Here is a 51401-nt window from a genome sequence, read left to right on the forward strand (position 1 = left end):
TTGTGATTGTGCTTGATAATGCCCGTATTCATCATGCCAAGTTGCTCCAACCTTTTTTGGAGGACCATAGCGAGCGTCTTGAACTCGTATTCTTACCTCCTTATAGTCCAGAGTTGAACTTGGTCGAAGGACTTTGGAAATGGTTGAAGTCTGATGTCATTAATAACGTGTTTTTTCATTCCGTCACCGAGATCCGCAAGAAAGTTGCTGGATTTATGGAAAACATAGCTCTCAATGCTCAAACGGTCATTGATCGTCTCTGTCTTCGCTTGGAAAGCGATCATTTCCCTGAACAATTTTAGTTCAACTTATATAGCGTTTGAGTCGCTTGCCAAAATATCCATAATTCCTTTGAACAATGGGATGGACTTATTGCTCTCGGTTGGATCCATATTTTTAATGACAACAGAAACTGCATATTTCGGTGAATCAACGGGTCCATAACCAATAAACCACTGATTCACCTTTTCTTGTTTACCAGTCTCGAGTTGTGCCGTACCGGATTTTCCAGCAAGCTTCCACTTGGCATCCTTTAAACCTTGCCCTGTTCCATCGGTTACTACTTCTCTCATCCAGTTTACTAATGTTCGACTAGTCGCTGCAGAAACCCGCCCCTCCTTTGAATCTAATAATTGAACAGGAAATTTCTCCATGACACGATCCGTCTGATACCGAACTTCTTGAACGACTCTTGGTGAATAACCCTTTCCGCCATGCAGCAAGGTAACAATCATATTAGACGCCTGCAAAGGGGTCATCCTGACATCTCTTTGACCAATGGCCGTTTGCATAAGCACTCCCTCATCATTATGCGGCGTATGGGCCCCAAACAGCTGTCCGTTCTCCTCTGTATCCAATTGACGGAGCATCTGCTCACTGTCCGTCTTCCCCGTCCAGCCTACTTCATCCAATACACCAAGCTTATGTGCATAGCTTTCTAATTCAGCAGCTGTCAACCGCTGCATCACTTTCGCAAACACAATATTACAGGACTGCGCATAGCCCTGCTCTAGAGTTAAAGGTCCATGTCCGTCTTTCCTCCAGCACGTAAAGCCATATTTCCCAAGGGCGCCTTCACAATTGAAAGTTTCTTTGGGATCAACAACCCCTTTATCCAATGCGGCTGCGGCAACGATAGTTTTGAAAATCGAGCCAGGAGCCGTCGCCTTGAGCGCATAATTGCTCCAATTATTGCTAGCTAGATCGACTTCCGTCTGATCAAAGTTGGGTCTGCTCGCCATCGCGACGATATCGCCTTGTGCCACTTCCTGAACAACCGCCGCACCGTCACGAATATTTAGCTTATCCATAAGGGTTTCAATTCGCTGCTGCACACTTAGATCCAGAGTCGTCACTAATTTGACTGGATAAAAGGTATTGTCTGGTGCAATCATCCGGGCATCTAGGCCAGCCAATGGTCTTTTTCCTGCGTCTGTAAAATAAGAAATAGACGTCTCACCAACGCCTCGAAGCCACAGATCGAACGTTTTCTCAAGGCCCGCACCTCCGATTTTCGAGGTTAACGCAACCTTTCCTTTCTCTAGATCTGCACCGTAGATACTCATCACTCTACCCGGATTTTGCCCAATAAACCCGATCAATTGCCGCGCTGTCATGCCTGACGGATAGCGATCCTCCATCTTCACGACTTTCAAAAAGGGTAAACCGAGGGCATTAATTTGCTCCTCCTGTTGATCACTTAACTCTACCGGTTTCCCCCCCTCAATCGTGCGCCAAACTTGCGGCTCTTTCAAATCACGAGAGAAAGCAACCCACCCAGCTGTATTTGTCCGCAAAATACTAGCCAACTGGTTTATTTGTTGAGGATTACCTTGGTAGTAGCTATTAATAGGAAACGCCACTAGAGCTTTTATGATTTTTCCCGTCATCGGTTTTAGATCACGGTCTAAGATTTCCCCACGCCCGCTTTCCAGTACAAGGGCACGCTGCCTCTGTACGACCGAGTTTTTGACCAAATTAACTCCTCGTGAGGAGTAGCTTTCCGCAGTCGCAATTTGTATCCAAAAAAGCTTGCCAACGATCCCTATAAATAAGAGTAAGATCGTGAGGAGAACAAGAAAAATTCGGCGTTTTTCAAAAGACGATAATTGGTTAATCCTCATGCTAATGACCCCTTTTAACAAACAATGACTACTATTGCTTTCAGTATCGACATTCCCGTTGCTGTACAAACAATAATGATAAACGCAATAAAAAAAAGTCCACCCTCCAATATGGAGAGTGGACTACGTATTCTATGAAGACTATACTTCGAACTTGGATAAAGTGTCGTTCAGCGATTTGGACAGCTGATCCAGCTTGTCCGACAGTTTAACTAAACCGTCGCTGATGCTAAGCTGTTCAGAGCTCAACGAAGCAACTTCCTCCGATGTAGCAAGGGATTCCTCAGCTACGGCGCTGACATTCGTCATGGCATCGGACAGTACAACTTGTGATTGCTCTAGAGTGGAGATTGAATCACTTACCGTACTTAGCTGTGTAATGAAACCGCCCATGTGGTTCGTTACTTGTTTGAAGATCGTGTCGGCTTCTTTTACAGCTAATATTTGTTCTTGGAAAATTGGTGTTGCCGTCGAAAGCACTTTCACAGTCTCATCGATTTCTTTCGTGATGGTTTCAGTAATTTGACCTACGACATCAATGGATTGTCTGGATTGATCCGCTAGTTTTCGAATCTCATCTGCAACTACCATGAAGCCTTTACCGGCTGCACCAGCACGTGCGGCCTCAATTGTCGCATTCAAAGACAAAATATTCGTTTGCTTCGTCATATTATTCAGAACATCCAGAATCTTACGAATGGAACGAGTACTGTCTTTCAAATTATCGACTTTATCAACCATCGAGCGGATCATTTCTTCTGTCAGGTTCGTTTTCGAAATAAGTTCAGTCATATACTTCGTTCCTTGCTCACTGGAGCTTTGAACATCCGCAGCAGCTGTTCCCATCTCGAGGTTAGCTTCGATTACCTGCTTCATTTGCTCGCCAATATGATAAGTCAACTCATTGCCTCGCTCCGACTCCGTCGCCAATCCTCCGGCACCATTGGAAATCTCATCTGTCGCCACCGCAATTTCTCTTGCAGCTGTAGCCGTTACCTTCGAGGAATTCGTTAACTCTTGTGCTGTTTCGGAAACAGCCCTAGCAGAAGTGCTTGTTTGTTGAACCAAGGTAGTAATCTGCTGCATCATCACGTCAAAGCTGGCACCTAGTTGTCCAATTTCATCTTGCGAATTGTAGTTCGCACGCACGGTAAGCTTTCCTTTAGCACCTTGCTGCATCAAATTACGCAGATTAATCAAAGGACGTCCGATTATTCTAGCTACGAATAATCCGATTAGTACTGCAGCTATTGCCGCAAACAAGGCGATTAGAAGCGTATAGTTGAAGATTTTCTTAGCATCCTTTACAAGTGAGCTCACAGGTATATCGCCAACTAGATTCCAACCGGATACGGCCGATTTATAATAGGCAACCATGTGATCGTCTTTTGTTGTAAAAGAACCGTGTTCTTCATCTAGCTGTTCTTTCGTCAGTTTGATGTCAGAATCTTTTTCTAGTTCCGAAATTTCTTTATTAGCTATGTATTTATTCCCTGCATTCGTTATGACAACCTTACTATCATCGCCTAATGACATCCCAGTTAGCTCTTTAGTCAGTAGATCTGTATTAAGCTCTATGAGAAGAATGGCTGATGTGGAATTCGTAAGTGTATTTCTCATCACACGACCAATGGCAAATGTGTTGGACGAGCTGCTGGAATACCCTTTGACTTTACTATCTAACCAAGTCACTTTTCCACCGTTCTCAACAATCTTCTTAAACCAATCATTCGTTCTTGAATTGTCACTAAATGCCGTTCCTCCAGAACCTGTAATGACAATCAGTTTACCATCAGGTCTGTAAAGATGTAGCGTTTTAATTGCTTTGTTCGAGAAAGTCACCACATTCAATTTCTCTGTCAATTGACGAGTAACGTCAAGAGCTTCGTAAGAAGATGGATCTAAGTTAGGAATTGACCCTAGCAAATCCTGCAGTTCCTTGTTAAGCATAATTTGCAGAGATACTTCATCAAAAGTTTGATAAAGGAAATCTAGTTTTTGTCCGGCCTGTGTTACGGTTTGTAGACTGGATTCAGACACTTTGTTCTTAATCACATTTTTCGATACCGTGTAAGAAATCATTCCCACAGTAAGGACGAAAAAGAGAATGCTTACAAAAAACATTAAAAACAGCTTCATACCCACGGATTTAACAGGGTTTTCTACCTTGACTTGCTTCATTTCTTTAAAAGCAATCGAACCCATTTGCTTAGATTTCTTGCTTGCCACACCTACAATACGCCCCCATGGAACATTACGAATTGCTTGAACTACTTTGTCTAAAATACTTTGAAGTTTCTCTTTCATTTTGTCACCGCCATTAGTTTCTACTTCCTACAAATACCATACTTTTGAACTAGAATGTAAAGGGTTCACTTTACGTTTTTTAATAATTTCGACATAGTTTACCATTATCCTTCAAAATCCGATATAAAATAATAAAAAAGAAACTTCCTCCAATATAACTGAGTCTGGAGGAAGTTTCCATGGTACTATTTTCCTGTTTTCTTTCGCATCATATCCCATTTTTTTACAGGTTTTTCCGTTTGTAATTTGATCAATTGAAGTGGATGTCTAGCTGCATCTAACTCTTGGCCATCTTCATTTCGTATAATGCCAACCATTTGCTTAAAATGCGTACCATCCGGCCCGAAAAATTCAATTTCTTGGCCAGGCTTGAAATGATTTCTTTGCTGTATGAGCGCCGTACCCGATTCAGCATCATACCCCATTACCAGACCAACAAAATCAAATCCAACGACTTTATCCTCTGGCTCAAAAATATGATCCTTATGTCCAGGTGCTTCATAGAAGAAACCGGTGTTCAAAGGTCGGTTTGCCGCTTTATATATTTCATCCTGCCACACAGGATTGACCTCGAAATGCTCTGGATCTTCAAAGTAAGAATCAATGGCTTGGCGATAAGCATTAACTACCGTAGCCACATAATGGATGCTCTTCATCCTGCCTTCAATCTTGAAGCTATCTACGCCGGATTCGATCATCTCTGCAATATGTTCAATCATGCTCAGATCCTTCGAACCCATCGTGAAAGCATCATCTTCCTCGCCAAACATAGGCAAATCCGTGGCCAAAGGAGCAGAGAGAGGTTGATCCTTGGCAAATAAATCGTACTTCCAGCGGCATGATTGCGAGCAGCCGCCGCGATTGGAATCGCGATCAGTGAAATGATTAGAAAGCACGCATCTGCCCGAGTACGAGCTGCACATTGCCCCATGTATGAAGGCTTCAATTTCTACATCAACATGAGCTTTAATCTCATCAATTTCTTCCATGCTGACTTCGCGGGCTAGAACAACTCGCTCAATGCCCTGATCCTTCCAAAACTTCACGGTTTGCCAGTTCATAACGGATTGCTGAGTGCTCACATGAACCTCCAGCTTAGGCGCTACTCTTCTGCACGTTTCCATAATAATTGGATCAGCGGCAATAATAGCAGAAATCCCAACCTCTTGAAGTCCTCTCAAATAATCATCAAGGCCATCTATATCCTCATTATGAGCATAAATATTCGTTGCTACGAAAACTTTTGCCCCGTATTGATTGGCAAACTCTACGGCTTCGCGCATTTCCTCCAGTGAAAAGTTGTCCGCGTTTGATCGGAGACCATACTTCTGACCACCGATGTAAACCGCATCTGCGCCGTAATGGATCGCAAATTTCAGCTTCTCTAAACTGCCTGCCGGAGCCAGTAATTCCGGCTTGTTAAGCCTAACACGTTTTCCTCTAGCACGGGCTTCTATGGCTGTCGTCGTCACGAAAACGCACCTTCTTTCCTCTATCAATATACCTGTTCTTTGTAGAAAAACCCATATGACAATTCACGTTCAGGATCTTGCAGCTTAACTATCGCATCCAGCCATTCCTGTTGAAAGCTATATCCTTCAGGATCAGCAGCATAAGCATCGATTACAGCCCGGTAGCTTCTCACAACCGTTTCGTTATACAGAGAAGATTTCAAAAGACCTTCGATTTTCAAGCTATCTATGTGACCATCCATAAGCTCAGGTAAATTTTCCAGCATACAGATATCTTCTGAACTCATGATGTGCGTGCCATTGCTATCTTCGTATACAGGGTAACGCTGATCGCGGCGTTCGTGTTCAATGAGGAAAAGCCCTCGCTCGATGGAACGATCCTGGTTGGCTGCCTCTTTCCCTTGATGCTCGATATAATTTTTCACAAGCTCACGCTTAGAGTGATAAATATTGGTGATGCCATGCACTTGTACTTCAACAGCCAACTCGGCTTTCTCTTTAAAAGCCAAAACCTGCTCCATATTTAGTTCTCTGGCTAGTACCACACGGGCAGCTCCTTGCTTAGCCCAATAGTTCGCAGTCGCATAATTGGTTGATGTCATCTCTGCATTCCAATGCAGCGCTAGGGGCTTAGGTAAACGACGGGCAGTCATAAGTACCGCTGGATCACCGAAAATGACAGCATCCACACCGTATTCCTGTAATTTAGCGAAATAATCAAACAGCCCCTCGAGGGCATTATTGTCGAAAATATTGTTTACTGCAACATATACTTTAGCCTTCTGTTCATGTGCCCAGGACACAGCTTCCTGCATTTCATCCAGCTTCACTTCTCCAGGCAGTCGCATGCCGTAGCGCTCTTCGCCAATAATAACCGCATCCGCGCCTGCTTCGATTAATCTTTTCAGTTCTGCCACAGTGCTGCAGCTTACTACTAACTCTGGTTTTTTCAATTGCTTACCCTACCTTCTGTCAGCTTCCTATCAAATGGTCGTATTCCTAATTCGCAGCCTTCTTGCTTTCTGCAATATTCTTCTTATGCTCTTCAAAAGTTTCTGCAAACAAATGCCCTTTGGTTCCATCCTTCTTAGTTACATAAAATAAATACTTCGTCTCTTCCGGATAAATAGCTGCTTTCATCGAAGCTAGACTCGGACTAGCGATGGGTCCCGGTGGCAACCCTGTGTTTAGATACGTATTATAAGGACTTTGTATTTGTAAATCCTTTTCCAGCAATCTCTCTTTGGACTTATCGAATAAATATTGTACAGTTGCATCAATTTGCAGGGGCATATTCTTCTTCAACCGGTTCTGAATAACGCCGGATACAAGTGCACGCTCTTCATTCACAACCACTTCACGCTCTATTAAAGAGGCAATGGTTAACATCTGATGTACGGTAAGTCCGCGCTCCTTGAGCTTGTCCTTCCAGTCTGGCGGAAGAGTTGCCAGCTTCTTATCCAGCTGCTGCAGTGTTCGCTCAATGAAATCTTGTTCCGTTGAGTCCTTCTTAAACTCATATGTTTCTGGGAACAAATACCCTTCGAGACGATGCTTGATGCTTTTATTATCAGGAATCGTTGCGATCGCTTCTCCCTTTAAACCAGCAGGCGCATCCGCCATTTGTAGAAAAACTTCCTTTTTCCATGGAGTCTGCTCACTTAATTTGGCTGCAATCTGATCAATGGTATAGCCCTCAGGGATCGTAATACGGATGACTTCTTCCTTCACGGTCTCCCCTCTATTCAGCTTATTAATCATTTCTTCAAATGTCATGCCCGGTTTCATACTGTACTCGCCTGCTTGAAGTCTGGAGCCCAGTTTCTTCACCTTTAAATAATACGTAAAAATCGTAGAATTTTTTATAAGTCCCTTCGTCTCAAGTTCCTTGGCGATTTGCAAAGATCCCGCGCCTTGTGGAATTGAAACTCTTACTTCTTGCTCTGAAGCAGCTACAGGCTGGAGGGCACTACCGATATACAATCCGATGCCGCCTGCAGTTCCAATGATAATGAGCAGCAATAGTCCAAAGATTAGAAGGATGAGCTTAAGCTTACTTCGTCTAGGCTTATTCTGTTCATTCTCTTGTTCAAGCATGTTGTTCACAATAATCCTCCTAAAAGTTTTCGTGAGAAAACTAGCATCGTAAGCATAAACTTAGTTTTGCTTTATACCCCAAAGCAAACAAAAACGAGCGGATGCGCTCCGCTCGGTTGTATGCTTCTTACAATTCATCCTCTTTTGGAAATACCATCTCGTCGTAGAGCTCCGAAACGGTTTCCCATTCATCGTCGTCCTCGATAGTTTCCAATTCATACTGCCCATCGCTATCTGTCGTCACTCGGAAAACAGCAACCTCGTCTTCCTTCTTGAGCTCATCGGATTGCAGAACAGCATACGTATAATTTCCATAAACGAATTCTTTAAGAAGATGATACACCGTTGATTCATTTTGCTCATCAAACAAAATAATATCATCCCCGTAAGTTTTGCGCAATACGTCAGAAGGCGTCGTACTCATGCCTCTTCTTCCTCATCGAATTCTGCCATTAAGGTGTTGAATGTTTCTTCAACAATATTCCATTCTTCTTCATCCTCGATGGTGAACAGCTTCAAATCCTCGCCTTCATCATCCTCTTCATAGCGAAATGCGTAAACTTCATCGGATTCTTCATCTCCGCCGTCAGTCGGCACTACCATCATGTACTTCTTATCTGAACCGTCCACTTCGAATTTCATGATAACCTCGAACTCTTCTTCGTTGCCTTCATCGTCCGGGATGTAAATGATTTCTGGTTGTTCTTCATTCAATTCTTCTTTGGACATGTTCGTTCACCTCTTCATATTGGCATCCATGTAACCTTGTAGAATGAGCTGTGCGGCCATTTTATCAATAACCTGCTTGCGTTTCTTCCGACTCACATCAGCTTCTAGAAGTGTACGTGTAGCAGCTACGGTCGTTAACCGCTCATCCCACAAGTGTACAGGTACACTTAGTTTTTGCTCTAATTCTTGCGAAAATGCGATAGCAAGTTCGCCGCGTGGCCCAATTGTATTGTTCATATTTTTGGGTAAGCCTACCACGATTTGAGTAACACCATACTGTTTGACAATGGCCTCCAGCCGAGCGATGTCTTCTCCAGGCTTACGACGATGTATGACTTCAAGCCCTTGAGCCGTCCAACCCAGCTCGTCGCTCATTGCAACACCAATCGTTTTGTCCCCATAATCCAAGCCTATCCATCTCATGCCGGTTCTCTTTTCCTTCTATTTGTGTTGACCTAGATAAGCACGAACTAATTCTTCAATGAGTTCGTCCCGTTCCCGTTTACGAATGAGGCTCCGAGCATTGTTATGCCGTGGAATATAGGCAGGATCTCCGGAAAGCAAGTACCCGACAATCTGGTTGATCGGATTATACCCTTTTTCCTGAAGAGCATCGTACACCGCTAATAACACGTCTTTGGGCGATGTCTCAATTTCTTCTGCCTTTACGTTAAACTTCATCGTTTTATCCATGGAACTCATCAGGAGCACCTCACTTTCCTTGTGATACCTTTGTAAATTAATTGAAAATCAATCCATGTATACTGGTTATATTCTCTATGGGTTTAAAAATTCCTGTCCCACAGAAAAATAATTATGCAAATTGGGAAAGAAGTCCTTCAACTCCGGACAATGCAGCTTGCAATTTGGATGCATCCTTACCGCCTGCTTGCGCCATATCCGGGCGACCACCTCCGCTGCCGCCAACAGCCTGAGCTACTTCTTTAATGATTTTACCAGCGTGGAAGCCTTTAGTCACAAGATCTGGCGTGACAGCAGCTACCAAATTGACTTTGTCATCCGCAACTGCTCCGAGTACGATAACAGCGGAACCTAGCTTCGTCTTCATCTCATCCACAATATTGCGAAGTGAATCCATATCCGCTGCATTGACTTGTGCAGCCAGCACCGAAACCCCAGCAATTTGCTTCACTTGGTCTGTAAGAGAACCCGCTTCGATTCGCCCAAGCTTGCTGCGCAGCGACTCGTTTTCACGCGCCAGTTCCTTCACTTGCTGAAGCGTAGCTTCCACACGTTTAGGTACATCGTGAATATTTGATTTGAGCAAGCCCGCAGATTCCTTCAGTAATTGTAATTGCTGATCAAGATATTCATACGCGCTCCGACCAGACACCGCTTCGATCCGGCGAACACCTGACCCGATACCGGACTCGCTGACGATTTTGAATAAGCCAATTTGACCCGTATTCTGAACGTGGCAGCCGCCGCACAGCTCTAAGCTGTAATCGCCAACTTGCACAACGCGAACGATATCACCGTACTTCTCGCCGAACAACGCCATAGCTCCCATGGCTTTCGCGTCAGCGATTGCTTTGAGTGAAATATCTACATTCGTGTTGTTCCAAATCTGACGGTTCACACGCTGCTCTACATCCTGCAGCTCTTCACTGCTAATGCTTCCGAAATGCGAGAAGTCAAAGCGCAATCGGTCAGGTTCAACCAAAGAACCCGCTTGGTTAACATGCGTTCCAAGCACTTCCTTAAGCGCTTTGTGCAGCAAATGTGTAGCTGTATGGTTCTTAATGATGTCCCCACGTTCAGCGGCAGCAACAATAGCTTCTACCGAATCACCTTTACGCAGAACACCCGACACAACAAGAACTTTGTGAACGTGCTGGCCATGAGGCGCTTTGATAACATCTTCAACCTTCAAAGACACTTGGTTACTTCTAATTATACCATAATCACTGACCTGACCGCCGCTTTCAGCGTAGAAAGGAGTGCGATCCAATACGACCTGACAGGTCTCACCAACTCCGACGATGTCAACGAGTTCGTTCTCATGAACGATCGCCACGATACTAGCAGTAACTACCAATTCATTATAACCAACAAATTCGCTTTTAATCGTCAATTCAGACAGCGGTCCACCTTGAACCTTCATGCCGCCTTCTTTATGACTGGCCGCTCTAGCACGGTCACGCTGTTCCTGCATGGAAGCATCAAACCCTGCACGGTCAACCGTTAGACCCTTCTCAGAAGCAAAATCCTCGGTCAAATCGAAGGGGAAGCCATACGTATCATACAGTTTGAAAGCGTCCGGTCCGCTGATCTGATTCGTGCCTGCTTGACGTGTTTTTTCTACCATCTCAGCTAAAATGATCAAACCATCGCTTAACGTTTCATGGAAACGCTCCTCTTCGGTTCGGATGACCTTCTCGATAAATTCTCGTTTATCTACAACTTCCGTGTAGTAAACACCCATGATTTCTCCAACAGTAGGCACGAGCTTATGAAGGAATGGCTTATCAAGTCCAAGTACTTTGCCGTATCGTACAGCGCGTCGCAGCAATCGGCGGATCACATAACCGCGTCCTTCATTAGAAGGCAGCACGCCATCTCCAACCGAGAAAGCAACGGTGCGGATATGGTCAGCGATGACTTTAAGGGCAACATCGTGTTCATCGTTCACATGATATTTCACACCCGTAAGCTCACATGTTTTATCAATAATCGGCTTAAATAAATCCGTGTCAAAGTTCGAGTCAACATCTTGCAGAATCGAAGCGAACCGTTCTAATCCTGCACCAGTATCAATATTTTTGTTAGGGAGCGGTGTGTAGCTGCTGTCCTTATTATGGTTGAATTGCGTAAACACAAGGTTCCAAACTTCTAGGAAACGCTCATTTTCCCCGCCTGGCCAGCATTCCGGATCAGACAAATCACCGTATTTATCACCGCGATCATAGAAGATCTCTGTACAAGGACCACATGGACCCTCGCCAATATCCCAGAAATTATCTTCTTTGAGCTTATAAATACGCTCTTCAGGTATACCAATTTGTTTGTTCCAAATTTCAAAAGCTTCCTCATCATCTTCATGCACCGTAACAGAAATGCGATTCGGATCAAAGCCGATCCACTGCGGATCCGTCAAAAACTCCCAAGCCCAAGGAATAACTTCTTGTTTAAAGTAGTCTCCGATGGAGAAATTCCCCAGCATCTCAAAGAATGTATGATGTCGGCGTGTTTTACCTACATTTTCAATATCATTGGTACGAATACATTTTTGGGCATTCGTAATCCGTGGATTTTCAGGAATTTCGCGTCCATCCAAATACGGTTTTAAAGGAGCAATCCCCGCATTAATCCACAGCAGGGATGGGTCGTTATGTGGGACGAGCGAAGCGCTTGCCTCAACCTTATGCCCTTTACTTGCAAAAAACTGCAGCCACTTGGAACGTATTTCACTTGCTTTCATCTTGTTCAAGCCTCCATATTTATCAATTGTTTGAAAAACAAACAAAAAACGCCCCTGTAACATACAGGGACGAATAATCGCGGTACCACCCTGGTTATTGTATTCGGCTCACCCTTGCTTACAGCAAGAGGAAACAAACGCAATCTCCTTGTGCGGATTTGTAACGGGTCCAACCGGTGGAGTTCATCCACACTCCGAAACGAGCTTTGGGCCATCCTAGCACCGAAAGGTTCTTCCAGCCGCTACTTGCAGTAACACTGCTCTAGCGGAACCTTCTCTCTGACGATGGACTATGGCTTACTAAAGTTTCATCAACGCTTTCAATTCAGATATAGATAAGGCAAATTATAACTTTATGCTAGTACCCTGTCAATATTCATGTAAAGCTTTGGGCTTGAATTTCCAAAAATCATAATTGACAATCATTCTCAACAGAATTATAATTGGTTTAGTGATAATGATTTTCATTATCGAACGAAGACATATAGTAAGCTATCTTATACTTATTCCGTAGCCCATTCGTTGGTTTACGCATGGCCACACCTTTCATATCCTCAACCCTCGTGCAGAACCCCTCTGAACCATGATCCCGCAAGTCATGGCTCAGAGGGGTTCTGTGCGTCCATTCCTAATAAAATCTCATGTTGTAGGCTTATGAACATAGTGAAGGAAAACATGTTGAATGATAACCTTCATGACGGCAAAGAAAGGCACAGCCAATATCAATCCCACAATACCCGCCACTTCCCCGCCTACAAGCAATGCGAAAATGATAAACAACGGATGCATATGCAGCGTTCTTCCTACCACCTGGGGGGAGATGACGTTGCCTTCGAGAATTTGCACAGCTAAATTAATAAGCGCTACGAATAACAACATTTTCAGAGAGATCGTTGATGCCATTATGATTGCCGGCGCTGCCCCAAAAAAAGGGCCCAAGTAAGGGATTATATTAAACACCGCCACAACGCTAGCCAGCAGCAAAGCATATGGCATGCCAATAAGCCAATACCCCAAATAGGCAAGAACTCCTATAATCACGCAAACCAACAGTTGACCCCGGATATAATTACCGAGAGCAGTGTCAATATCAATGAGCAATTTGATTGTTTTCTTACGATGCTCACGCGGCACAATAGCCAGGGCTGTTTTCTCAATAATTTGAAAATCCTTTAAGATATAAAATGCCACAAACGGTACGATAAAAGCGATGAACAGCATATTGATGGTATTTCCAATCTGATTCATGTAATTCGAGATAGCCATGGAAATGCTATTTTCCAGTTTCGTAAGTGAATGATTAAATCCATTGCGCACACTGTCGGGCAGCAGTTGATTTTGATTAAAGCCATCTACAATCGACTGCGCACGCATAGCCATTTGCGGCATATGCTCATTCAGTTCCGCTATTTGGGACACAAACATCGGTGTCATATTCATGATAATAACGGTCAAAGATGAGAGAAAGACACTATAAATAAGCAGCACAGCAATGGTTCTTGGCACTTTCCGCTGGTTAAGAATATTCACGATCGGGTTTAAAATGTACGAAATAATCACAGCTATAAAAAATGGCGTCAAGATAGCTTTAATAAAGGTAAAAACGCTGAACATGATAGGCTTAATTTGCAGCAGCATATATAAGCTTGCCAGAATAAGAAGGAGGTAGACAAGCCCAACAAACCATTTATTTTTCCAAAAACGTTCCATTCACTTCACCTCTGTTAATCCAAATAACATACGCTCATACAGTATATGTACAACCCGTCCAAATTAACCCGTTACATCATGAGCTAAACAATGAGAAAACCTCTATCGAGGCCATTCAAGGATGAGCGACCGCGTTAAGAGGTAGGTTTTATCGCCAATATGAAAGCGGTTTTCGCTAACCGAAAACTTATACTTTCCTATGTGGAAAAAAAACGCTATTTCTTAAGCGCCGCTGCGCTTAAAAAATAACGTTTTGTAATGTGTATTAACGATTAATTGGCATGTTCATGGACTTGAGGAATTTCTTCCTCAAAAAACAAATCATCCAAAGAACTCAACGTACCGTCTTCCTCTACTTGATACACGGACATTTTATCTCCGTTAACGCTGAGTTCAATAAAGCAACCCCAGCAGTAGAATTGATGGGAACCGATTTTTCCAATATCTTTGGAATTACAGTTTGGACAACGCATAATGCTCACCCTATTCTTCTTTGGATACGAAGAGTTCTTCTACTTCCTGAGCGCAATGTACAGGCACTATGATGGCATCTTCCCCTTTGGTTGCCGACGCCGGCAAGGGAAGCCATCTTCGCCCTTCCTTTAAATCAGAAATAAACCCTTCGGACAATTCATAACCTACTATTTGTTTACCCCAATTCTGGTTTAAATAAACATCTTCTACCACGCCTAATTTGTGCCCTCCCACCGTAATGACGGGAAGACCTTTAATTTTGCGGCTTCCTTCAAGAAAAGCATGACACTCTTCCACATGCTCAAACTCGCGAATGACAGTTTCGTTCGGTATGGTAATGGCATCTTCTCCGGCTGCGACGATTCCCTCCCACGGTATGTAACGTAAGGAGGAGAACCAATTCTTCACTTCGAGCATGATACCTCGTATGTTCCAATCAGGGCCTACCAACAAATCTTTAACTTGACCTATTTGTTTACCAGAATCTACCGTTAGAACGGGAAGTCCGATCAAATCATGCGCTTTGCGCAAGTTTTATTCCTCCTAGAACCACCCGGTACTATATAGTACGCAACCGTTTGACAATGGTTGAAATTTTCTGGGCAGCTGTTTCGATTTGTTCTTTAGAATTCCCCATTCCAAAGCTAAATCGAACCGCGGAGGCTGTAACATTTTCTGGGAGCTTCATGGCTTGTAAGACATGCGATACTTCAAGTGAGCCTGACGTACATGCAGAACCGCTTGCAGCGGCTACTTCTTCTAAATCAAGATTCATAAGAAGTGTTTCTGTTGAGACACCCGGAAAGCTGATGTTCAGAATATGCGGGATATACTGTTCCTTGTGGCCATTAATCGTAAAGCTATCCATGCCTAATTGCTGCTCAAGTATACTTATCATAAGCCCTCGAAACTCAGTAACTTTGGATTGCATGCTGTCCATCATTGGGAGAGTAACTTCCACAGCTTTGGCAAAGCCTGCAATTGCTGCTACATTCTCCGTACCTGCGCGGCGCTTTCTCTCCTGAGAACCACCATAAACGTGAGGTGTCAACCTCGTGTTCTTCGATACATATAGGGCGCCTGCACCTTTGGGTCCGTATATCTTATGAGCCGAGAAACTCATTAAATCAACAGGAAGTTCACGAACATTCAGCGGCAGTTTACCTAAAGCTTGCACCGCATCTACATGAAAAGGAATTTGCCGGCTCCGCGCTAGTTGACCAACTTGCTCGATCGGTTGAATCGTCCCCACTTCATTATTCACATACATCATGGAAATGAGTGCTGTATCAGGTCGGATAGCCGCTTCCACATCTTCTATTTGAATAAGACCGGTCGGACCTACTGGAAGGTAAGTCACCTCGTATCCGAGGCTCTCCAATCGCTCACAGGGATGCAAAACAGCATGATGTTCGATCTCCGTCGTAATGATATGCTTCTTGCCATCCTTGTTCGCATTCATGATCCCGAAGATCGCCATGTTATTGCTTTCGGTCCCTCCGCTTGTAAAAATAAGCTCAGCAGGTAAACAGCCTAACGATTTCGCCATAGAATCACGAAACCGGTTGAGTGCGGTTCTAGTAGCTCTGCCGAAGCTGTGAGTACTCGAAGGATTACCAAAAAAGGCTGTATAGAAGGGAAGCATCGCTTCCAATACTTCAGGATGCACAGGTGTAGTCGCTGCATGATCAAGATAAATGGGATTCATAGGACACCCTTAAATGTAAAACATATAGTTGTCGTTCTTGCCTTGATCTTCGAAAGAAATCAAGTTCGCAAGTGTAGTAGAATCTAGCACGTCTGCAATACTATCGCGAATTCGAATCCACAGATCACGCTTAGCCGGATCATCTTCCTCCGTAAAATCGACAGGACTAATTGGTCCTTCTAATACACGAATAACTTCGCCTGCCGTTACGAGTTCAGCGGATTTTGAGAGAATATATCCACCGTAAGCGCCACGAATACTTTTGACTAATCCTGCATTGCGAAGCGGAGCTACAAGTTGTTCCAGATAATGCTCGGAAAGCTGATGCTTTTCGGCAATACTTTTGAGTGAAGTCGGTCCTTCACCAAATCGATTGGCCAGCTCCATCATGATCGTTAAACCATAGCGGCCTTTTGTAGAAATTTTCAAAGTTACACCTCATTCAACATTATATGCCATCAAGGAGTCTGATCAATATTGCTAAAACTTCGTTTGCCTACCATCTATATTATCCACGTTCAGACACAATTGGTCTTCCCTATCTTGGTACACAGCGTTTCCATTTTTCGCAAAAACATTCCTAAACATCCGTATATCGTATATATGGTATCATAAATTCCTTGTTCTGTGGGGGAAAAACAATGACATTCTCATGAAATATTTTAATTTTGAACAATAGAGAGGTATAATAGGAAGAGTTTTAAATAATGTCCCACAAGATAGAAAAGAGGTTCACAGCTATGAGTAAAAAAACACGTGTCATATTGGGAATGTCCGGAGGTGTCGATTCTTCGGTTGCTGCGCTGTTGCTTAAGGAACAGGGCTACGAGGTAATTGGCATTTTCATGAAAAATTGGGACGATACCGATGAGTTCGGCCATTGTACCGCAGAAGAAGATGCAGAGGATGTTAGAAGAGTGTGCGATCAGCTCGACATCCCTTTCTATACAGTTAATTTCGAAAAGCAATATTACGACAAAGTTTTCGCCTATTTCTTGGACGAGTACACCAAGGGCCGCACGCCAAATCCGGATGTGATGTGTAACCGAGAAATTAAATTCGGGGAATTGCTTCAGAAAGTCATTGATTTAGGCGGGGACTACATTGCAACAGGTCACTATGCACAAGTGAAAGAGCAAGATGGTGAATATGTGCTTTTGCGTGGTAATGATGCTAACAAAGATCAAACGTATTTCCTTAACGTGCTCAATCAGCAGCAGCTGTCCAAAGCCATGTTTCCGATTGGCCACCTGCCGAAGCCAAAGGTTCGTGAAATTGCGGAAGCAGCAGGTCTAGCTACAGCGAAGAAGAAAGACAGCACAGGAATTTGCTTCATCGGCGAACGAGACTTTAAAGAGTTCCTCAGCCAATACTTGCCTGCTAAACCCGGCAATATGGTCGATATTCGTAACGGTGAAGTCAAAGGCCGTCACGATGGCTTAATGTATTATACCCTTGGCCAAAGACAAGGACTTGGTATTGGCGGTTCAGGCTCAGGCGAGCCGTGGTTCGTTGTAGATAAAGATTTGGAAAGCAACCAACTGCTTGTTGTTCAAGGTGAGCAATACCCAGGATTATATTCTAAAGGCTTAACAGCCACAGATGTGAACTGGATATCATCGAGCAGACCTGTGGGCGCATATGCCTGCACAGCCAAATTCCGTTACCGTCAGCCAGACCAGGGCGTAGCACTTACGTTTATGGAGGATGGGACATGTGAAGTTGTCTTCGATAAACCACAAAAAGCCGTAACGCCAGGTCAATCCGTCGTTTTCTATGATGGAGACGTGTGTTTAGGCGGCGGAGTTATTGATAAGGTTCATAAATAAGTTTGATCAGCGGATATAGGAACAGAAAGGATGATCATATTGGTTAAAGTGAATGAGGTTGGTTGGAAAGCCGCTGCTTATGAGGATGTTACGAAGATCATGAAAGAGGTCGGTATTCTCCCTCTCTCTTCATTCATACCAGATCATCCTTCACTTGAATCTATAACTTCGCAAGAACAATGGCATACAGGGCTAGAGACAGACCCTTGGTTATGGCGAGATCGTCTTCCTGGCGACGGCATTGCCGCTTATGGCCGCTTTTTTGCAAAGAAGCCCATGTTGATTTCTGCTGAGCTCTTTCCATTAGTTAAGAATTTGTTAGACGAGCCTTATTCGGTTGAGGAACGTTACGCAGATGGGGAGCTTCCCAAATCAGCTGTCGAGCTTTTTCAAGCGGTTGAGGAGAATGAAGGCATCGATGTTAAGGAGCTTCGTTCCAAAATCGGAATGAAAGCCAAGGAGTCGAAAAATGAATTCGACCGAGCTCTGATAGAACTACAAAGCAAAACAGATATCGTCATAGCTGGTATAAGTGAACGCCTGAATGCCAATGGCACCAAGAACGGCTGGAACAGCACCTGCTATATGACTGCCGAGCATTGGATGGAGCTTCATGGGATTAAGGCCAATACACTTCCAACTCCGGAAGCGAAAAGCCAACTCAGAGCGTTGCTTCAAGAACGGTTTAGTGCTGCCGCGGGTGTTTATTTGGGTAAGGTTTTTAAATTATAGAAATGATCACTTATAGGAGCCCTCAGGGCTCTTATTTCTGTTCGCTAGCGCTGTCACCAGCAAACATATAAAGCGGCATTCTTGTAGAAATTACCGCTTACCTTTCAAGTATGCAGGCTTAATTCTAAGCATAGGATAATCGCGAAAGGTGTGAGTGAATGGGTAGAATCTTAGCCGTATTTCTCATTATTTGGGTTGGTTGGTCCGGAAGTTTTCATGCAAGAACTTCAAGTACAGAAGCAAGTACTGAAGCAAGCATAGAGACAAGAATACAGACAATTTCCGAGACTGGTTCTGAGATGATTTCGGAAGAAATTTTAGTAGAACATAAGCCTGTACATGACCCTGAATATGCCAAATGGAGTCGTCTTGCCTTTCAAGAGGCTGGAAGACTATATACTTTATTAGATTATAAATATTTAGGGCGTTCCACTGTCGCACCAGGTGTTGCGCAGCAGCAGTTCCGCTTCTGGGTAAGGGATCATGGTGTCGAATTTCCGCTGATTGTTTCGATTCGGTACGATCCTATTACGGAGAAGATTTTCACAATCGATATGGAGCAAGAAAAAAGAGAGAACCTACGGATTTTATAAACCAGTAGGTGTCCCTCTTCTTTTATGCTGATTGAGCTTCATTTTTTCTTCTGTCCCCTGCTCACTAGCTGCAAAAATGATCTCATTTCGAATTTCGTCAGGCAAGTACTGCTGCTTCACATAGTGTCCAGGATAATTGTGCGGATACATATAGCCTTTATGCCCAAGCTGATCAGCACCTTTATAGTGCGTATCACGCAGATGAAGCGGTACATTCGCAGATTTCACTTGGTCCATCAACTGTTCCGCGCGAGAGATGGCCATCGGTATCGAATTTGACTTTGGACTCTCCACAGCGAATAAAATTGCCTGGGAAATGATGTATTTGGATTCCGGCCAACCAATCTTATGATAAGCGTCCATGGCCGTTACGGACTGCACCATCGCCTGCGGATTGGCAAGGCCGATATCTTCACTGCAAGCGACGATTAGACGGCGCAGGAACGTCATAGGATCCATGCCGAGCTTCTCGACGGCATACAGGAACCAGAACAGCGCGGCGTCACTAGAGCCGCGCACACTCTTGTGAAAAGCGGACAAGACGTCGTATTGCGTCGACTCGTCCGCTTTCACGATTGGGCGGCGGATTGACTCTTCCGCCACCTCGAGCGTAATCTGAACCGTTCCATCCGGTTCAGGCGAAGTCGTCAGCGCTGCAAGCTCCAGCGCGTTAAGCGAACGGCGGATGTCCCCACCCGCCATCCGCGCAATGTGCTCCAGCGCCTCCTCGTCTACGTGGAGGCGCATGAAGCCGAGCCCCTTCACGGGGTCGGCGATGGCTCTTCGCATGGCGATGAGCGCATGCTCCGCCGTGAGGGGCTCGAGTTGAAACAGCGTCGAGCGCGACAGCAGAGCCCCGTTCACATGGTGAAACGGGTTCTCTGTCGTCGCACCGATGAAGATGAGGATGCCCTGCTCTACCGCAGGCAGCAGCGCATCCTGCCGCGAGGTGTTGAAGCGATGCACCTCGTCCAAGAACAAGGTCGTCTTACGACCGTACATCGCTTTATTGGTTTTCGCTAGCTCGATAATCTCTCGCACATCTTTGACCGAAGCGTCCACGGCGTTCAGCTTCATGAACTCACCTTGTGTTCGGTTCGCTATAATGTTGGCCAATGTTGTTTTTCCTGTGCCCGGAGGTCCATAGAGCAAGATTGAGGTCACTTGATCGGCCTCAATCGCACGTCTCAGCAGCTTTCCTTTTCCGACGATTTGCTCCTGCCCAATATATTCATCAAGCGTTGCTGGCCGCATGCGATCAGCTAACAGCTTCCCTGCTGGTTCTTGTGAAGAAGCATATGTAAACAAGTCCATAAGTAGTTTATCCTTTACTTTGCATTGAAAGATATAAACACTATTATAACCCGCATATGAGATCATGTCATGTTTTGTCAGTAAAAGAACCCCCTGATACGAAACCAGGAGGATCCTTCTTGACACCATTTATATAGACTGAGGAGTTGCCTTTTCATTCTGCGGTTCCGGACGCTGGACAGGTACCGTGAAACGAAGAGGTCCTGCTATGAATGCAGCCGTTAGTCCGACAATACCGAACACGATACTTATGATAAAACCATGATTAATCGCAGTCCCCAGTGAATCTCGGAGGAAATCCATCGTTTCCTTAGGGAGCGCGGCTCCAGTTCGGATCAGATGTTCTGGATTAGCCAAAGTCGATAATTGATTAAGAGGCATGTTGTGCTCGGCTGCGCCTCCTTGAATAAGACTGTTGTATCTCGTGTTGACGACAGTCGCCATAATCGAAGCCCCGAGAACCCCTCCAATATTACGCAAAAAGCCAATGATGGAAGAACTGACACCGATATATTTGTGATCTACGCTGAGAGCAACTGCATTCTGAGCAACACTCATTAACGGACCAATCGCCCCTACGCCAAGTATAGCCATCAGAGTAATCATATACAGATTACTTGCGTCATGACTGACTATAGTTAACAAATAGCTAATAACAATACCCGTAATCATACTGGACGCAATAACCGCGCGGAAGCTAAAGAAACGTTGAAGGAAACCGAACAAAACTGCTCCCACCATTAAAGAAAACATCATCGGGCTCAAAAGTACATTGGAATTCGCCCGACCTAGTACGGCTGTTGAGAAAATAGGCAAGTAAGCAATTGCCGAGAACATGATCGCTCCTTGGCAGAGGCAAGCTAACATCATGCCGAGAACCATTCGGTTTTTGAATAAGGGTAAAGGCAGCATGGGTTCTTGGGCCCTGCGTTCAACCATAATGAATAAGAAGCCTACAACAACAGCAACAGCTAACAGACTAATAATTGGCCAGGACGCCCATGAATAATCTTTACCACCGAACTCTAAAGCGAGCATAAGTGAAACAGTTGAGATAATGAGTAACAATGTTCCTAAATAATCAATTTTCGGACGACGAGTCGAACGAGTTTCCTTAAGAGCAAAAAGTAAAACGAAAAACGATAGTATACCCAGTGGTAAATTAACATAGAAGCACCAGCGCCAACCCCAAGTTTCAGCGAGTAATGTACCAATTTGCGGTCCCGCTACGGATGACAGACCGAATATCCCAGCGAATACCCCTGATAGCTTAGCCCCCTGCTTGGGATCTGAAAAAAGTGTATAAATAATGGTGAAACTTATGGGAAAAATAGCTCCTGACCCTATCCCTTGAATCGCTCTATATACGATCAGCTGCGTCATATCCTGGGCCGTACCGCAGAGTGCCGAACCGATCAAAAATATGGAAATTCCAATCAAATAAAAAAGCTTTCTGCCAAACATATCCGACAACTTTCCGAAAACAAGCATCGTGCTCGTAGACGCTAGCATATACGCTGTGAATACCCAGCTAATCTTATCAAAACCATTAATGTCGCCTATGATATGACTTATTGCAGCCGCCGTAATTGTATTATCGAGCGCAGACATCAACAGCCCCAAAGCCATTGCCAGTATGATAAAACCTGTTTTTTTATTACCCACTGTCGTTTTTCCCCTTTTCCATTTTTAAATGACTCAACCGTTCTATTCCGGCCATTAATGTTCGCAGCGTACTTTCCATATTTTCGATACCAATTTGAATACAAAGCTCCTGAGTTTGAGACATTAATGACTTTGACTTACCGTTCTCATACATCTTCTTCAAATGCTCAAGATCATCTTTCGTACTCGATACACTATTTTCCAAATATTCAATAATGACCTCGACCTCAATAAATTCACCAAAAAACAAGCGAGTCATCGCATCAGATTTGAATTCATTGGCTTGCATAGGACTGTACATGTAGGCTTTGAAATGCTTTTGGCCTTCCTCCGTGATGGAGTAGACATTCTTATTCGGTCTTCCCTCTTGGATAACACTTTCCTTCGTAATGAGACCTTCCTTCTCCATCTTGCTAAGCGTAGGATAAATCGTGCCAAAACTGGCATTGTAAAAATAGGAAAATACGGTCTCAAACATATTCTTGATGTCGTATCCCGATAAAGTGCGCTTCATTAAAAGACCTAAAATGACATCCTGACTAGTCATGCTGTAAGTCCTCCTTCTTTCATGTTGTGCTTCTTTATTAACAATTTAACAGATTATATATATCGAGTCAACATATAAATTATTGATATATAATCATTCGATATAGTATCCATTGATTTATCCTTTGTTGTTCCTTTTGCTTCGTCTGAGCCACCTAGGCTTTGTATTATAAAATAAAAAACGGATGCCCGCGTTTTCTTGGGCATCCGTTTTTCTATTTCTTCTTCAAACCAATTTCCAATAGTTCTTTCACAGCCACACTCACCATGATCAGTCCAGCCACAGGCGGGACAAAAGCATTGCTTGCCGGCGGTTGTTTCGCCTTGCGAATTTCAGGAGCATTCGCAGGAACGATTTGCTGCGTTACGTCCTCGCGGGGTTTCATCGGCTCTTCGGTCGAAAATACGACCTTCACGCCTTTTTTGATCCCTTCCTTACGCAGTTTTTGACGCACCACACGCGCAATTGGATCCATGCTCGTTTTGGAGATATCCGCTACTTTGAACTGTGATGGATCCATCTTGTTGGCTGCGCCCATACTGGATACGATAGGAATCTTCCGCTCTAGACACTGTTTAATGAGATGGATTTTGTAGGAAATGGTATCACTCGCGTCCAGCACATAATCGATTGGATATGCGAATACTTCCTCATAAGTTTCCTCTGTGTAAAACATCCGTAGGGCGATGACATCGCATTCCGGATTAATTAATTTGATTCGATCACGCATCAGATCAGCTTTTGGCTGTCCGACCGTTGTCGTAAGCGCATGAATCTGACGATTAATATTCGTGATGTCGACAACATCTTTATCAATCAGAATAAGACGTCCAACCCCAGTACGCGCTAGTGCTTCAGCAGCGATTGAACCAACACCGCCAATGCCTAGTACGGCCACTGTGCTATTTTTCATGATTTCAAGGCCCTCAGGACCAATCGCTAGTTCAGTTCGTGAAAATTGATGAAGCATCGAAACACTTCCTCTTCTATGTTCTTAGGCTTTAGCAGCAGGCTGCTTAAGCGCTAAGCGAATCGACAGTTGTTCAAGCTGTTTGTCGTCTACTGTACCCGGCGCATCGGTCAACAAGTCTGTTGCGCTTGCTGTTTTCGGGAATGCAATCGTTTCTCTAAGGTTCGTGCGGCCAGTGATCAACATCACCAAACGGTCAAAACCAAAAGCAAATCCGCCGTGCGGAGGTGTTCCATATTCAAAGGCTTCAAGTAGGAAGCCGAATTTCTCAGCAGCTTCTTCTTTGGAGAAGCCCAGCGCACCGAACATTTTCTCCTGTACTTCACGTTGGTAAATACGCATCGAACCGCCGCCTACTTCATATCCATTCAAAACAAGATCGTATGCTTGTGCACGAATTTGACCTGGGTCTGTATCGAAGTAATGAACATCTTCTTCATTAGGACGCGTGAACGGATGATGCTCAGCTACATAACGTTTGGCTTCTTCGTCGTACCCAAGAAGTGGGAAATCCACAACCCAAGCATATTTGAACTTCGAGTCATCGATAAGGCCAAGCCCACGACCGATTTTCAGACGAAGGTTACCTAGTACATCAGCTACAACTTTTTTCTTATCAGCGGAGAACAGAAGTAGATCCCCTTCTTCTGCGCCCAAACGCTCTGTTAAAGCAGCGATTTCAGCTTCATTGAAGAATTTAACGATTGGCCCTTTGAATTCGCCGTCTTTCACTTGAATCCATGCTAAGCCTTTGGCGCCGTAACGTGCTGCGAATGGCAAGAGGTCATCAATTTCTTTACGACTCCAAGTGCCGCAACCTTTAGCGTTCAAAGCTTTTACTTGACCGCCGCCTTTAACGACGTTCGCAAACACTTGAACACCTGAAGTTTCAACGATATCAGAAACATCTTCGAGTTCTAGACCAAATCGCAGATCCGGTTTATCCGAACCATATTTCGCCATGGCATCGGCATACGTAATACGTTGGAATGGACGCGGGATTTCAACTTGAGCTGTTTCCTGCATTAATTTGACTACAAGCTCTTCCAAAATTTCAAGCAGTTGATCCTGAGAAATGAAGGAAGTCTCAATGTCGACTTGTGTAAATTCAGGCTGACGGTCTGCACGAAGATCCTCATCGCGGAAACAGCGGGCGATTTGGTAGTAACGCTCCAAACCACTAACCATCAACAATTGTTTAAAGATTTGCGGAGACTGCGGAAGTGCAAAAAATTCGCCCGGATGCACGCGGCTTGGGACCAAGTAATCGCGAGCGCCTTCTGGTGTGCTTTTCGTCAAGATCGGTGTTTCTACTTCAACAAATCCTTGATCATCTAAGAAATTACGGAATATTTTAGACGCTTTGGAGCGAAGCATCAATGTTCTTTGCATTTCCGGACGACGCAGGTCCAGATAACGATATTTCAAACGAACGGCTTCATCCACATCTACGCCGTCTTCGATGAAGAACGGAGGAGTTTTGGCTGCATTCATAATTTCGATTTCAGTCACCTGAATCTCAATTTCACCCGTTGTAATATTTTTGTTAATCGTTTCGGCATCACGTTCTACAACTTTCCCTTTAACTGCAAGAACGTATTCATTACGAGCACGGTCAGCAATGGCAAGTGCATCCCCTGAGAAGTCTGGATTAAATACGGTCTGTACAAGCCCGCTGCGATCGCGTAGATCGATGAATAGAACGCCACCTAAGTCACGTCTTCTTTGCACCCATCCGTTTAGTGTTACTGTCTGTCCAATCTGAGCCTTTGTAAGCTGCCCGCAATGATGTGTTTTGAGCATCATGATATGTTTTCCTCCTAATATAGGGATCTTTGAGCAGAGCTCAAAGTCTCTCCTTTGTTGGGATCTTTGAGCAGAGCTCAAGTCTCTCCCTTTTTCCTATAACTTCTATTCGAAAAGTGTCTTTGCAGCGTTTGAGGCAAGATCGGCTAAGCTCACAGTCAATTGACTGCCCGTATCCATCTTCTTCAGCGTAATTTCGCTGCGCACCAATTCGTCATCTCCAAGAATCGCCACATAAGTAGCTTGAAAGCGGTCTGCTGATTTCATTTGTGCCTTCATTTTACGCCCTTGGTAATCTTTCTCCGCTTTCAGCCCTTGTACTCTAAGCTGGTGGAGCAGCTTCGTTACTTCCTTTTCCGCCGCGTCTCCTAGCCCGATCAAATAGACATCCAACGGCTCTGGCTTTGGAATTTCGACACCTTGCGCCTGCAGTACGAGCAAAATACGCTCAAGTCCTAGACCCAAGCCAACTCCTGGCTGATCGTTACCATGCCCGCCAATCTGCTCAACTAGACCATTGTATCGTCCGCCTCCGCCAATCGTATCAATCGCGCCGATCCCGGCTGCTTTGTACTCAAAAGCTGTATGCGTGTAGTAATCAAGACCCCGAACAAGGCGCGGATTAATCCGATACGGGATTTCCATCGCTGTCAAATGCTCTTTCACAAGCGCGAAATGCGCTGTACATTCTTCATCCAAGTAATCTAAAATTTCTGGAGCGCCCACGCCATACTTTTGATCCACTTTGCAATCAAGAATGCGCATCGGATTCCGATCAAACCGGGCCTGACAATCTTTACAAAGCAAATGTTTCACAGGTGCAAAGAACTCCTGCAGTTTCACACGATAAGCCGTTCTAACCGCTGGCGTGCCAACGGAGTTAATTTCAACCGTTACTTCCTTAAGACCAATTTCTTTATAGAACGTATACCCAAGAGCAATCACTTCAGCATCAATGCTTGGATCAACGGACCCGAAAGCTTCAATGCCGAACTGATGGAACTGACGATATCTCCCAGCTTGTGGCTGCTCATAGCGAAACATAGGTCCTACGTAATAAAGCTTCGTTAAATCCGGAATCCCATAAAGCTTATTCTCGACATAAGCCCTAACAACACCGGCTGTTCCTTCGGGACGAAGCGTCATGCTGCGGTCCCCTTTATCGAGAAAGGTGTACATTTCTTTGCCTACGATATCCGTCGTTTCTCCGACGCCTCTAATGAACAGATCGGTTTCCTCAAATATCGGCGTACGGATCTCTTTGTAATTAAATCTTTGGCACAAGTCTCTCGCTTTGCTCTCTAGGTACTGCCACTTCTCCACCTCACCGGGAAGAAGATCTTGTGTGCCTTTTGGCTTTTGAATGCTCATGTGCTGGGCCTCCTCTTATCTGTCGTTCCTGTCAAATAACAACAAAAAAATCTCTCACCCCCGACTAACGTCAGGGACGAGAGATTTGATTATCAAATTCACCCGTGGTACCACCCACATTCAGAAATGCTGCTATCGTTTGCCATAGGCACCGAAACAGAATTCTGCTCTTTACGGTTAACGCCCGCTACACGCACAGCTGCTACTAGGCAAGTTGACATCAGCCAATATGCATTTCCCAGCTCGTCCTCGGGGAGGTCTTTTCGTTCGCTCATCATAGGAAGCTTGCAGCCTAGACTTCCTTCTCTGCTAATGTGGGGGCGACTTACTTTGTCCCTTCAACGGATCACAAAAGTATCGAATTACATTATTGTTTATTGTAAACATTGGCAGATACAAAGTCAAGAGATAGAGGTACTAATCCTCGTATATCTCCACTATATTAGTTAATGTAAGTCCGCCCATTTTTGCAACTCGTCCATAACGGGTTTTAGACCTTTTCCTTTTGGGGTTAATTCATACTCAATCCGAACCGGCGTTTCTGGGTATACATGACGGATGATGATCTCCGCAGCCTCGAGCTCCTTGAATCTCTCCGAAAGCATACGATCGCTCATACTTGGGATGAGAACTGATATATCTTTAAAGCGCTTCGGTCCAGAAAGCAAGACATGAACAATTAATCCAGTCCAACGCTTTCCTAGAAGTTCAAAAGCATTCTCGAATTTGGGACACAGTTGATAGTCTTCCATATAAATCATCTCCTTATAAACAATTTTAGCATAGTCGCTTGACAAAAGTAAGTGCTTCGTAATAATATACTAACATAAAGTAAGTTGTTAAACAAAATATATTAAATGAGGAGTTGTTAGTAATGGCGTTAGGTCTTCTTATTATTCGTTTAGTGATCGGTTTATCATTCGCGGCGCACGGTACACAAAAAGTCTTTGGATGGTTCGGTGGCTATGGTCCTAAAGGTACGGGAGGTTTCTTCGATTCTATTGGAATCAAACCAGGTGTGCTCATGGCTGTTCTTGCAGGTTTGGCGGAAATTGCAGGTGGGCTGCTCTTTGCCGCTGGTCTTTGGACCCCATTAGGTGCTGCCCTTATCGTTTTAATTATGCTTGGTGCTATTATTAAAGTTCATGCCAAAAACGGTTACTGGGTAACTTCCAATGGTTTTGAATACAATTTAACACTGATCGCTATCGCCGTTGGTGTTGCACTTATCGGGGCCGGTGAATATTCCTTAGATGCTTTGATGTAAAAATAATGCTAAGCCGTCCAGCTCATGCTGTGACGGTTTTTTTGTATAAAAAAACCTCTCAGCTGCCGATTACGGCGTGTGAGGGCTGGGTTGAGGGATGAGAAGGACGTTTACGACTTCTCAGCTGGCTTTCGCTGGCGCGCGCTTCGCCAGAGCGTTAAAAAAGGCGCAAGCTCCGCTCACCCCAAAAGCAAAAACATATAAATGCTTATATGTTAAGAAAATAGCCTGCAGCACAAGGGCTGCAGGCCTCAAATAAATATATATTTTAAAGGGGGTCGACTTTTATTATATCCGCTCTTGATTAAAGGGATATGAAAATTAAATTACAATTTCATTACAGCAATTTCTCCGTATTTTCAATCATTTTCATTTATTTTCACCGTATATTCAGACCATTTTCACATATACATGTACAACAAGGCAGATGGCCTTGAATTTATCATCAGGAGGCTGTAACAATGACAATACAAAACGAGTTTCAAGAGGAACGGCAAGATCTAGTGGTGCTCTTCTCTGAAGATTCTGAAACCGAAGCCGAAGTTCAAGAAGAAGAAGAAGTAGTAGCTGAAGAAACAGCCGAAGAAGAGGCCATTGAAGAGTCGGTTGAAGCTGAGGAAGCGGAAGAAGAAGCATCTGACGAGGAAAAAGTAGAAGCTGAGAATGTGTCCGAGGAGGATGCCGAAGCGGAAAGTGAAGAATCAGCCGAAGAAGATTCGGAAGATTCCGTGCAAGCAGAAGAGGATGCTGCGGACGCAGACTGAACAAGGTAAGAATGTAAGCGCAGTCACAAAAACAAAAACTTCCTTAGCTTCGAAAAGTTAAGAGCCCTAGTGCCACATCTTTAGCGGCATTAAGGCTCTTATTTGTTGTTCTATGGCTTACCTGTTAGGCCAACTTTTAAATCTTTAATTAGCAAATACGTGTCTGCATTCGTTAACTTTTGCTTGTCAGTAATAAGTTTAAGGGTTACTTCCGTGAGCAGCTTATTTTCCATTAACTTGGATTGCGCTTCAGTAGAGGCAGCTTTCAATCCTAACGCTTGTGTGATGGTATAACTGGCCTGTTCTAGTGTCAATGGTATTTTATCTGCGTTTTGCAGATTCGCAATAGCCTGATTGACATCTCCGACCCAGGCATCAGGTTTCATTTTCCTCGCGCCGCTGACGAGATTAACCATCCGCTTTGGATTGGCCGCGTCATCCAAGTGAAAGTTATTGTCATAGGCACCTGAAGCTAAGCCCAGCATAAGTGCGGATTTCAAACCTTCATAGGATTTATGCTCCATAAAAGGTTGAGGCTTAAGCGCAATTGGCTGAAGCTCCATGCCTTGTTTAATCAAATGCTCCTGCAATTTGGCAATTTCTTCTTTGGAGCCAGCTAGTTGACGGAATGTCATTTTTTCTTGCTTAGCGAGCATAGCAGCAGCCCCGGCCGCTTCACCTTCAGCCATCCCAGTTGGCATTACTCGAGCACTCCCGTGCGGAAGCGTATCGTAACTAGCCGCTCTACCAACAACAAGCAGTCCATCCACTTTCAGCGGTACAATACTGCGGAATGGTATGGCATACTGTTTCGGTTTACAAACCACATTACCCGAGTCCGTCGGTGATATCCTTTGAATATCTACGGGATAAGAACCAAAACCAATGCGGTCCCACTGATCATTGTTCGTGCAAACATCAACAATGTTCAATCGGTATTCCCCTTGCATATGACGCGTTTCTCTCACATATAGCTCTGGAGCTGTTCCAGCAAGCTCGAGACTCGAGAACTCTGGAAATGTCTTCTGCATATAGGCAACGACATTAGGCAGTTCCTTTTTGCCGATCTCAAATGCTTCTTTCACAGATTCAGGATCAAACGTATCCACACCAAAAATTTGCAAGGAATTAATAAGTACTGTATTATCATTTTCTCTTCCCATATTGAGCCCTCTCATTTTGGCTCTATCTTTGTTCAGAGGTGGATAATTGCTCATTTCTTTATACCCATAAACGCTTACTTCCGTTACACCTGAACCATCATCATTATCGCCATTCAATCTCTTGGCCATTAAGCTCCACACTTCTGGTGTTACGTTTTTAAGACGAAAAGCCAGTGTCACAGCCATTTTAGATTTCGGATCACCAATATCCTCATGCCCCATTGTGAACGGAACGCCTGCTGCTGCAGCGAAGTCTCCATCCTGAGTAGCGTCTATCACAGAGGAAGCTTTGACGACTTGGGTGCTTCCGTTCTCAAGGGTAATAGTAGCACCTTGTACAACATTTTGACCCTGTGCGAGAAGAGGATCTACTTTTCTAGTTTTAAGCAAAACGTCAATATTTTTCTCATTTTTAACTAAGTCATTGAAAGCATTCGCAGCCGTATTGACATCGAACGAATCACCTTCAACTTTGGCATACCATTCTGAGAAAATTCCTTTATTAAACACATCGTCTTTCCCAAGGAGGTTTTTATTCGGCGAATAGTTCATATCAAGGGAATTAATCCAACCAAGCGTCATCAGCCCCCCTAGGATCTGACGATTCCGGCCGTCAACTAGCAACGTACTGAGTCCATTGCGAGCAGCCGAAACGGCAGCAGCAACCCCCTCAGGGTCCGTACCCACGACAATGACATCGTACGCATCTTTGGCTTTCTTTACTGATTTCACTTCTTGAATAGCTTGCTTAACTGAGCTATGTTCACCATGTGAAAGGTGTTTATATTGATAGTAGAGTGATGCAGCTGCTGCGAGCACCGCAAGTACAATCAATGTCCCCATCAACCAAAGCCATCCTTTGGATGTGGATTTGTTACGATTCGAATTTGCCATTGGAACGAAAGCACCCACCTTGTCTCCTGCTTTTTATACGCTTACCAGGTATAGGCTTGATAAGTTTCTTCGGAGCAGTTGATTAATTTCTAGCCAAAAAACATCACATGTTAGTTTATCACATTTCGATCGTGTAGAGAAATATTGCGGAATTTAACAAATAAAGCCGCACATGGCTGAACGAACAGCATGCGTGGCTTTATGGTTACCGATAGGATTTTTTGGGAATGCTTTTCATTTTTTCTTGTTCAGATGTGAATTCTGCACTAATTTCTACATCCGCGAGCGCTGGTGCTTGACTCATCCGCTCAGCAAGTGTGGTATGGAGCAGTTGCTGCTCTGGTGCCGTCATGGCTCTGTGTTTGATCGATTGACGCATCTGGGTGCTCCTAACCGCTAGTATATACACATTAAGTATAACCAGTCAGCTAGTTTATTATCCTTCAAAGCAACCTATTTGCTGTCGATAACCAACGTAACAGGTCCCCAATTCGTCAAAGATACATCCATCATTTCGCCAAAAACACCCGTTTCCACGTGTAGGCCTAGAGACCTTAACAGCTCATTAAACTTATCATATAGCGGCTCAGCAAGCTCTGGTCTTGCCGCTGACATGAAGTTGGGCCGCTTCCCTTTGCGGCAATCGCCATACAAGGTAAACTGCGAAACGGATAAAATTTGTCCTCCCGTCTCCAAGACGGAAAGATTCATTTTGCCGGTTTCATCTTCAAAAATACGCAGCCCAGCCACTTTATCTGCCAAATACTTCGCATCCTGCTCAGTATCGTCATGGGTAATTCCGACTAGGAGCATCAAGCCTTGTTCAATACGACCAATGATTGTATTATTGACAGTTACTTCAGCACGTTTACAACGTTGTACAACTATTCTCATTGCCTACCTTAATCTCCTTAACTATATAACATCGGCTAGCTTTGCATAATACGCTGAACAGAATAAACATCTTTGACACGTTTAATTTTCTCAACAACGGACTGCAGATGGTCTATATTTTTGATTAAAATGGTCATATGAATCGTAGCCATCTTGTTCTTATCGGATCGCCCGGATACTGCTGAAATCATCGTTTTGCTTTCTGAAACAGCCTGGAGTACTTCGTTTAGGAATCCACGGCGGTCATGACCAGTGATTTCAATCTCGACATTGAAATTGGATTCAACCGCTTCGGCCCAATCGACCTCAATGACCCGTTCCTCTTCTCCCATACTCGTAGGAATGTTCGTACAATCAGAACGATGCACCGACACGCCGCGGCCTCTTGTGATGTATCCAATAATCAGATCGCCAGGTACCGGATTGCAGCAGCGAGCGAAGCGGACAAGCAGATTGTCGACGCCTTTGACACGGACACCGTTGGTTGGACGGCTTTTGCGCTCGGATGATGTCGGCGCCTTGACCTCCTTGACCTCACTAGTCAGCTTCAGCACCTGCGCTTCTTCGGCTTCCTTACGCAGCTTCTCCGTTAACTTCGTACATATTTGTGCAGCTGTAATACCGCCAAAGCCAACGGCTGACAGCATATCTTCAATATCGCTAAAATTAAATTTCTTCGCGGCTTCAAGCATTTTATCGTCGCTCATCAACGTCGGTGGATCGATCGCCAATCGTTTGAGCTCGCGCTCAATCATGTCTTTCCCTTTTTCGACGTTCTCTTCACGCTTCTCTTTCTTAAACCATTGCTTGATCTTACTTCGAGCGTGGGAGGATTGCGCGATTTTAATCCAATCCTGACTAGGTCCGTAGGAATGCTTAGAAGTCAGAATTTCAATTATATCCCCCGTTTTCAACTTGTGGTCCAAGGGAACGATCCGGGAATTTACTTTAGCACCAATTGTGCGATTACCTACTTCAGTATGGATGCGATACGCAAAGTCTAGCGGCACCGAACCGGCTGGAAGCTCGATCACTTCCCCTTTTGGCGTAAAGACGAAAACAAGGTCTGAGAAGAAATCCATCTTCATGGATTCCATAAATTCAGAAGCGTCATTGGTCTCGTGCTGAAGCTCCAGAATTTCACGGAACCAGCTCATTTTATCCTCGAAAGTGCCCGAAGGTACAACAGATCCGCCTTCTTTGTAGACCCAATGCGCAGCGATACCAAACTCTGACGTCCTATGCATCTCCCATGTGCGAATCTGTACTTCTAACGGCTCTCCCTTAGGACCAATCACCGTCGTGTGCAAAGACTGATACATATTCGGCTTCGGCATCGCGATATAATCTTTAAAACGTCCAGGCATTGGTTTCCACAAGGTATGAATAATACCTAAAGAAGCGTAGCAGTCCTTGATGCCATCGACAATAACACGAAGTGCCATGAGATCATAAATTTCATTGAATTGCTTGCCGCGGGAGCTCATCTTTTTATAAATACTGTATAGGTGCTTAGGTCTTCCGGAAATATCTCCCTGAATGCCCATTTCATCCAGTTTTTCTTTGATGCTGTGAATAACGTCCTCAATATATTGCTCACGCTCTGTACGCTTCTTCTGCATGAGGTTAACGATCCGGTAATACTGCTGCGGATTCAAATAACGGAGGGCAATATCCTCCATCTCCCACTTAATCGTAGAAATACCGAGCCGGTGCGCAATCGGACAGAAAATCTCCAGCGTTTCCTCCGCAATACGGCGCTGGCTCTCTTCGGACTGGTACTTCAATGTGCGCATATTGTGCAAACGGTCGGCCAGTTTAATGAGAATTACACGAATATCCTGCGCCATCGCGACAAACATTTTGCGGTAGTTCTCGTTCTGCTGCTCCTCTTTGGACTTAAACTTGATCCGTTCCAGCTTCGTCAAGCCATCCACAAGCATCGCACAAGTTTTCCCGAATTTATCTAGAACAGTTTCCAGTGAAACTGTTGTATCTTCAACGACATCATGCAGAAGCGCAGCAATCACGGATGTGACATCCATCTGCATGTTCACCAATATATCTGCAACAGCGAGTGGATGCAGAATATAGGGCTCACCCGATTTGCGCACTTGGCCATGATGGGCTTCATCCGCGAATTCATAGGCCTCCCTAATCCTCTGCAAATCATTCTCTTTCAGATAGGTGGCGGCCTTCTCCAGCAGCTGCTCTATACCCATGCATCTACCCATTCCCTTTAATCGATTTTTATTCATTATGCCTGCAAGGCAGGCTCCACGTCAACTGTTCGCTCCATGCATTCGACAAAAAGCGGCATTTTCTAGCAATTCACTGAAAGTATTCCTCAATATTAGCTTTCATTGTATAAAAAAGAATCGAATACTAACATTCGATTCTGGGCTTAATGATTCAATTTTAATATTGAACTAAGGAAACGACGTCAATCCCATTAAACTTACTTCTTCCGTCCAAGTAGGATAACTCAATTAAGAATGCAGCCCCTACAACTTCTCCGCCAAGCTGCTTAATCAAGTCGATCGATGTTTGAATCGTTCCACCTGTTGCAAGTAAATCATCCGCAATCAGTACCTTTTGACCTGGTTTAATAGCATCTTTATGCATAGCTAATTTATCCTTGCCATATTCAAGAGCATAGTCAGCCTCAATCGTCTCGCCAGGCAATTTGCCACTTTTACGAATTGGAATAAAGCCTATGCCAAGTGAATAAGCGAGAGGAGCTCCAATTACGAAGCCACGAGCTTCGGGACCCGCAATAACATCGATTTGTTTCTCTTTAATTAATGCTTTCATTTGATCGATAGCTTCTCTATAAACTGGCCCATTTTGCAATAACGTTGTGATGTCCTTGAAACGAATGCCTGGTTGTGGAAAGTCCGGGATAACTCGAATGTGTTCTTTGAAATTCATATAATTTCCTCCAAAATGTGATTTTCTTTTTTTATTTGATCAGCGATCCATTCCTCCAGCTCTTTGGCTGAGGAGTACATGACAATGGATTCAACTTCCTGGCGATGCAATCTATGTTGATACAAGCGGGATGCTGTTAAATCTCTCTTTGCCGGTGATGCATGCAGTTTAACGAAGCCGCCTTGTTTTTCAACAAAACCAAGCTCCTCAAAAACGGATAAAATAAATTGAATCATTGCAGGAGAAAGCCCTGATCGTTTACTAAACGAGGTCATTAATCGTACATCCTGAACATTCAGCGATCCTTCTTTTTGCAAAGTGCCGTACAGCATTTTAAACATGTCTCGAGATGGCAGGGTACTGCCGCTGTCAGGCCCAAGCTCAGCAAATACTGGATAACAGCGCATCATTCCACTGGCTTGATGAATGACACTTTGCAAGCTAGCAACGCTTCGCGGGATCGTGTACAAGATAATATCCTGCATGTTAGCAAATTCCAATTGTTTGGCTGATTCGTTACCTGGCCGTAATTGTTCATTATCTTGAACGACCCAATAAGGCACTGAATCACCTAGTTGAAACGCTGTTGAAGTGAACAATGCCGCATCTGCTTCGTCGAACAGAACGATAGCTGGCGTGAGTGTGTGGTTACCATTCCCCGCAGCAATCGTGTTCTGAAGGACGCTCAGCTTAGTGCTCAATTGACCTGCACCACGCCAATCAAACAGCTGCATGTGCGTTATTCGAAAATCCTGCATCATGATTTGGGGCTTCCGCACACCGTTCCACTCGTTGATTGAAAGCTCTCCTAGCACATCAACCTTAGCCGCAGGCGCGATCAACCCAGCCAAGCTTCCTTTGCCGAAACCAACAGCTTCCACTGAGCAGCTTACTTCTTCCTTCATCTGGGAGAGAGCTAGCTTGAGATGCTGTTTCTCCTTGCCCATCGTCCGGATATCACCGAGCGATAAATCGGTGAACATGAACCTCGGCGCAGGATTGCCCATACCGAAAGGCGCAAGCTTCTCTAATTGCTCAATACTTGCAATCGGAACATCAGCCAAGCTGCACGCCGCATCTGCTTTCAGAAGTGGGATGAAATCCTGTTCTGTTAGGGCAGCAGCTGCTAGCTCGTTTAGCTTATGAGTAAATGACTCCAGATGGCTGCTATTTAAACTCATACCCGCAGCCGCTTGATGGCCGCCATAATGGTCGAGCATCTCTTCACAAGCTGTTAGAGCTTTGTGCAAATCAAAGCCGGCAATCGAGCGAGCAGAGCCTTTGGCCATACCCGTCAGTGGATCTATACTTAGCACTAAGGTTGGACGGTAAAATTTCTCTACGATCTTGGAGGCGACAATTCCTACAACACCGACGTTCCACTGTTCCTTAGCGACAACTATCACTTTATCTAAACCCTTGGCTTGCTGCTGTTCAGCTAGAACAAAAGCTTCTTTCACCATGTCCTCAACGATAAGTTGACGTTCCTTATTAAGCATATCCAGTTCAAAGGCAATTTGCTCTGCTTCTTTCTCATCCGATGTTGTGAGCAGCTTCACCGCAATATCTGCGGCTTCCAATCGGCCGCTTGCATTAATTCTAGGCGCCAGCGAGAAGCCAATGTGAGATGCTGTCACTTCTTTATTTTCAATTCCGGAAACACCGATGAGTGAACGAAATCCTGCGTAAGTAGAATCCTGCATACGCAACAGCCCCTGCTTCACAATTAAGCGATTCTCCCCCGTGAGAGGCATCAAATCCGCAACTGTCCCGAGCGCTGCAAACTCCAACAATTCTTCAGGCAATCGATCTAATAAAGCATGGGCCAGCTTAAATGCAACACCAACGCCTGCAAGATGTTTGTACGGGTAAGGGCAGCCTGGCTTCTTCGGGTTAATAACGGCTAAAGCTTGAGGCAGAATCTCAGGAGGCTCATGATGATCCGTTACGATAATATCTAGGCCTAATTCCTGACAATAGGCTATTTCTTGAACGGCACTAATGCCGGTGTCAACGGTGATTAATAGCTTGACTCCTTGCTCTTTGGCTAATTCGATCGCAGAACGATTCAGCCCATAGCCTTCTCGAATGCGATGAGGGATATACGTATCGAAACGAGCGCCTAGCCCTTTTAACAAATGAGCCATCAATGAAGTGCTGCTTACACCATCTGCATCGTAATCACCATAGACACGTATGAATTCATCGTTCTGAAGAGCCTTTCGGATGCGTTCTACAGCTGGGAGCATCCCATCAAGCAGATACGGGTCAAAATAATAGTGGACTCCGCCATGCAAGAATTGCTCAGCATCTGGCACAGTGCGTATATCTCGAAGAACAAGCAGCCTGGCAACGAGCGGGTCTATCTGCAGCTCGCGCGCAAATGTTTCAACGAGCATTTCATCCGCATTTCCTATGCTCCATCTTGCCTTCGGTGCTAGCACTCGGTGTGTCCTCCTTAGAGTTTTGCTTTGCAAAACTTTCTTCATAAGCATAGTCTTAGCGTTTTGCTTTGCGATGCGCTTATTTAGTGAATAACGGATGGAAATTCATTTAACTCGGTATCCGTATTATTTTTGTAAGGATATCCTGCATCATATGGATTTACTTGAACAAAAACATCGGAAACATGATGGAATCGTTTCATCAACTGCTGTTTGATCTTTTTGGAGACTTCATGCCCTTCCCATACAGTTACCCTTGGGTTTACGCTAATTTTGATATCGACAACGACATAATGGCCATGTTCCCTTGCCTGCAAGTCATCGACGGTTATTACACCTTTAATCATCTGTACGGCAGCAATCAGTTCAGCGGCATCTTCTTGCAGCAGGACATAATCCTTTTTCGTATGTAAGGCTTCCTTAAGTAACGAATACCCCATCTTCAACACCATAAGAGAAATAAATAATCCCGCAAGTGAATCCAAATAATAAAGAAAAGATAGCTTTAGGTAATTGCCCATTAAAGCACCTAGCACACCAATAAGAGCTACAATAGAAGAGTATATATCGGAACGGTGTCCCCAGCTATTAGCAATTAATTCCTGTGATCCTAAACGCTTGCCTAACCTGTAGGTACATTGAAACATGATCTCTTTCACCAAAAGCGAAATCCCAATTGCAACAAGCGCATACACCTTAGGAGCATGCTCTACGTCGATCCATAGGGATTTGATGGTAGAGATGCCCAGTTCAACACCTAGGACTAGAATAACCATAGACAGCAGAACAGAAGTGATAGATACCTTCTTATCTTGACGATTAGGGTAAGCTTCTTGAGGCACCGCTTCTACTGTTCTTAATTTAATTAATGCTTCAACAGAACTTACTGCCTCAGATGCTGAATGTACCGCGTCAGCGAGAAGTGCTCTACTCTGCGACATAAACCCAGCAATAACCTTGAGACAGGCAAGAGCTACATTGCCGGCAATACCTACCCAGACAGTGAGTTCTGTCTTTTGAAAACGCTCGTCAATCACGCGGACACTCCCCCTGAACGGATACAAAGGCCGCGCAACATTCACGCGGCCGGTTATTATGGTTATTACGCTGCAGCTTTCTTTTTAGAACTACGCAAAGTTTTTCTTTTCAATAAATACCAAAGTGAACATGCAATGAAAATAGACGAATAAGCTCCACTTGTTAACCCGATTAATTTCGCAAGTGCGAAAAGTTTAATGGACTCACTGCCGAAAATATACAAACAGCCTGCGGCTAACAATACCACTAATACGGTATTGATATTACGCGCCATCGTCTGCCAGATACTTTCGTTGACCAATGCAACGAGATCTTCGTCCGTTTTGAGTTTAGCAAATCGCAGATTTTCACGAATACGGTCAAAAATAACGATTTTATCATTGATGGAATAACCGATTGTGGTCAAAACTGCCGCTAGGAACGGTAAGTTCACTTCAAAGCGGAAGATCGCAAACATAGCGATAACCATAAAAGCATCATGAAGTATGGCAATAATCGCTGCTACGGCAAAGCGCCATTCGAAACGAATACTTACATACAAACAAATCAGCACGCTGGAAATGGCAACGGCATATACCGCTTTAAGCAACAGTTCCTTCGCTAATTGTGGATCAACTGTGTTGATTTCTTTGGAAACCTCCGTACCATAAGCGGTTGCGAATGCTTTTTGGATCTTATTTACCGTATCATCATTCAGAACATCATCGAATCGAATGGAGACACGATCACTGTTGTTACCGCCGATTGTTGGATCCGCAAAGTTCGATTTTAAATCGCCATTCGTTGTAAGAGTATGCAAGATCTCTTCAACCTTGACCTTGTCTAGTTGTTTGCCAACGACAAGATCAATATTCGTTCCTGCCTTAAAATCAACACCGAAGTTCATGCCAGAGAACAGCATAACGGCTAGTCCAATCACAAGTAGAGCAATCGAAACGACAAAAAATTTATTGCGGTTTTTTACAAAATCAAACTTTTTCTTAGAGTCCACGAATGTCTGCCTCCTTCACACCGAAATAACTTGGCTTTTTCAGCAAGTTGCCCCGTATGATAAGATGCAGCAGCCATCTGGAGAACAATACGTTCGTTAAGATACTGATAATAATACTCATCATCGTAATAACCGCGAATCCGCGGATTGCGCCGTTTCCGACGTAATACAGAACAATACCGGCAATCAAATTCGTTACGTTAGCATCCATAATTGTACGGAAAGAGTGTTTCGAGCCTGATTTCAAAGATGAAAGAATGCTCTTACCGGCACGTATTTCCTCACGAATTCTTTCATAAGTAATAATGTTCGCATCAACCGCCATACCAGCTCCTAAGACTAGGGCCGCAATACCTGGCAGCGTCAGTGTTGCATTCATAAAGTCGAATATAGCCAGTAGAACCCATACATATGTAATCAGTGTAAAGGCAGCCACAAGGCCTGGTGCACGGTAATACAGTACCATGAAGATGAAGATTAAGATCGAAGCAATCAAACCAGCTCTAGCCGTTTGGTGCAGCGACGCTGTACCTAAAGTGGCATCCACACGCTGAATATATTTCTCTGTTAATTTCAACGGCATCGCACCCAAGTTAATCATCTTGGCTACTTTCGTTGCTTCCGCTACGCTCGTTTGTGTAATAATCGCCGAATCACTGTCAATAGGGAAATTAACAGAAGCCGTCGACTGCACTTGATCATCCAGGAAAATGGACAAGGTGCTGCCAACTAATTTCGTCGTTACTTCTTTAAATTTCTCTCTGCTTTTCATCTTGATTTCGACAATCGGTTGCTTCGTATTCGGATCGTAGCTTAATTTAGCCGCGTTTTCTACGAAATCTGTTCCGTTCATGTAAACCGTTCCATCCGGACCTCTAAAAGTAAGTACCGATGGCTTAGACATTAAAGCTCTAACTTCTTCCTCATTTTCCACACCCGCAAGACGTACACGAATGCGATCCGTTCCTTCCGGATAAACCTCAGGTTCAGCTACACCAAGGGAGTCAGCTCGTTTCGCAAGACTTTCTGCTGCTTGCGTAAGCGTTTCCTTCGTCAATGGTGCACCGGCTGCCAAAGGCTCTGCGGTGTATAAAATTTCAAACCCGCCTTTTAAATCCAATCCAAGCTTAATTCGTTCTACAAGTCTAGGGCTTGTTGCTCCGATCGCACCAAGAACAATTACAACCGTTAGAAAAAAGAACGATATTCTTTTCCAATCCACCATCTATTGCTTGTCTCCCTTCCATACTCAATATGCCTATTATACTCAGGTCTGAAAATCGAGTCAATTTAAGTCGTTTCACGAAAAAATAAGCCCATTTTTAGAATTGGGCTCCTTTATACATACTAATCGTCATCCAGTTCATGAACGCCGTTGATTTGAGCGACAAAATGTCATTTACGATTTGATGGAGTGAAGGGACACCCGTTTTGCGGTATTTGTCGCTAACGCAATCCCATATATCTTTCCCGCTCACATGTTCGTAGCCAAGCATAATAAATTCTTCAACTTTGCTTAAACATAAGCTTTCGATAAGCTCATTAAGTTCTATATCCGTAAGGGAAACCTCTTCTTCCTCAGAGTCTATGGACGCTGTCTCGTTAGCCTCTGCCTGCTCATTCTTCTTGTCCTCAGGATGATGAGGTACTTGCTCGTTATCTTCTCCGTTCATGGGGAGAACCTCCTAAGGTGTGATTTACCTTTACTCATTCGAATAATTCGCTGTTTACCCACCATTTTCCTGCCAAACTCAACCTGTCCACAAAATGTTAGCATGAGCTTGGCCAGCCCGCGCATAGTCATAGGATATGACACGTATCGGAAGAGGGAATGGCAGTGACCAAGCAGTCGTTTATTAGAGGCACGATGATCCTGTTAGCCGCAGGCATTTTGAACCGTATTCTTGGCTTCATACCTAGAATTACATTACCGCGTGTCATCGGTGCGGAAGGCATCGGTATTTATCATATGGGCTGGCCATTCTTATCCGTCATCTTAACCATTATAACAGGCGGAATACCTGTCGCAATTGCCAAGTTGATAGCAGAAGCAGAGGCTGAAAACAACGAAACGAGAATCCGCAGCATTCTGAGAATTTCGTTAGCCATTACCATCTCTCTCAGTGTTTTATTTACCATTGCATGTGTTGTGGGAGCATCGTGGATTACATCTCATTTATTAACAGACTCGCGAGTTTACTACACATTCCTGTGCATGAGCCCAATGATCCCGATCATCGGAATCTCTGCCGTGTATCGCGGCTATTTTCAGGGAAGACAGAATATGATCCCTACCGCTACTTCTCAAATTATGGAGACACTGATCCGTATTGTCATGGTTCTCGTTTGTTCGTATGTAATGATCCCCTACGGGATCGAATATGCAGCAGCCGGTGCAATGATGGGTGTCCTGGCAGGAGAAATTGGCGGCCTAGTCGTCCTAGCCATCCATTTCAAGTACGACAAGAAAACATCACTAAAAGCCCCTATCGCGCAAATTGGTTCGAATAAAACGAATGGCAGGCTTTCTAATTTTCGTAGAATTATGCGAATTGCAATCCCTATTACTGGAAGTAAATTGATTGGGGCAAGCTCCTATCTGTTCGAATCCATTCTGATTGCACAAAGTCTTGCGATAACGGGCATTTCAACTTCATTGGCTACAGCCCAATACGGCGCCTTACAAGGGATGATTATCCCCATCATACTTCTGCCTAGCGCTCTTACGATGTCACTGTCTGTCTCGCTGGTTCCTTCCTTAAGCGAAGCAGCCGCCCGCAAAGATATCAAAACGATTCACATGCGGCTGCATCAATCCTTGAAACTAGCTTTAGTAACTGGAGCTCCATTCGCTGTCCTTATGTTCGTTCTTGCTGAACCGATCTGTACGTACATGTACAATCAACCGGATGTAGGGGTCATGCTGAAGATGATGGCTCCTATCGCCATATTTATTTATTTCCAAGCTCCCTTACAGTCCACCCTGCAGGCTTTAAACAAGCCAGGAGCTGCTTTAATCAACACTTTAATCGGATCAACTGTTAAGCTTATTCTCATTTATTGGCTGGCCAGCAAGCCGGAAATGGGTATTCACGGCGCTGTTTTCGCCATCAATGTGAACATCGTTTTAGTAACGCTACTGCATTGGAGCAGTGTTGTACGCTTGTTGAAATTCCGTATGGAAGGCAGCGATTTCGGTAAAATTGGAGCGGCTATGGCGCTTTCCGGGCTTTGCAGTTACTTCGTCATGTATACGTCGTGGACTTCAACCGATTGGCTTCGTTTCATAACCTCTTTTCTCATAGGGTTTATCGTATATTTATTGTTCATCACTGTTTTTAGACTGATTAGCTTAAAGGATATAAGCCGCCTTATGCACATGGGCAAAAAAATAATACGCTAACGAGCAGCTTATCTTTTACGATCCAGAAACATCCGCCCTCTATGATCAATGGAGCAGTAAAACACTTCTTTAAAATCACGAGCACCTTTAGCTTGGAGTTGATTTTTTAGCCAAAATCTGGTTTTTCCTATTTTTTCCAAATTCTCATCCTGCACTTTACCATCCATAATCAGAGGCAGCGGAAGTCCTTCATAGCGAATCGTCTCTTTTATTCCATCATTGACTTCAGCTGTCTCAGGCTTTGTATCTTCCTCAATCTTTGTCTCTGTCTCTTTGACTTTTCGCTCCACTACACTTAATTTCCCCGAAGGTTCTAACACCGCGAACTCCACGTCTGCCACATTGATAATCTTATTTTGTCTTAGCTGCTGCATCAAATCATCTAAATTATATCGATGCTTCTTCATTTCCTCTCGGTTAATCAATCCCTTGTTGATTAAGACGCTCGGTTTTCCGTCAAAGAGAACTCGAACCGCTCTACTTTTTAACGTAATAAACGCAATCAAAATTTGGATGAGTACCAGCGTTGACATCGGGACTAGCCCATCCATGAGCGGTTTGTTGGTATCCTCAATAACAAAGACCGCAATTTCTGCAATCATGATCGAGATTACAAGATCAAACAGCGAAAGTTTGCCAATTTCTCGTTTCCCCATAATTCTTAACATGAGAAAAACGACAAAATAGATCAGCACGGTACGTAAAAAAATGGTCAGAATCTCCATTGTAAGCCTCCCCTGATTAAGCCCTTGCTCGTTCTCGGAGTTCAATGGTATTCTGACCGCTCATGCACTTCATCATGCAGAATTTACGTATTCAATTGTTGGCAATTCCTACAGAAACAACTTGAAATAAATAGTAGCTGTTATGAATAAAAGCAGGGAAATCGGAGCTGCCACGATAAAATAGCTGCGTTGAGTTAGCCCTCCCCCCTCCTGATCAGAAAGAGCGGCCGCATACATGCTTGTCATTGAACTTAGAAGAGTTACCCCGCTGCCAATAGCAGTTCCAACGATTAAGGACCACCATAATGATGAAACTGTTGAGATACCGGCTGCACTTTGCAGCATGCCACCCATATGATCTACGACTGGAATCATGGCAGCGGTATAAGGTATATAGTCCATCATGGCAGAGCCAAAGCCAGTAAGCCATAGCAGTAGAATGGATAAGAAGGGGATGTTTCCTTGACTGATTTCTAAACCTCTGGCTGCAATGAAGCCTGTAATCCCGGCATACGTTAAACCACCGACCATGATGAATAATCCAAAGAAAAATAGCAATTGCGTTTCTTTCAAGCCATGCCATACGGAAAGATAGTCTTTTCTTTTGACCAATTGGACTAGTTCTTTATAGTTTAATGCCAATAAGATCACTGCCCCGCACACAGCAATGTAAGAGGCCTTCCATCCCAAAACGCCTTGTAGCAACAACGCCAACACCGTAAGACCGGTTATTAAACAGCTGCCTGCAAGCAATCCTCGATCTGAAGCCAAATAAGAGGCGGGTTGTAAAGTAAGCAGCTCTCTTTTATACGATTCTGCGACAATCATCTTCTTCCCGTAAACCAACCATATCACGAGATATACGATCGCTAGCAAGATAATGACAAGTGGTCCGAGCTTTAGCAGCATCTCCCCCGTTGAAATGTTCTCAGCTGCTCCAATCATACGGTTAGGCAAATTCCCCATAAGGGTGGAAGCACCGCCAATATTCACAGATAAGAGAATGCTAATCAGAAAAGGAGCTGGGGATAATTTCATCATTTTCGTTGTCTTCAGCAGGATCGGCACCAGGACAGCAATAGCTAGCAAACCGTCCAAAAGGGCTGATATTATCGCTGAAAGGACTGACAAACTTAGTAGAATCGTGATGGGCTGTATTCGAAACTTTCGTAAGATATGAGCTGCCAAATAAGCGATAATTCCTGTTTTCTGAAAAATGCCAGAAATAACATACAAGCTTGTGATTAGCAATAGAACATGCCAGTTCGCGTATGTGGTAACAGCCTTGCCAAAAGGAACAATCCCCATAATTACCATTAGAAAGGCTCCGCCTAACGCTGTATACATCCGATCCCATTTCTCAATCAAGATACAAACATAAGCCGCGGCAAAAATGAGCAAGGCAATAATCGCTTGCCACAAAGCTGGACCTTGAGAAAATTCCGTCATAATTATTCACCTTCCCTTTGAACAGTCTGTACTAATTCTATGTGCTTGGCCATACAATGATGTTAATGAAAAGAACGAATATACGAAAGGATTGGTGGCCTGTGAACCCTATGAAAACGGTCAGTCAGGTTCGAATAACGTCTCCTTTATTTTCCGGACTTGTTTATTCATTAAGTATGATGACAATTGGTACAATAGTGACGTCATTATTTCTGCTTTTAACCAGCACACAAGAAAGCTCTCTGCATACGTTAACTACAATTATTCATGCGGTTTCTCTATTTATTGGCGGCTGGGTTTCAGGCAAGAGAGCTGGAAACCGCGGCTGGTATCACGGGGGTATTGTTGGCTTTGTTTATTTTATCCTCATTTTTTTGGTTGGTTTTCTTGCTTTCGATGCAGGATTGAATCTTAAATCCCTTCAATTGCTTAGCATTTTATTCGTTTCTGGAGCACTAGGCGGAATACTCGGCGTTAACACGCGAAAATAAGACGTTTCCGTGAAAATATCACTTTCCCCCTTGATTGTGGTATAATATCATAGTTATTGCCGCAAATAATTTCCAATATTAGGGGGAAAACACCATGAGCCCTTTTCATTCTATGACGCATGCAACGGTCTATATCGTTATTACTGTCTTAATTTTCCTGATCGCTGCGACACGTAAAAGTCCATTTAATATTGCTGGAAGCTTTGTTCAAGAAATCTTTACTAATCGTAAGTATCTCCTTCACTTTGCGGCACTGATTACGATCCTATTTTTTAATAAAGTAGAGATGTGGGTTGAAAAAAAGATCGATATCAAAACTGATTTCACCAAATCGATCTATGGCATAGAAGGCAACTTTGTTTCAGCCATTCAGCATTTTTTCCATAATGATACGTTGACTTTAGTTAGCAGTTATTTTTATGTGGTCATTTTTCCTGCTGTAATGATAACATCGATTGCGCTTTATACGTACCAGAAAAATTATAAGCTTTTTTATGCCATTTGCTACGCACTTATGTTCAACTATATGATCGCTATTCCATTCTATCTGTTTTTCCCGGTTAACGAAGTTTGGTCGTTTCATCCTAATGTTAAGCTTTTGATTCTAGATGTGTTTCCAACCTTTGAACAAGATTACCGGCCACTTTCTGGACTTGATAATTGTTTTCCAAGCTTACATACGTCAATCTCGGTTTCGATGGCTGTAATTGCAGTTAAGAGTCGTAGTACGTTTTGGAAAATATTCGTTCCCTGCTCTTCGGCATTCATTATTTTCACGATCTTTTATCTAGGCATCCACTGGTTATCTGACATGTGTGCTGGTGTGGTTCTCGGTGTCGTAGCTGCCAGAGTGGGCTTACGCATTGCTGAAGGCCGTCTCGTGCTTGGTGAGCAAGCTCTGCTCAAACGGTTAAAGAATAATGAACTATAATAACTTTTATATCCTTATAGAACTAAATAAAAAGCGAGAACCTGATTGAAGGATCTCGCTTTTTATTTTATTCTTTTGCTGTAGTTTGAGAAACAGCATTGATAGCAGAACGATCAAATGTCATTTTCGTCGCATCGTTGACACGAAGTACACAAATGTCATCTGTAATTTCCATAATCGTTCCGTGAAGCCCACCAATCGTAACGACCTTATCCCCTTTTTTCAAACCTCCAAGCATTTGATTACGGGTTTTCTGTCTTTTCTGCTGTGGACGAATAAGTAGGAAGTAGAGAACAACGAACATGAGCACTAAAGGCCCGTATGTATACAAATACCCAACTGCACCTGTATTCGCAGTGTCTGCTGATAGTAACATAGGTATCCTCCTTTCTTAAAATCCTCTTTCATTATCATTCAGCCCATATGCGGCAAAGAATTCATCACGGAAATCAAGCAACCTATCTTCCTGGATGGCTCCTCTTACATCACGCATGAGCTGTAGTAGAAAGTGAAGGTTATGAATCGTAGTCAATCTGATTCCGAAGGTCTCATCCGCTTTAACTAAATGACGAATATAAGCCCGGCTGTAGTTTGTACAGGTATAACATGTACATTTGGGATCCAACGGACCAAAGTCAGTCGCATGCTTAGCATTACGAATGACAAGCCGGCCTTCGCTAGTCATACATGTCCCATTCCTGGCTATCCTTGTTGGCAGTACGCAATCGAACATATCGATACCGCGGATAGCGCCTTCAATTAGAGCATCTGGCGAACCTACGCCCATCAAATAGCGTGGTTTGTTCGCAGGCATAAGAGGTGTGGTGTAATCAAGCACTTCGTACATCAAATGCTTAGGCTCTCCGACACTCAGTCCACCAATAGCATACCCCGGGAAATCCATGGAAGTCAACTGCTCGGCACTCAACCTGCGAAGATCTTCATGCATGCCGCCTTGAATGATTGCGAATAATCCTTGATCATTCGGTCTGCTGTGACTTTGCAAACAACGCTCAGCCCAACGCGTTGTACGCTCCAGTGATTTCTTCACATATTCGTACTCTGCCGGAAATGGCGGGCATTCGTCAAAAGCCATCATAATATCAGAACCCAGTGCATTCTGAATCTCCATGGCTTTCTCTGGTGAAAGAAACAGCTTGTCCCCATTCAGATGGGACTTAAACTGTACGCCTTCTTCCGTGATCTTACGCATGTTACTAAGACTGAATACTTGGAACCCGCCGCTGTCTGTCAAAATAGGTCGGTCCCAGTTCATGAATTTGTGCAAACCGCCAGCGGCTTTCACAATATCATGACCTGGCCTAATGAAAAGATGATACGTATTACTTAAAATAATCTGAGCATCCATCGTCTTCAATTCCTCAGGGCTCATCGTTTTTACCGTCGCCTGTGTGCCAACTGGCATGAAGGCAGGCGTTTCAATGACACCGTGAGGGGTGTGAACGCGTCCAAGACGTGCTCCGGATTGTTTACATGTTTTAATTGGTTCGTACGTAACTGCTGCTGCCAATACATCCACTTCCTAACTTCCTATTCTAAACGTCTATCTGATTATTGATTCTTAGTAAATTAACATGGCATCTCCAAAACTAAAAAAGCGATATTGCTCACGAACAGCTTCTTCATAAGCTTGCAACACATTCGTGCGCCCAGCTAATGCGCTAATGAGCATAAGCAGGGTTGACTTTGGTAAGTGGAAATTCGTTAACAAGGCATCCACTACACCGAATGTATACCCAGGATAAATAAAAATTGAAGTCCAACCCTGTGATGGCTGAATAACTAATGGCTCATTAGCCTCGTTACCTGCGTGCTTACGGCTTAATCCAGCTGCCGTTTCTAACGTGCGCGCAGATGTAGTCCCCACGGCAATCACACGCTTACCATTCATTTTGGTTTCGTTAATCAATGCTGCTGTTTCAGGTGACAGCATATAATACTCCTCGTGCATTTGGTGTTCTTCAATGGTGTCCACGGATACAGGACGGAAAGTCCCCAGTCCGACATGCAAGGTAACAAATGCAAGACGAACACCTTTAGCTTGAAGTTTATCCAAGTAGGCTTCGGTAAAGTGCAGCCCTGCCGTTGGTGCAGCAGCTGAGCCTTCATGCTTAGCATATACCGTTTGATAGCGTTCACGCTCGGACAACTGCTCCTTAATATAAGGAGGAAGCGGCATCTCGCCCAATCGGTCTAGAATCTCATTGAAAATGCCTGTATAGCTAAATTGGAGCACACGCCCCCCCATATCTCCAACTTCCACAACTTCCGCCGTTAGCAAAGGTTGTTCTCCATTGGCCCAGTTGGCGTTCACACCGAAAACAGCCACGGCCCCTAATTGCATGCGTTTTCCAGGCTTTACCAAGGCCTCCCAGCGATCCTCGCCCAGGGGCTTCAAGAGTAAAATTTCCACTTTGGCGCCGGTGTCTTTCTTCGCGCCAAAAAGCCGTGCTGGAATGACTCGCGTGTCATTCATCACGAGTAAATCCCCGGCTTCAACATAATCAATAAGCTGTTCAAACGTCCGGTGACTAATCTCACCTGATTGTTTGTTCAGCGTAAGCAGTCTAGACGCCGTGCGATTAAGCAGCGGCGTCTGGGCAATCAATGAATCAGGTAGTTCAAAATCGAAAGCTTGTACATCCATATTGTGTATTCATTCCTTAGTTATGTTGACTCCAGTATAGTAAGACTGAAGTATTTTCTTATAATCATAGCCTAATTCAGCATAGCCTCTTGCACCCCATTGAGACATGCCAAGTCCGTGTCCATAACCTGTGCCGCGGAATATGAACTGATCACCTTGACCTGCTGTTTGTGGGCTAGGAGGGGTCACAGGGGTGACTGGCGAAGAGGTCGGTTTGGACTGCCCTGCTGTGCCTAAAGCCGTTAAATCGGTTACCTTCAAGACTGTAGGCTGTGATTGACCACCAGACAGCACATAGACCGAATCAGAGCCAGCACTACTTGTCTGACTACTTCCTGCACCAGCAATAGCTAGGCCACTAGGAGCTGGGGTATTACCAGTATAACTTCCTGCTTGTACAATTTCAAACCGGGTGCTGGGTAATCCCCCAAGTGCTGCACGTAAGGCATCGGGATAGGGCACCTTCACCACAACTCCGTTGGCTTTAAGTTCAGTCACCCTCCCTGAAGGTCCTCGCTTCGATATTTCAAGTGATTGCAGATCTCCGTTTACAATTACATCTGCTGCCGCTAATTTACTTTTAAGTTCATTACCTGTGTAAGGACCTCTAATCCAAGAAAAGGCATTTGATTCTTTTTCTTGGCCTAACACCAACACTTTCTCTTTATTGGAAAGCCTCGCGATCGAAGGATTAGCTACATTATCTACATAAGGTGCCGTACGGACATTTACACCTTGTTCCGTGGCCTCGTAGTAAGAAGCGCCCTCTTTCCCCTTCTGACCGGTGTCTCTGAGATACATGCTGTGCACGTAGCCCGTTCGACCGTCGGATAACTGAATGCGATACCAGATGGCTTTCCCTTTTTCAGCACCATCATCTGGGCTTGGCACACTTCGCAAATAAGCTAACGGATTCCCCCATACCTCTGAGGGATCTGCCGTCATTCCGCCTGAATTCGAAGAAAACACAGGTGAAATCAGTCCATTTTTATCTGATAATACTTCATCTTTCGTCGCATCAACAGCTTGTATACCCGCAGCAAATTCCTTTTGAATCCCAAAGTAAACCTGATCCAGCGTTGTATCCGTAACTTGTGCTATCTCATACTTATTGCCTTGTTTAATTGCAAATGTACGGGCAGCTACAGCTTGTGCCTTCAGCGCCTCTGTTGGCCAACCGGAACTAAGCTCAGAGCCTACGACAGCATATAAATATTGCTCCATCGGCACTTCATTCACCAAAGCTAACTTGCCATGATATGTACTGATCTCCATGTCTCCGCGGTAACTGCGGTCAGACCGCTCTTTGACTGCAATCCCCTGACTCTTCGGATGGATCACCGTCTTTTGCTCTCCTGCTGCTGCAGCATAATGAGGCACCGAAGCGGAGCCATTGGAGGAACCCGTTACATCTGATCTGCGAAGCAAATAGGATGATTTCGTATTTACGGGTTGTAAAGGCAAGTTCGGAGCCGCTCGTAATGCTGCCTGCTTCACTGCTTCTAACTGTCCTGAAGTAGCTTCATTACCTACCCATACGCTATATGCTAGTTTACCTGCCGCATCTTCTTGCAGTGCAATATCTGCCTCGAGTCCCGCTTGATTAAACACAAGCAACTGCTGCAAAGCAGCTGCCTCATCAGCATACGTACCCGCACTCAAATGCTGTGGACCCTTAACTACGGGAGGAGCCGATTTCGTTAACGCCGAAACGGTTGTATCTTTAAGCACTTGCGCTGCAGCGCCTTCGGCCTCTTCCTTAGAAGAGAAACTGCCGTAATAAACTTGGTACACTGTTCTGGCTTGTTTGACTCTACTTAACACATAACTATCTTCAGGCATCGCAGCTAATTTAGCATATAAGGCTTTGGCTGCTGTGTAGTCCATCGTTTCGAGCATCATCACACTATACTGATCAATCGATAGTCGAATCGAAGTATCTGAAATCGAGGCCCACGGTTTAGCAGCTGTACCAGCTGTACCAGCCGAACTGCGCACATTGATATCCATTCCACCTGATGCAGTAAGGGTAACTACAGGTTCTACTTTCTTATATTTGGTTGAATCGATCAATAGTGCAACACGAATCTGATCTAAATGTTTGATCCCCTCTGCTTTGGCATAGGGCTCTAGCGCAGGGAATGTTCCAAAGGTCAAAGCAGCCGTCGTTATCAAAGCTATTCTCTTAGGGGTAAGCAGCTTATTTCTCCAATTCATTCGACACGATTTCCTTTCTTTCGCAGCATTCTACTAAGTTAGACTCTAAAAACTGGAAGAAGTTTTGCTTAATAGAATTTTAAATAGGCTTCAGAGAAAACATCCATTCACCAATCTATTTTATGTATTTGAATTCCGTTGTTAAAAAAAATTTGATTATCCAGTTAGCTCAGGAATGTCTTTAAATACGAACTAATGTTTGGTATAATGAAATCAAACATATGTTCGGGAGTGATTTTTAT

The 51401-nt window shown here is 44.2% G+C and carries 47 protein-coding genes; 9 read left to right on the plus strand and 38 right to left on the minus strand.

What is annotated here, in order from left to right; translation table 11 throughout:
- Nucleotides 1-302 (plus strand): IS630 family transposase (locus G519_RS0124205; protein WP_029196890.1); only part of this gene is annotated, 302 nt, incomplete at its 5' end.
- 6 nt (nt 303-308) lie between these two features.
- Here G519_RS0124205 and G519_RS0124210 read toward each other — a convergent pair.
- The 15 genes from G519_RS0124210 to cymR all read right to left on the minus strand — a co-directional run bounded on the left by G519_RS0124210 (nt 309) and on the right by cymR (nt 16491).
- Nucleotides 309-2123, minus strand: a complete 1815-nt coding sequence (locus tag G519_RS0124210) for a peptidoglycan D,D-transpeptidase FtsI family protein (RefSeq protein ID WP_029196891.1) — start codon at nt 2121-2123, stop codon at nt 309-311.
- Between the two features lie 141 nt (nt 2124-2264).
- Complete coding sequence (locus G519_RS0124215) at nt 2265-4430, minus strand: methyl-accepting chemotaxis protein (protein ID WP_051253643.1); 2166 nt, start codon at nt 4428-4430, stop codon at nt 2265-2267.
- Between the two features lie 185 nt (nt 4431-4615).
- A complete protein-coding gene (locus G519_RS0124220; protein ID WP_029196893.1) occupies nt 4616-5887 on the minus strand; it encodes a peptidase U32 family protein in 1272 nt (423 codons plus the stop codon).
- Between the two features lie 38 nt (nt 5888-5925).
- Nucleotides 5926-6855 carry a peptidase U32 family protein gene (locus G519_RS0124225; RefSeq protein WP_029196894.1) on the minus strand — a complete coding sequence of 310 codons (930 nt, stop codon included), beginning with the start codon at nt 6853-6855 and terminating at the stop codon, nt 5926-5928.
- Between the two features lie 46 nt (nt 6856-6901).
- A complete protein-coding gene (gene mltG / locus G519_RS0124230) occupies nt 6902-7999 on the minus strand; it encodes an endolytic transglycosylase MltG (RefSeq protein ID WP_051253647.1) in 1098 nt (365 codons plus the stop codon).
- Nucleotides 8000-8126: 127 nt separating this feature from the next.
- Nucleotides 8127-8423, minus strand: a complete 297-nt coding sequence (locus G519_RS0124235) for a DUF1292 domain-containing protein (protein WP_029196896.1) — start codon at nt 8421-8423, stop codon at nt 8127-8129.
- Nucleotides 8420-8728 (minus strand): DUF1292 domain-containing protein, encoded by a 309-nt coding sequence (locus tag G519_RS0124240; protein WP_029196897.1) that lies wholly within the window; start codon nt 8726-8728, stop codon nt 8420-8422. Before G519_RS0124240 ends, G519_RS0124235 begins: the two co-directional genes overlap by 4 nt.
- Before the next feature lie 6 nt (nt 8729-8734).
- Nucleotides 8735-9151, minus strand: a complete 417-nt coding sequence (gene ruvX, locus G519_RS0124245; RefSeq protein WP_029196898.1) for a Holliday junction resolvase RuvX — start codon at nt 9149-9151, stop codon at nt 8735-8737.
- Nucleotides 9152-9169: 18 nt separating this feature from the next.
- On the minus strand, nt 9170-9430 hold the full coding sequence (locus G519_RS0124250) for an IreB family regulatory phosphoprotein (RefSeq protein ID WP_028555746.1): 261 nt from the start codon (nt 9428-9430) through the stop codon (nt 9170-9172).
- 112 nt (nt 9431-9542) lie between these two features.
- The gene (gene alaS, locus G519_RS0124255) at nt 9543-12170 is read right to left on the minus strand and encodes an alanine--tRNA ligase (protein WP_029196899.1); all 2628 of its coding nucleotides are present in this window, start codon (nt 12168-12170) and stop codon (nt 9543-9545) included.
- A 639-nt stretch (nt 12171-12809) separates the two neighbouring features.
- Complete coding sequence (locus G519_RS0124260; RefSeq protein ID WP_029196900.1) at nt 12810-13880, minus strand: AI-2E family transporter; 1071 nt, start codon at nt 13878-13880, stop codon at nt 12810-12812.
- Between the two features lie 272 nt (nt 13881-14152).
- On the minus strand, nt 14153-14356 hold the full coding sequence (locus G519_RS0124265; protein WP_029196901.1) for a hypothetical protein: 204 nt from the start codon (nt 14354-14356) through the stop codon (nt 14153-14155).
- A 7-nt stretch (nt 14357-14363) separates the two neighbouring features.
- Nucleotides 14364-14885 (minus strand): PRC-barrel domain-containing protein, encoded by a 522-nt coding sequence (locus tag G519_RS0124270; protein ID WP_029196902.1) that lies wholly within the window; start codon nt 14883-14885, stop codon nt 14364-14366.
- Between the two features lie 28 nt (nt 14886-14913).
- Nucleotides 14914-16062 carry a cysteine desulfurase family protein gene (locus G519_RS0124275; protein ID WP_029196903.1) on the minus strand — a complete coding sequence of 383 codons (1149 nt, stop codon included), beginning with the start codon at nt 16060-16062 and terminating at the stop codon, nt 14914-14916.
- A 9-nt stretch (nt 16063-16071) separates the two neighbouring features.
- A complete protein-coding gene (gene cymR, locus G519_RS0124280; protein ID WP_029196904.1) occupies nt 16072-16491 on the minus strand; it encodes a cysteine metabolism transcriptional regulator CymR in 420 nt (139 codons plus the stop codon).
- 311 nt (nt 16492-16802) lie between these two features.
- Between cymR and mnmA the strand changes: the two genes are divergently transcribed.
- The 3 genes from mnmA to G519_RS0124295 all read left to right on the plus strand — a co-directional run bounded on the left by mnmA (nt 16803) and on the right by G519_RS0124295 (nt 19216).
- Complete coding sequence (mnmA, locus tag G519_RS0124285) at nt 16803-17891, plus strand: tRNA 2-thiouridine(34) synthase MnmA (RefSeq protein WP_029196905.1); 1089 nt, start codon at nt 16803-16805, stop codon at nt 17889-17891.
- 30 nt (nt 17892-17921) lie between these two features.
- Nucleotides 17922-18623 (plus strand): AlkZ-related protein, encoded by a 702-nt coding sequence (locus G519_RS0124290; protein ID WP_051253644.1) that lies wholly within the window; start codon nt 17922-17924, stop codon nt 18621-18623.
- Between the two features lie 158 nt (nt 18624-18781).
- A complete protein-coding gene (locus G519_RS0124295) occupies nt 18782-19216 on the plus strand; it encodes a DUF3889 domain-containing protein (protein ID WP_029196907.1) in 435 nt (144 codons plus the stop codon).
- On the opposite strand, the gene G519_RS0124300 is transcribed toward G519_RS0124295, so the two are convergent.
- The 7 genes from G519_RS0124300 to G519_RS0124330 form a co-directional block, all read right to left on the minus strand.
- Nucleotides 19211-20530 carry a replication-associated recombination protein A gene (locus G519_RS0124300; protein WP_029196908.1) on the minus strand — a complete coding sequence of 440 codons (1320 nt, stop codon included), beginning with the start codon at nt 20528-20530 and terminating at the stop codon, nt 19211-19213. The two genes, G519_RS0124295 and G519_RS0124300, sit on opposite strands and share 6 nt — an antisense overlap.
- Before the next feature lie 129 nt (nt 20531-20659).
- Nucleotides 20660-22195, minus strand: a complete 1536-nt coding sequence (locus G519_RS44350; RefSeq protein ID WP_244280208.1) for an MFS transporter — start codon at nt 22193-22195, stop codon at nt 20660-20662.
- Nucleotides 22188-22742, minus strand: a complete 555-nt coding sequence (locus G519_RS0124310; protein ID WP_029196909.1) for a PadR family transcriptional regulator — start codon at nt 22740-22742, stop codon at nt 22188-22190. Before G519_RS0124310 ends, G519_RS44350 begins: the two co-directional genes overlap by 8 nt.
- Before the next feature lie 214 nt (nt 22743-22956).
- The gene (locus G519_RS0124315; protein WP_029196910.1) at nt 22957-23712 is read right to left on the minus strand and encodes a tRNA threonylcarbamoyladenosine dehydratase; all 756 of its coding nucleotides are present in this window, start codon (nt 23710-23712) and stop codon (nt 22957-22959) included.
- 24 nt (nt 23713-23736) lie between these two features.
- Nucleotides 23737-25518 carry an aspartate--tRNA ligase gene (aspS, locus tag G519_RS0124320; protein WP_029196911.1) on the minus strand — a complete coding sequence of 594 codons (1782 nt, stop codon included), beginning with the start codon at nt 25516-25518 and terminating at the stop codon, nt 23737-23739.
- 105 nt (nt 25519-25623) lie between these two features.
- Nucleotides 25624-26889: a histidine--tRNA ligase gene (gene hisS, locus G519_RS0124325; protein ID WP_029196912.1), complete on the minus strand. Its 1266-nt coding sequence runs from the start codon at nt 26887-26889 to the stop codon at nt 25624-25626.
- Between the two features lie 446 nt (nt 26890-27335).
- Entirely contained in the window at nt 27336-27641 is a 306-nt protein-coding gene (locus G519_RS0124330; RefSeq protein WP_029196913.1) for a winged helix-turn-helix transcriptional regulator, read from the minus strand.
- 122 nt (nt 27642-27763) lie between these two features.
- On the opposite strand from G519_RS0124330, the gene G519_RS0124335 reads away from it, so the two are divergent.
- Nucleotides 27764-28156, plus strand: coding sequence for a DoxX family protein (locus tag G519_RS0124335; RefSeq protein ID WP_029196914.1), 393 nt, complete (start codon nt 27764-27766; stop codon nt 28154-28156).
- Between the two features lie 461 nt (nt 28157-28617).
- Nucleotides 28618-28920: a hypothetical protein gene (locus tag G519_RS44355; RefSeq protein ID WP_051253645.1), complete on the plus strand. Its 303-nt coding sequence runs from the start codon at nt 28618-28620 to the stop codon at nt 28918-28920.
- Nucleotides 28921-29030: 110 nt separating this feature from the next.
- On the opposite strand, the gene G519_RS0124345 is transcribed toward G519_RS44355, so the two are convergent.
- The 10 genes from G519_RS0124345 to G519_RS0124385 form a co-directional block, all read right to left on the minus strand.
- Nucleotides 29031-30977, minus strand: a complete 1947-nt coding sequence (locus tag G519_RS0124345) for an FAD-dependent oxidoreductase (protein WP_029196915.1) — start codon at nt 30975-30977, stop codon at nt 29031-29033.
- 205 nt (nt 30978-31182) lie between these two features.
- Nucleotides 31183-31356 carry a hypothetical protein gene (locus G519_RS50455; protein WP_154669611.1) on the minus strand — a complete coding sequence of 58 codons (174 nt, stop codon included), beginning with the start codon at nt 31354-31356 and terminating at the stop codon, nt 31183-31185.
- Between the two features lie 74 nt (nt 31357-31430).
- On the minus strand, nt 31431-31871 hold the full coding sequence (dtd, locus tag G519_RS0124355; RefSeq protein ID WP_029196916.1) for a D-aminoacyl-tRNA deacylase: 441 nt from the start codon (nt 31869-31871) through the stop codon (nt 31431-31433).
- A gap of 35 nt (nt 31872-31906) precedes the next feature.
- Nucleotides 31907-34093, minus strand: a complete 2187-nt coding sequence (locus tag G519_RS0124360; RefSeq protein ID WP_029196917.1) for a RelA/SpoT family protein — start codon at nt 34091-34093, stop codon at nt 31907-31909.
- A 196-nt stretch (nt 34094-34289) separates the two neighbouring features.
- A complete protein-coding gene (locus G519_RS0124365; protein WP_029196918.1) occupies nt 34290-34802 on the minus strand; it encodes an adenine phosphoribosyltransferase in 513 nt (170 codons plus the stop codon).
- On the minus strand, nt 34799-37246 hold the full coding sequence (gene recJ / locus G519_RS0124370) for a single-stranded-DNA-specific exonuclease RecJ (protein WP_029196919.1): 2448 nt from the start codon (nt 37244-37246) through the stop codon (nt 34799-34801). Before recJ ends, G519_RS0124365 begins: the two co-directional genes overlap by 4 nt.
- A gap of 83 nt (nt 37247-37329) precedes the next feature.
- Complete coding sequence (locus G519_RS0124375; RefSeq protein ID WP_029196920.1) at nt 37330-38283, minus strand: cation diffusion facilitator family transporter; 954 nt, start codon at nt 38281-38283, stop codon at nt 37330-37332.
- Nucleotides 38284-38348: 65 nt separating this feature from the next.
- Nucleotides 38349-39275: a protein translocase subunit SecF gene (secF, locus tag G519_RS44360; RefSeq protein ID WP_036633707.1), complete on the minus strand. Its 927-nt coding sequence runs from the start codon at nt 39273-39275 to the stop codon at nt 38349-38351.
- Complete coding sequence (gene secD, locus G519_RS44365; protein ID WP_036633708.1) at nt 39265-40500, minus strand: protein translocase subunit SecD; 1236 nt, start codon at nt 40498-40500, stop codon at nt 39265-39267. The genes secF and secD overlap by 11 nt, the downstream gene beginning before the upstream one ends.
- Nucleotides 40501-40597: 97 nt before the next feature.
- Nucleotides 40598-40948 (minus strand): post-transcriptional regulator, encoded by a 351-nt coding sequence (locus tag G519_RS0124385; RefSeq protein WP_084160316.1) that lies wholly within the window; start codon nt 40946-40948, stop codon nt 40598-40600.
- Nucleotides 40949-41112: 164 nt separating this feature from the next.
- On the opposite strand from G519_RS0124385, the gene spoVB reads away from it, so the two are divergent.
- Nucleotides 41113-42678, plus strand: coding sequence for a stage V sporulation protein B (gene spoVB / locus G519_RS0124390; protein ID WP_029196922.1), 1566 nt, complete (start codon nt 41113-41115; stop codon nt 42676-42678).
- An 8-nt stretch (nt 42679-42686) separates the two neighbouring features.
- Here the strand turns inward: spoVB and G519_RS0124395 are convergent, their stop codons facing one another.
- Together G519_RS0124395 and G519_RS0124400 are read right to left on the minus strand one after the other, a co-directional pair.
- On the minus strand, nt 42687-43403 hold the full coding sequence (locus G519_RS0124395; protein WP_029196923.1) for a DUF421 domain-containing protein: 717 nt from the start codon (nt 43401-43403) through the stop codon (nt 42687-42689).
- A gap of 108 nt (nt 43404-43511) precedes the next feature.
- Nucleotides 43512-44852, minus strand: coding sequence for an ArsB/NhaD family transporter (locus G519_RS0124400; RefSeq protein WP_029196924.1), 1341 nt, complete (start codon nt 44850-44852; stop codon nt 43512-43514).
- Between the two features lie 110 nt (nt 44853-44962).
- On the opposite strand from G519_RS0124400, the gene G519_RS0124405 reads away from it, so the two are divergent.
- Both G519_RS0124405 and G519_RS0124410 read left to right on the plus strand, forming a co-directional pair.
- Entirely contained in the window at nt 44963-45343 is a 381-nt protein-coding gene (locus G519_RS0124405; protein ID WP_051253646.1) for a TIGR04086 family membrane protein, read from the plus strand.
- Between the two features lie 94 nt (nt 45344-45437).
- Nucleotides 45438-46274, plus strand: a complete 837-nt coding sequence (locus G519_RS0124410) for a phosphatase PAP2 family protein (protein WP_029196926.1) — start codon at nt 45438-45440, stop codon at nt 46272-46274.
- A 67-nt stretch (nt 46275-46341) separates the two neighbouring features.
- Here G519_RS0124410 and yajC read toward each other — a convergent pair whose 3' ends face one another.
- The 4 genes from yajC to G519_RS0124430 are packed head-to-tail and all read right to left on the minus strand — an operon-like array spanning nt 46342 to nt 51159.
- Nucleotides 46342-46650, minus strand: coding sequence for a preprotein translocase subunit YajC (gene yajC / locus G519_RS0124415; protein ID WP_029196927.1), 309 nt, complete (start codon nt 46648-46650; stop codon nt 46342-46344).
- A 15-nt stretch (nt 46651-46665) separates the two neighbouring features.
- On the minus strand, nt 46666-47805 hold the full coding sequence (tgt, locus tag G519_RS0124420) for a tRNA guanosine(34) transglycosylase Tgt (protein ID WP_029196928.1): 1140 nt from the start codon (nt 47803-47805) through the stop codon (nt 46666-46668).
- A gap of 51 nt (nt 47806-47856) precedes the next feature.
- Complete coding sequence (gene queA, locus G519_RS0124425; protein ID WP_029196929.1) at nt 47857-48942, minus strand: tRNA preQ1(34) S-adenosylmethionine ribosyltransferase-isomerase QueA; 1086 nt, start codon at nt 48940-48942, stop codon at nt 47857-47859.
- A gap of 9 nt (nt 48943-48951) precedes the next feature.
- Nucleotides 48952-51159: a SpoIID/LytB domain-containing protein gene (locus tag G519_RS0124430; protein ID WP_029196930.1), complete on the minus strand. Its 2208-nt coding sequence runs from the start codon at nt 51157-51159 to the stop codon at nt 48952-48954.
- Nucleotides 51160-51401: the final 242 nt, after the last annotated feature.

It is taken from the genome of Paenibacillus alginolyticus DSM 5050 = NBRC 15375 (assembly GCF_000422905.1).
Classification (GTDB): Bacteria; Bacillota; Bacilli; order Paenibacillales; family NBRC-103111; genus Paenibacillus_E; species Paenibacillus_E alginolyticus.

What these genes read in the sequence shown, in the direction of transcription:
- G519_RS0124410 (WP_029196926.1), top strand. Translation starts at nt 45,438, where the DNA reads ATGAGCCCTTTTCATTCTATGACGCATGCAACGGTCTATATCGTTATT.
- queA (WP_029196929.1), bottom strand. Translation starts at nt 48,942, where the DNA reads ATGGATGTACAAGCTTTCGATTTTGAACTACCTGATTCATTGATTGCC.
- secD (WP_036633708.1), bottom strand. Translation starts at nt 40,500, where the DNA reads ATGGTGGATTGGAAAAGAATATCGTTCTTTTTTCTAACGGTTGTAATT.
- hisS (WP_029196912.1), bottom strand. Translation starts at nt 26,889, where the DNA reads ATGAGCATTCAAAAGCCAAAAGGCACACAAGATCTTCTTCCCGGTGAG.
- G519_RS0124335 (WP_029196914.1), top strand. Translation starts at nt 27,764, where the DNA reads ATGGCGTTAGGTCTTCTTATTATTCGTTTAGTGATCGGTTTATCATTC.
- dtd (WP_029196916.1), bottom strand. Translation starts at nt 31,871, where the DNA reads ATGAGAATAGTTGTACAACGTTGTAAACGTGCTGAAGTAACTGTCAAT.
- yajC (WP_029196927.1), bottom strand. Translation starts at nt 46,650, where the DNA reads ATGTTACTATCAGCAGACACTGCGAATACAGGTGCAGTTGGGTATTTG.
- G519_RS0124290 (WP_051253644.1), top strand. Translation starts at nt 17,922, where the DNA reads ATGATCATATTGGTTAAAGTGAATGAGGTTGGTTGGAAAGCCGCTGCT.
- G519_RS0124240 (WP_029196897.1), bottom strand. Translation starts at nt 8,728, where the DNA reads ATGTCCAAAGAAGAATTGAATGAAGAACAACCAGAAATCATTTACATC.
- G519_RS0124400 (WP_029196924.1), bottom strand. Translation starts at nt 44,852, where the DNA reads ATGACGGAATTTTCTCAAGGTCCAGCTTTGTGGCAAGCGATTATTGCC.
- G519_RS0124235 (WP_029196896.1), bottom strand. Translation starts at nt 8,423, where the DNA reads ATGAGTACGACGCCTTCTGACGTATTGCGCAAAACTTACGGGGATGAT.
- G519_RS44355 (WP_051253645.1), top strand. Translation starts at nt 28,618, where the DNA reads ATGACAATACAAAACGAGTTTCAAGAGGAACGGCAAGATCTAGTGGTG.
- G519_RS0124365 (WP_029196918.1), bottom strand. Translation starts at nt 34,802, where the DNA reads ATGAATTTCAAAGAACACATTCGAGTTATCCCGGACTTTCCACAACCA.
- mltG (WP_051253647.1), bottom strand. Translation starts at nt 7,999, where the DNA reads ATGCTTGAACAAGAGAATGAACAGAATAAGCCTAGACGAAGTAAGCTT.
- G519_RS0124345 (WP_029196915.1), bottom strand. Translation starts at nt 30,977, where the DNA reads ATGGCAAATTCGAATCGTAACAAATCCACATCCAAAGGATGGCTTTGG.
- mnmA (WP_029196905.1), top strand. Translation starts at nt 16,803, where the DNA reads ATGAGTAAAAAAACACGTGTCATATTGGGAATGTCCGGAGGTGTCGAT.
- G519_RS0124260 (WP_029196900.1), bottom strand. Translation starts at nt 13,880, where the DNA reads ATGGAACGTTTTTGGAAAAATAAATGGTTTGTTGGGCTTGTCTACCTC.
- G519_RS0124250 (WP_028555746.1), bottom strand. Translation starts at nt 9,430, where the DNA reads ATGAGTTCCATGGATAAAACGATGAAGTTTAACGTAAAGGCAGAAGAA.
- G519_RS0124430 (WP_029196930.1), bottom strand. Translation starts at nt 51,159, where the DNA reads ATGAATTGGAGAAATAAGCTGCTTACCCCTAAGAGAATAGCTTTGATA.
- G519_RS0124210 (WP_029196891.1), bottom strand. Translation starts at nt 2,123, where the DNA reads ATGAGGATTAACCAATTATCGTCTTTTGAAAAACGCCGAATTTTTCTT.
- G519_RS0124385 (WP_084160316.1), bottom strand. Translation starts at nt 40,948, where the DNA reads ATGAACGGAGAAGATAACGAGCAAGTACCTCATCATCCTGAGGACAAG.
- G519_RS0124330 (WP_029196913.1), bottom strand. Translation starts at nt 27,641, where the DNA reads ATGGAAGACTATCAACTGTGTCCCAAATTCGAGAATGCTTTTGAACTT.
- G519_RS0124405 (WP_051253646.1), top strand. Translation starts at nt 44,963, where the DNA reads ATGAAAACGGTCAGTCAGGTTCGAATAACGTCTCCTTTATTTTCCGGA.
- aspS (WP_029196911.1), bottom strand. Translation starts at nt 25,518, where the DNA reads ATGATGCTCAAAACACATCATTGCGGGCAGCTTACAAAGGCTCAGATT.
- G519_RS0124360 (WP_029196917.1), bottom strand. Translation starts at nt 34,093, where the DNA reads ATGGGTATAGAGCAGCTGCTGGAGAAGGCCGCCACCTATCTGAAAGAG.
- G519_RS0124295 (WP_029196907.1), top strand. Translation starts at nt 18,782, where the DNA reads ATGGGTAGAATCTTAGCCGTATTTCTCATTATTTGGGTTGGTTGGTCC.
- G519_RS0124315 (WP_029196910.1), bottom strand. Translation starts at nt 23,712, where the DNA reads ATGCTTCATCAATTTTCACGAACTGAACTAGCGATTGGTCCTGAGGGC.
- ruvX (WP_029196898.1), bottom strand. Translation starts at nt 9,151, where the DNA reads ATGAGATGGATAGGCTTGGATTATGGGGACAAAACGATTGGTGTTGCA.
- G519_RS0124310 (WP_029196909.1), bottom strand. Translation starts at nt 22,742, where the DNA reads ATGACTAGTCAGGATGTCATTTTAGGTCTTTTAATGAAGCGCACTTTA.
- G519_RS0124300 (WP_029196908.1), bottom strand. Translation starts at nt 20,530, where the DNA reads ATGGACTTGTTTACATATGCTTCTTCACAAGAACCAGCAGGGAAGCTG.
- G519_RS0124215 (WP_051253643.1), bottom strand. Translation starts at nt 4,430, where the DNA reads ATGAAAGAGAAACTTCAAAGTATTTTAGACAAAGTAGTTCAAGCAATT.
- G519_RS50455 (WP_154669611.1), bottom strand. Translation starts at nt 31,356, where the DNA reads ATGCGTCAATCGATCAAACACAGAGCCATGACGGCACCAGAGCAGCAA.
- G519_RS0124275 (WP_029196903.1), bottom strand. Translation starts at nt 16,062, where the DNA reads ATGAATCCCATTTATCTTGATCATGCAGCGACTACACCTGTGCATCCT.
- alaS (WP_029196899.1), bottom strand. Translation starts at nt 12,170, where the DNA reads ATGAAAGCAAGTGAAATACGTTCCAAGTGGCTGCAGTTTTTTGCAAGT.
- G519_RS0124395 (WP_029196923.1), bottom strand. Translation starts at nt 43,403, where the DNA reads ATGGAGATTCTGACCATTTTTTTACGTACCGTGCTGATCTATTTTGTC.